This window comes from Oceanimonas marisflavi (genome assembly GCF_003049725.1).
In the GTDB taxonomy this organism is placed as follows: Bacteria; Pseudomonadota; Gammaproteobacteria; order Enterobacterales; family Aeromonadaceae; genus Oceanimonas; species Oceanimonas marisflavi.
Genome location: NZ_QAGM01000015.1, coordinates 1 through 55,809, shown reverse-complemented (window position 1 = coordinate 55,809; position 55,809 = coordinate 1). Strand labels below are relative to the sequence as shown.

Annotated in this window: 59 protein-coding genes and 1 tRNA gene (1 of these 60 only partly in view); 31 read left to right on the top strand and 29 right to left on the bottom strand. The window is 61.1% G+C overall.

What is annotated here, in order from left to right; genetic code table 11:
• From DA373_RS10745 to DA373_RS10735, 3 genes are all read right to left on the bottom strand, one after another.
• A protein-coding gene (locus DA373_RS10745) for a BufA1 family periplasmic bufferin-type metallophore (RefSeq protein ID WP_107852312.1) crosses the window boundary here: on the bottom strand, positions 1–210 show its 5' portion. Its footprint begins 99 nt before the window's first position; the window shows 210 of its 309 coding nt (coding positions 1–210); its start codon is at positions 208–210; its stop codon lies off the left edge, out of view.
• A 102-nt stretch (positions 211–312) separates the two neighbouring features.
• The gene (locus DA373_RS10740) at positions 313–1,671 is read right to left on the bottom strand and encodes a hypothetical protein (RefSeq protein WP_107852311.1); all 1,359 of its coding nucleotides are present in this window, start codon (positions 1,669–1,671) and stop codon (positions 313–315) included.
• 72 nt (positions 1,672–1,743) lie between these two features.
• Entirely contained in the window at positions 1,744–2,304 is a 561-nt protein-coding gene (locus DA373_RS10735) for a TetR/AcrR family transcriptional regulator (protein ID WP_107852310.1), read from the bottom strand.
• Positions 2,305–2,522: 218 nt separating this feature from the next.
• Between DA373_RS10735 and DA373_RS10730 the strand changes: the two genes are divergently transcribed.
• From DA373_RS10730 to DA373_RS10710, 5 genes are all read left to right on the top strand, one after another.
• Positions 2,523–2,768, top strand: a complete 246-nt coding sequence (locus tag DA373_RS10730) for a DUF2960 domain-containing protein (protein ID WP_107852309.1) — start codon at positions 2,523–2,525, stop codon at positions 2,766–2,768.
• Positions 2,769–3,043: 275 nt separating this feature from the next.
• A complete protein-coding gene (locus DA373_RS10725; protein WP_107852308.1) occupies positions 3,044–4,726 on the top strand; it encodes a carbon starvation CstA family protein in 1,683 nt (560 codons plus the stop codon).
• Complete coding sequence (locus tag DA373_RS10720) at positions 4,723–4,995, top strand: cory-CC-star protein (protein ID WP_107852307.1); 273 nt, start codon at positions 4,723–4,725, stop codon at positions 4,993–4,995. The genes DA373_RS10725 and DA373_RS10720 overlap by 4 nt, the downstream gene beginning before the upstream one ends.
• 108 nt (positions 4,996–5,103) lie before the next feature.
• Positions 5,104–6,102 carry an ArsA family ATPase gene (locus DA373_RS10715; protein WP_107852340.1) on the top strand — a complete coding sequence of 333 codons (999 nt, stop codon included), beginning with the start codon at positions 5,104–5,106 and terminating at the stop codon, positions 6,100–6,102.
• Between the two features lie 82 nt (positions 6,103–6,184).
• Entirely contained in the window at positions 6,185–6,763 is a 579-nt protein-coding gene (locus DA373_RS10710; protein ID WP_107852306.1) for a cupin domain-containing protein, read from the top strand.
• Positions 6,764–6,992: 229 nt separating this feature from the next.
• Here DA373_RS10710 and DA373_RS10705 read toward each other — a convergent pair whose 3' ends face one another.
• From DA373_RS10705 to DA373_RS10695, 3 genes are all read right to left on the bottom strand, one after another.
• Positions 6,993–8,486, bottom strand: a complete 1,494-nt coding sequence (locus DA373_RS10705) for an aldehyde dehydrogenase (RefSeq protein WP_107852305.1) — start codon at positions 8,484–8,486, stop codon at positions 6,993–6,995.
• 10 nt (positions 8,487–8,496) lie between these two features.
• The gene (locus DA373_RS10700; RefSeq protein WP_232821253.1) at positions 8,497–9,858 is read right to left on the bottom strand and encodes an aspartate aminotransferase family protein; all 1,362 of its coding nucleotides are present in this window, start codon (positions 9,856–9,858) and stop codon (positions 8,497–8,499) included.
• A gap of 90 nt (positions 9,859–9,948) precedes the next feature.
• Positions 9,949–10,698, bottom strand: coding sequence for a gamma-glutamyl-gamma-aminobutyrate hydrolase family protein (locus DA373_RS10695; RefSeq protein ID WP_107852303.1), 750 nt, complete (start codon positions 10,696–10,698; stop codon positions 9,949–9,951).
• Positions 10,699–10,973: 275 nt separating this feature from the next.
• Here DA373_RS10695 and DA373_RS10690 point away from each other — a divergent pair, with 275 nt between their 5' ends.
• The 3 genes from DA373_RS10690 to DA373_RS10680 all read left to right on the top strand — a co-directional run bounded on the left by DA373_RS10690 (position 10,974) and on the right by DA373_RS10680 (position 14,940).
• Entirely contained in the window at positions 10,974–12,347 is a 1,374-nt protein-coding gene (locus DA373_RS10690) for a glutamine synthetase family protein (RefSeq protein WP_107852302.1), read from the top strand.
• Between the two features lie 14 nt (positions 12,348–12,361).
• Positions 12,362–14,302, top strand: coding sequence for a Na+/H+ antiporter NhaC family protein (locus DA373_RS10685; RefSeq protein ID WP_107852301.1), 1,941 nt, complete (start codon positions 12,362–12,364; stop codon positions 14,300–14,302).
• A 149-nt stretch (positions 14,303–14,451) separates the two neighbouring features.
• A complete protein-coding gene (locus tag DA373_RS10680) occupies positions 14,452–14,940 on the top strand; it encodes a copper chaperone PCu(A)C (protein ID WP_107852300.1) in 489 nt (162 codons plus the stop codon).
• Positions 14,941–14,985: 45 nt separating this feature from the next.
• Here DA373_RS10680 and phnY read toward each other — a convergent pair whose 3' ends face one another.
• The 4 genes from phnY to phnW form a co-directional block, all read right to left on the bottom strand.
• Positions 14,986–16,419: a phosphonoacetaldehyde dehydrogenase gene (phnY, locus tag DA373_RS10675; RefSeq protein ID WP_107852299.1), complete on the bottom strand. Its 1,434-nt coding sequence runs from the start codon at positions 16,417–16,419 to the stop codon at positions 14,986–14,988.
• Positions 16,420–16,505: 86 nt separating this feature from the next.
• Complete coding sequence (gene phnA / locus DA373_RS10670; protein ID WP_107852298.1) at positions 16,506–17,762, bottom strand: phosphonoacetate hydrolase; 1,257 nt, start codon at positions 17,760–17,762, stop codon at positions 16,506–16,508.
• 196 nt (positions 17,763–17,958) lie between these two features.
• On the bottom strand, positions 17,959–19,302 hold the full coding sequence (locus DA373_RS10665; protein WP_107852297.1) for an MFS transporter: 1,344 nt from the start codon (positions 19,300–19,302) through the stop codon (positions 17,959–17,961).
• A gap of 343 nt (positions 19,303–19,645) precedes the next feature.
• The gene (gene phnW / locus DA373_RS10660; protein WP_107852296.1) at positions 19,646–20,791 is read right to left on the bottom strand and encodes a 2-aminoethylphosphonate--pyruvate transaminase; all 1,146 of its coding nucleotides are present in this window, start codon (positions 20,789–20,791) and stop codon (positions 19,646–19,648) included.
• Between the two features lie 125 nt (positions 20,792–20,916).
• Here phnW and DA373_RS10655 point away from each other — a divergent pair, with 125 nt between their 5' ends.
• The gene (locus DA373_RS10655; protein ID WP_107852295.1) at positions 20,917–21,789 is read left to right on the top strand and encodes a LysR substrate-binding domain-containing protein; all 873 of its coding nucleotides are present in this window, start codon (positions 20,917–20,919) and stop codon (positions 21,787–21,789) included.
• 39 nt (positions 21,790–21,828) lie between these two features.
• On the opposite strand, the gene DA373_RS10650 is transcribed toward DA373_RS10655, so the two are convergent.
• The 11 genes from DA373_RS10650 to gcvPA form a co-directional block, all read right to left on the bottom strand.
• Positions 21,829–22,254, bottom strand: coding sequence for a CoA-binding protein (locus DA373_RS10650; protein ID WP_107852294.1), 426 nt, complete (start codon positions 22,252–22,254; stop codon positions 21,829–21,831).
• Positions 22,255–22,283: 29 nt separating this feature from the next.
• The gene (locus DA373_RS10645; RefSeq protein WP_107852293.1) at positions 22,284–23,129 is read right to left on the bottom strand and encodes a pirin family protein; all 846 of its coding nucleotides are present in this window, start codon (positions 23,127–23,129) and stop codon (positions 22,284–22,286) included.
• A gap of 11 nt (positions 23,130–23,140) precedes the next feature.
• On the bottom strand, positions 23,141–24,127 hold the full coding sequence (locus tag DA373_RS10640; RefSeq protein ID WP_107852292.1) for a glutathione S-transferase family protein: 987 nt from the start codon (positions 24,125–24,127) through the stop codon (positions 23,141–23,143).
• A 119-nt stretch (positions 24,128–24,246) separates the two neighbouring features.
• The gene (locus DA373_RS10635) at positions 24,247–24,933 is read right to left on the bottom strand and encodes an ABC transporter permease (RefSeq protein ID WP_107852291.1); all 687 of its coding nucleotides are present in this window, start codon (positions 24,931–24,933) and stop codon (positions 24,247–24,249) included.
• On the bottom strand, positions 24,933–25,628 hold the full coding sequence (locus DA373_RS10630; protein ID WP_107852290.1) for an ABC transporter permease: 696 nt from the start codon (positions 25,626–25,628) through the stop codon (positions 24,933–24,935). The genes DA373_RS10635 and DA373_RS10630 overlap by 1 nt, the downstream gene beginning before the upstream one ends.
• 39 nt (positions 25,629–25,667) lie before the next feature.
• Positions 25,668–26,411 (bottom strand): ABC transporter substrate-binding protein, encoded by a 744-nt coding sequence (locus tag DA373_RS10625; RefSeq protein ID WP_107852289.1) that lies wholly within the window; start codon positions 26,409–26,411, stop codon positions 25,668–25,670.
• 31 nt (positions 26,412–26,442) lie between these two features.
• Positions 26,443–27,210, bottom strand: a complete 768-nt coding sequence (locus DA373_RS10620; RefSeq protein WP_107852288.1) for an ATP-binding cassette domain-containing protein — start codon at positions 27,208–27,210, stop codon at positions 26,443–26,445.
• Between the two features lie 9 nt (positions 27,211–27,219).
• On the bottom strand, positions 27,220–27,990 hold the full coding sequence (locus DA373_RS10615) for an SDR family NAD(P)-dependent oxidoreductase (RefSeq protein ID WP_107852287.1): 771 nt from the start codon (positions 27,988–27,990) through the stop codon (positions 27,220–27,222).
• Between the two features lie 12 nt (positions 27,991–28,002).
• Positions 28,003–29,124 (bottom strand): ATP-NAD kinase family protein, encoded by a 1,122-nt coding sequence (locus tag DA373_RS10610; protein WP_107852286.1) that lies wholly within the window; start codon positions 29,122–29,124, stop codon positions 28,003–28,005.
• A complete protein-coding gene (gcvPB, locus tag DA373_RS10605; RefSeq protein ID WP_107852285.1) occupies positions 29,121–30,707 on the bottom strand; it encodes an aminomethyl-transferring glycine dehydrogenase subunit GcvPB in 1,587 nt (528 codons plus the stop codon). The genes DA373_RS10610 and gcvPB overlap by 4 nt, the downstream gene beginning before the upstream one ends.
• A complete protein-coding gene (gcvPA, locus tag DA373_RS10600; RefSeq protein ID WP_107852284.1) occupies positions 30,707–32,101 on the bottom strand; it encodes an aminomethyl-transferring glycine dehydrogenase subunit GcvPA in 1,395 nt (464 codons plus the stop codon). Before gcvPA ends, gcvPB begins: the two co-directional genes overlap by 1 nt.
• A 60-nt stretch (positions 32,102–32,161) precedes the next feature.
• Here gcvPA and gcvA point away from each other — a divergent pair, with 60 nt between their 5' ends.
• A complete protein-coding gene (gcvA, locus tag DA373_RS10595) occupies positions 32,162–33,115 on the top strand; it encodes a transcriptional regulator GcvA (RefSeq protein ID WP_107852283.1) in 954 nt (317 codons plus the stop codon).
• 15 nt (positions 33,116–33,130) lie between these two features.
• Here the strand turns inward: gcvA and trxC are convergent, their stop codons facing one another.
• From trxC to DA373_RS10580, 3 genes are read right to left on the bottom strand one after another with little or no spacing between them, the layout of a single operon-like run.
• On the bottom strand, positions 33,131–33,568 hold the full coding sequence (gene trxC, locus DA373_RS10590) for a thioredoxin TrxC (RefSeq protein WP_107852282.1): 438 nt from the start codon (positions 33,566–33,568) through the stop codon (positions 33,131–33,133).
• Entirely contained in the window at positions 33,568–33,978 is a 411-nt protein-coding gene (locus DA373_RS10585; protein WP_107852281.1) for an META domain-containing protein, read from the bottom strand. The genes trxC and DA373_RS10585 overlap by 1 nt, the downstream gene beginning before the upstream one ends.
• 10 nt (positions 33,979–33,988) lie before the next feature.
• A complete protein-coding gene (locus DA373_RS10580) occupies positions 33,989–34,978 on the bottom strand; it encodes a 2-hydroxyacid dehydrogenase (protein ID WP_107852280.1) in 990 nt (329 codons plus the stop codon).
• 170 nt (positions 34,979–35,148) lie between these two features.
• Between DA373_RS10580 and DA373_RS10575 the strand changes: the two genes are divergently transcribed.
• Together DA373_RS10575 and DA373_RS10570 are read left to right on the top strand one after the other, a co-directional pair.
• Positions 35,149–35,847, top strand: a complete 699-nt coding sequence (locus DA373_RS10575; RefSeq protein WP_107852339.1) for an MOSC domain-containing protein — start codon at positions 35,149–35,151, stop codon at positions 35,845–35,847.
• A gap of 53 nt (positions 35,848–35,900) precedes the next feature.
• Positions 35,901–35,977 (top strand) — tRNA-Pro (locus DA373_RS10570).
• 61 nt (positions 35,978–36,038) lie between these two features.
• Here the strand turns inward: DA373_RS10570 and DA373_RS10565 are convergent.
• Positions 36,039–36,956, bottom strand: coding sequence for a LysR substrate-binding domain-containing protein (locus DA373_RS10565; RefSeq protein WP_107852279.1), 918 nt, complete (start codon positions 36,954–36,956; stop codon positions 36,039–36,041).
• A 208-nt stretch (positions 36,957–37,164) separates the two neighbouring features.
• Here DA373_RS10565 and DA373_RS10560 point away from each other — a divergent pair, with 208 nt between their 5' ends.
• Both DA373_RS10560 and DA373_RS10555 read left to right on the top strand, forming a co-directional pair.
• Entirely contained in the window at positions 37,165–37,977 is an 813-nt protein-coding gene (locus tag DA373_RS10560) for a HalD/BesD family halogenase (RefSeq protein ID WP_107852278.1), read from the top strand.
• 68 nt (positions 37,978–38,045) lie between these two features.
• Positions 38,046–39,398, top strand: a complete 1,353-nt coding sequence (locus DA373_RS10555) for a Na+/H+ antiporter family protein (RefSeq protein WP_107852277.1) — start codon at positions 38,046–38,048, stop codon at positions 39,396–39,398.
• Positions 39,399–39,444: 46 nt separating this feature from the next.
• On the opposite strand, the gene ybcJ is transcribed toward DA373_RS10555, so the two are convergent.
• Complete coding sequence (ybcJ, locus tag DA373_RS10550) at positions 39,445–39,660, bottom strand: ribosome-associated protein YbcJ (RefSeq protein WP_107852276.1); 216 nt, start codon at positions 39,658–39,660, stop codon at positions 39,445–39,447.
• A gap of 273 nt (positions 39,661–39,933) precedes the next feature.
• On the opposite strand from ybcJ, the gene DA373_RS10545 reads away from it, so the two are divergent.
• The 17 genes from DA373_RS10545 (at position 39,934) to rmuC (ending at position 54,413) form a co-directional block, all read left to right on the top strand.
• Positions 39,934–41,067, top strand: coding sequence for an aminotransferase class V-fold PLP-dependent enzyme (locus tag DA373_RS10545; RefSeq protein WP_107852275.1), 1,134 nt, complete (start codon positions 39,934–39,936; stop codon positions 41,065–41,067).
• A 286-nt stretch (positions 41,068–41,353) separates the two neighbouring features.
• Positions 41,354–42,196, top strand: coding sequence for a phosphonate ABC transporter ATP-binding protein (phnC, locus tag DA373_RS10540; protein ID WP_107852338.1), 843 nt, complete (start codon positions 41,354–41,356; stop codon positions 42,194–42,196).
• Between the two features lie 5 nt (positions 42,197–42,201).
• The gene (phnD, locus tag DA373_RS10535) at positions 42,202–43,191 is read left to right on the top strand and encodes a phosphonate ABC transporter substrate-binding protein (protein ID WP_107852274.1); all 990 of its coding nucleotides are present in this window, start codon (positions 42,202–42,204) and stop codon (positions 43,189–43,191) included.
• A gap of 55 nt (positions 43,192–43,246) precedes the next feature.
• Positions 43,247–44,032 carry a phosphonate ABC transporter, permease protein PhnE gene (gene phnE / locus DA373_RS10530; protein ID WP_107852273.1) on the top strand — a complete coding sequence of 262 codons (786 nt, stop codon included), beginning with the start codon at positions 43,247–43,249 and terminating at the stop codon, positions 44,030–44,032.
• Positions 44,033–44,087: 55 nt separating this feature from the next.
• Positions 44,088–44,783 carry a phosphonate metabolism transcriptional regulator PhnF gene (gene phnF, locus DA373_RS10525; RefSeq protein WP_107852272.1) on the top strand — a complete coding sequence of 232 codons (696 nt, stop codon included), beginning with the start codon at positions 44,088–44,090 and terminating at the stop codon, positions 44,781–44,783.
• Positions 44,784–45,227, top strand: a complete 444-nt coding sequence (phnG, locus tag DA373_RS10520; protein WP_107852271.1) for a phosphonate C-P lyase system protein PhnG — start codon at positions 44,784–44,786, stop codon at positions 45,225–45,227.
• Positions 45,227–45,823, top strand: coding sequence for a phosphonate C-P lyase system protein PhnH (phnH, locus tag DA373_RS10515; RefSeq protein ID WP_107852270.1), 597 nt, complete (start codon positions 45,227–45,229; stop codon positions 45,821–45,823). Before phnG ends, phnH begins: the two co-directional genes overlap by 1 nt.
• A 3-nt stretch (positions 45,824–45,826) precedes the next feature.
• On the top strand, positions 45,827–46,915 hold the full coding sequence (locus tag DA373_RS10510; protein ID WP_107852269.1) for a carbon-phosphorus lyase complex subunit PhnI: 1,089 nt from the start codon (positions 45,827–45,829) through the stop codon (positions 46,913–46,915).
• Entirely contained in the window at positions 46,912–47,769 is an 858-nt protein-coding gene (locus DA373_RS10505; RefSeq protein WP_107852268.1) for an alpha-D-ribose 1-methylphosphonate 5-phosphate C-P-lyase PhnJ, read from the top strand. Before DA373_RS10510 ends, DA373_RS10505 begins: the two co-directional genes overlap by 4 nt.
• Before the next feature lie 35 nt (positions 47,770–47,804).
• A complete protein-coding gene (phnK, locus tag DA373_RS10500; RefSeq protein ID WP_107852267.1) occupies positions 47,805–48,623 on the top strand; it encodes a phosphonate C-P lyase system protein PhnK in 819 nt (272 codons plus the stop codon).
• Positions 48,624–48,631: 8 nt separating this feature from the next.
• Positions 48,632–49,342 carry a phosphonate C-P lyase system protein PhnL gene (phnL, locus tag DA373_RS10495; RefSeq protein WP_107852266.1) on the top strand — a complete coding sequence of 237 codons (711 nt, stop codon included), beginning with the start codon at positions 48,632–48,634 and terminating at the stop codon, positions 49,340–49,342.
• A gap of 12 nt (positions 49,343–49,354) precedes the next feature.
• Positions 49,355–50,491, top strand: coding sequence for an alpha-D-ribose 1-methylphosphonate 5-triphosphate diphosphatase (gene phnM, locus DA373_RS10490; protein WP_107852265.1), 1,137 nt, complete (start codon positions 49,355–49,357; stop codon positions 50,489–50,491).
• Between the two features lie 17 nt (positions 50,492–50,508).
• Positions 50,509–51,075, top strand: coding sequence for a ribose 1,5-bisphosphokinase (phnN, locus tag DA373_RS10485; RefSeq protein ID WP_107852264.1), 567 nt, complete (start codon positions 50,509–50,511; stop codon positions 51,073–51,075).
• Positions 51,066–51,830 carry a phosphonate metabolism protein PhnP gene (gene phnP, locus DA373_RS10480; RefSeq protein WP_107852263.1) on the top strand — a complete coding sequence of 255 codons (765 nt, stop codon included), beginning with the start codon at positions 51,066–51,068 and terminating at the stop codon, positions 51,828–51,830. Before phnN ends, phnP begins: the two co-directional genes overlap by 10 nt.
• Positions 51,831–51,912: 82 nt before the next feature.
• The gene (locus tag DA373_RS10475; protein ID WP_107852262.1) at positions 51,913–52,806 is read left to right on the top strand and encodes a PfkB family carbohydrate kinase; all 894 of its coding nucleotides are present in this window, start codon (positions 51,913–51,915) and stop codon (positions 52,804–52,806) included.
• Positions 52,803–53,036 (top strand): hypothetical protein, encoded by a 234-nt coding sequence (locus DA373_RS10470; RefSeq protein WP_107852261.1) that lies wholly within the window; start codon positions 52,803–52,805, stop codon positions 53,034–53,036. Before DA373_RS10475 ends, DA373_RS10470 begins: the two co-directional genes overlap by 4 nt.
• Positions 53,037–53,039: 3 nt before the next feature.
• Entirely contained in the window at positions 53,040–54,413 is a 1,374-nt protein-coding gene (gene rmuC, locus DA373_RS10465) for a DNA recombination protein RmuC (RefSeq protein WP_107852260.1), read from the top strand.
• Here the strand turns inward: rmuC and DA373_RS10460 are convergent.
• The 3 genes from DA373_RS10460 to DA373_RS10450 all read right to left on the bottom strand — a co-directional run.
• Entirely contained in the window at positions 54,370–54,954 is a 585-nt protein-coding gene (locus DA373_RS10460) for a potassium transporter TrkG (RefSeq protein WP_232821252.1), read from the bottom strand. The two genes, rmuC and DA373_RS10460, sit on opposite strands and share 44 nt — an antisense overlap.
• A gap of 30 nt (positions 54,955–54,984) precedes the next feature.
• Positions 54,985–55,503, bottom strand: a complete 519-nt coding sequence (locus DA373_RS10455) for an IS630 family transposase (RefSeq protein ID WP_107852258.1) — start codon at positions 55,501–55,503, stop codon at positions 54,985–54,987.
• Positions 55,504–55,507: 4 nt separating this feature from the next.
• Positions 55,508–55,809 (bottom strand): helix-turn-helix domain-containing protein (locus DA373_RS10450; RefSeq protein WP_198650294.1); only part of this gene is annotated, 302 nt, incomplete at its 5' end.

Below are 55,809 nucleotides of genomic sequence, written 5' to 3'. Positions count from 1 at the left end.
GGCGTTGCCCTGATAATCGGTTTTTGAGGTACCGGCGCAGGTGGTGCCGGGGCCGGCGGCGCAGTCATTTTTACCGGCCAGGGCCACGCCGTAGCATTTTTCCATGTCGTCCTTGGCGCCGGCATGGCTGTCGGCCAGGGCCGGGCCGGAAGCGGCCAGGGCGGTACCCAGGGCAAAGGCGAGGGCGGTGGCAGTGTTGGCTTTGTTCATGGTGGGTATCCTTTTGTTCAGTCCGTCGATTTAAGGAAAGCACGGCAGTGGCCGTCTTTCATTATCTTGGTCTGACAAAAGGGGAGAGTTATTACAGTTTTTTCAGACTTTTTTCTTCTGGGGGATTTCCTCCACCTCCACGATCTTGGAACGACTCACCACCACCTTCCAGCGTTGCAGCACCGGCGGCTTCTGGCCCTGTACTTCCCGGGTGACCAGATTGAACAGGTAACGTTTTTCTACCGGCTGGCGTGACACCTGGTTTTCCTTCAGCTGATACACATGATGGGAGCCCTTTTCCATCAGCCGGGCCAGCATGGTCAGATCCAGTTGCAGGCTTTCCCGGGTCTGTTCATACCCGGTGAGAAAGCGGGTGGGCAGCATGCGGGAGTGACTGCCGTAGTGCATCACCACCTCTTCCCGCTGACTGATGCTGGCCCGGCGGGCGGCGCGCACCTCGGCGGGCACCCGGGACGGACGCTGGTAGTCGAACCATTCCAGCTGGCGCCCCACCAGTTGGGTGCTGTGTACATCAAAATATTGCCGTCGCCACTTGGGCCGGCCCTTGCGCAGCCAGCGCCACAGGGTGTTGCGCAGATCGTCCTTGAACAGCTCGCGCAGGGCGTAGAGCACCGCCAGGGCGAGGATCACCATCAGGGAAATCCCCCCCAGGGTTTCACGCACCTCGTAGGCGGCCAGCGACACCGTGGTCATCACCACGGCGGTGACCACCGCCTTGAGCAGCTTCTGCTCGCCACCGCCCAGCTCCCGGGTGCGCTCCTTGAGGGTGACCGGATATTCGATCAGCCGGCGCAGCAGCCGCATCTTGTTGGAAATGCGCGACAGCGAATCGCTGGCGTGGGCGGTGTTGTATTCGTTGTCGATGCGGTGCTGGCGCTCAATGGCGCAGACCTCCAGCAACAGCGATTTGACCGTCTTGTAGTCACCGTTGCGGGGCAGGTGAGCCACCAGTGACAGCAGCCGCTGCTCGGTGAACCAGGACACGTAATTGTCGATATTGGTGTAGTACTTGCGCAGGGTGTCGTCGCTCGGCACCCGGCGGCGCAGCCGCCGCAGAATATCCTGGGCCAGGGCCACCACTTCTTCCACCTCGTCCTGGACGACCTCTTCCATGCGGTTGCGCAGATCGTGGCAGGACTGCTCCAGCCCCACCACATACTGGTAGCCGTAAAGGCTGAGGCTGACCCGGTATTGCTCGGGGGTGAGCTTGCCCCGCTCCGCCAGCCGGCTGTGCACCAGGGGCAGGTGAGGACGGTCGCTGAAGTAGGTGCGGGTGCTGTGTATGGCGTTGTGATAGAAGTTGTCTTCCGGCAGCACCTGACTGTTGAGGCCCAGCTCGCCGGGCACGAACAGGTAGAGATCGAGTCGGTGCTCGGTGGCCTCACGCAGAATGCGCGACAGTTTGAGCAGGTGGCCGTCCTTGCGTTCAGCGGCGATCACGGAATATGACTTTTCCAGTTAAAACAGGGTGTTGTAATTATGCTACCGCTGCTGCGATAACACTGAAAGGTTTTATTGCAGCAGCCGGCCGCTGCGGCTCAGCAGGCCGTGCACCAGGGTGCGGGTGGTGTTGAGGTGGGCGCTGGTGTCGACCACAAAGCTGGCCACGGCGGTCAGGTAGATGCCGGTCAGCGTGACTTCGGCGGCACTGCGGCGCCAGCCGGTGGCCTGCCAGTCGGCGCTTTCCAGCAGCCACTGCACGGTACGGCTGATGCGGGTAATGCCGTGAGCCTGCAGGTGAAGGTGGCCGGGCTCCAGCTTGTAGCCCAGCATCTCCTTCACCAGCGGACGGTAGGGCGCCAGATAATCGAGCCAGACCATGATGCCGGTGAGCAGGCGCTCGTGTGTGGGCTCCTCAGGATCCAGGGGCAGGCTCAGCAGGGCGTCGTCGGCCCGGTCGAACAGGGCCTCGGCCAGGTCATCCCTGGAACGAAAATGCCGGTTCAGCGCCGCCAGACTCAGCTCCCGGGACTCGGCCAGCTCGCGCAGGCTGAAGCCGTGCCAGCCCCGGTGCAGGGCCAGGTGCAGGGCGGTGTCGAGAATGGCATCCCGTTCGGTGCTGAGGTGGGTCATGGTGAGCTCCGGCTGACAGACTGTGTTCAGTATAGAAGGCACAATTACAGAGGCGGGAAACTCAATGCCCCACACAGTAGCAGGTCAGAGATGCTGGTGTTTAACGGACGTAGCCTGTATCAGGTTATCGTGTACCGGGCAGCGGGCGCAGACTGGCAGTGTTTACTTGAGCCTGAGCACGGTTTGCAGCGACAATGACGTCTTTTACGGAGCTTTCCATGGCCTTTCGCATTCGTTACCACTACCGCAAGCAGCAAAAAGAGATTGGTTACGCCAACGACAAGCACCACAGCATTTATGATGCCATTGCTACCGCCGAAGGCCTGGATCTGGCGGAGTTTCGCCGCATGGAAGATCAGCTGGCCAATATCAGCCGCAATGACCGCAAGACCATGAAGGAATTCCGGGAAGAATATTTCCGCAAGCTGGGCTTCAGCCAGATCACCATTTTCCGGGAAGAATAAATTATGGTCTGATCGAGGCCTGTTATTATTCTTTATCTAATTTTTCTGTTGGTGATATCAACTGCCATCCCGTAATGGTGTGGTGGTTTTTATTGTTGTTGTCCGGAAATTGGTGTTTTCATAATTTTATCTTTTTTCGGGTTTATTTGAATTTGTTGTTACCGTATTGATTATTCGTGGTTTTTCCTTTTTATTGGGGGCCTTTCGGAACCCGGTTTGACGATGCCGGGAAAGCTAACAATGATAAGAAAAACTCTTTACGGGAGTGCAAAGCAATGAATGCCATATTCCTGATGTTATGCGGGCTGGGCGCCATGGCGCTCGGCTATTTTGTGTATTCAAAATTCGTGGCCGAAAAAATATTTCGGCTGGACCCCGGCTTTCGCACGCCGGCTCATGAATTTGAAGACGGGGTGGATTATGTGCCCACCAACAAGTTTGTGCTTTGGGGCCACCACTTTACTTCGGTGGCCGGTGCTGCGCCCATTGTGGGGCCGGCCATCGCGGTGATCTGGGGCTGGGTGCCGGCCTTTTTGTGGGTGGTGTTCGGCACCATCTTCTTTGCCGGCGTGCACGATGCAGGGGCCATCTGGGCCAGTAACCGCAACAAGGCCAAATCGGTGGGCGCGCTCACCGGCGATGTGGTGGGCAAGCGCGCCCGCAGCATTTTCATGATCGTCATCTTCCTGGTGCTGCTGATGGTGAACGCCGTGTTCGCCGTGGTGATCGCCGGCCTGCTCACCAAGTTTCAGACCTCGGTGGTGCCGGTGTGGGGCGCCATTGTGGTGGCGCTGATCATCGGTCAGCTGATTTACCGCAAGATGATTGGCCTGCTTACCGTGTCGGTGGTGGGGGTGATCGCTCTCTATGCCCTGATCTGGGCCGGTCCTTCCATGCCCCTGGCGCTGCCGGAAATGTTTATGGGCATGACCGACAAGGCCCAGTGGATCATTCTGCTGTTCGTCTATGCCGCCATTGCCTCGCTGCTGCCGGTGTGGATGCTGCTGCAGCCCAGGGACTACATCAATGGCCTGCAGCTGTTTGTGGGTCTGGGTCTGCTCTACGGCGCCGTGCTGCTGTCGGCTCCGGATGTGGTGGCGCCGGCCTTTAACGACAATGTGCCGGAAGGCACGCCCTCACTGGTGCCGCTGCTGTTTGTCACCATTGCCTGTGGCGCCATCTCCGGCTTTCACGGCCTGGTGTCGTCCGGCACCACCTCCAAGCAGCTCGACAAGGAAACCGATCTGCGTTTTGTGGGCTATTTCGGCGCCATTGGTGAAGGCTGCCTGGCACTGGCCGCCATTATTGCCGCCACCGCCGGCTTTGCGACCCTGGCCGACTGGCAGGCCATTTACAGCGGCTTTGGTCAGGGCGGCGTAGCCGCCTTTGTGCAGGGGGGCGCCAACATCCTGAGCAACGGCCTGGGCTTTGATATTGAGTTGTCCCAGACCATTCTTACCGTGATGGCGGTGCTGTTTGCCGGCACCACCATGGACACCGGCCTGCGTCTGCAGCGCTACATCTTTCAGGAATGGGGCGTCATCTACAAAATCAACTGGATGCAGAAGGCGGCCCCGGCCACCCTGCTGGCGGTGGGCTCCTGCCTGTTGCTGGCCTTTGGCTCCGGTGGTGACGGCTCCGGCGGCCTGTTGATCTGGCCGCTGTTCGGCACCACCAACCAGCTGCTGGCGGGCCTGACCCTGCTGGTGATCACAGTGATGCTGGCGCGTATGGGCCGGCCCATGCTGGTGACCCTGATCCCCCTGCTGTTCCTGCTGGTGATGACGGTGCTGGCGCTGCTGATCCAGCTCAAGGGCTTTTATGATCAGGCCAACTGGTTCCTGTTTGCGCTGGATCTGGTGGTGCTGGGCGCGGCCATTCTGGTGGCGCTGGAATGCGGCGCCACCCTGACCAAACTGCGCAGCGGCAAGGCCGAGCAGGCCGGAGACCAGTCGTGAAAATCAAGCGGGTGCTGGCCTGGATAAACCGGGCCAGCCGCTATGCGGAAGAGGTGTATAACGCGCCCTACCGGGCGGCCATTGCCCGGGCCCGGCGCGAGGAAGACGATCTCTTTATGCTGCTGGTGTTCTCGGAAATGATGGGGGTGCCGAACCCGGCCTCCTATTACACCCTGGAGCTGCAGCCCCTGCTGCTGGAGCGGTTTCACGACTGGCACAAGCGCATGGGCATGGAGCACTCACCGCTGGATCACTTCCGCTGCTGCTGATTGAGTTGTCTTCTGGCTTGGCAAAGGTTGGTGATGAGCGAAGCGAATCCCAACATTTCGCACACCGGGGCCGGCTTCAATGCCGGCCTTACTATTTGGAGATATTACATGTTACTGACCGACAAGCGCGTATTGCTGGTGGGGGGCAAGGGCGGCGTGGGCAAGACGACTGTGTCGTCGTCGCTGGCGCTGCTGGCGGCCCGCCGGGGCAAGCGCTGCCTGCTGGTATCCACCGACCCCGCTCACAGCCTGGCCGACGCCTTTGGCCGGGAAATCGGCGACACCATTACCCGGCTGGCCCCCAACCTCGACGGCCTCGAGCTGGACCCGGATCACGAGGTGGAGCAGCACCTGGCCCGGGTGCTGGCCCAGCTCAAGCGCTTTACCCGGCCCGAGATGTACGGCGAGGTGGAGCGGCAGATGCGCCTTACCCGCCAGTCGCCGGGCGCGCAGGAAGCGGCGCTGCTGGAGCGCATGGCCCGAGTGATGGAAGAAGGGATGCAAACCCATGATCTGGTGATTTTCGACACCGCACCCACCGGTCACACCCTGCGTCTGCTCAGCCTGCCCGAGGCCATGGCCGCCTGGACGCAAGGGATGCTGACAAGCAACCAGCGTTCGGAAAAACTGGGGCAAGTGCTGGATCACTTGACTCCGGGCAAGGACGTGGACAGCCCCTTTGGCGATCCGCGGGCCCACGAAACCGCCGGCATGGACGAACGCACCAAATCCATTACCGACACCCTGCTGGCGCGCCAGCGGCTGTTTCAGCGCACTCGCCGGCTGCTGACCGACAGCGACCAGACCGCGCTGTTGTTCGTGCTGACCCCCGAAAAGCTGCCGATACTGGAAACCGAACGGGCGGTTACAGCACTGCAGGAAGAAAAACTGCCCCTGGCCGGTCTGGTGGTGAACCGGATTCTGCCCGATGAAGCCGACGGCACCTTTCTGGCGCAGCGGCGGGAACAGGAAAAAACGCATCTGGCCGAGATTGCACGGCTGTTTGCCGATTTGTCCCGTTATCCGCTGTATCTGCAGCCCACGGATATTCAGGGCCTCGATGGACTGAGCGACATGGCCACCCGGCTGGAGCGAGCCGGACTCTGAGCGGTACGGAATTGAATTTACAGCCTGTTTTGCCATTGGGTAGAATTTGCCCGAGGGTTTTCTTTTTGATTAACGGAGCAACATGACAACGGCGAAGCAGGGCGGCGACGACGCCAACGATGTGGGCACCCGCCTCAAGGCGGTGCGCCTGATGCGCAATATTTCCCAGCGGGAGCTGGCCAAACGCACCGGCGTGACCCACTCCAGCCTGTCGCTGATTGAGCAGGGCAAGGTCAGTCCGTCGGTGAGCTCTCTGAAGAAGATCCTGGATGGCATTCCCATGACGGTGGGGGAGTTCTTTACCCTGGATCTGGAAAACACCGATCAGATCTTTTTCAGCCCCGACGAGCTGCAGGACGTGGGCAGCGGCAACCTGTCCCTGAAACTGGTGGGCTATAACCGAAAAAACCGGGCCATGTCCTTTATTGTGGAAACCTACCCTCCCGGCGTGGACACCGGCCACGACATGATGGCCTATCACGGCGAGGAAGCCGGCGTGGTGATCGAAGGGGAAATTGAAATCACCATAGGTGCCCAGCACCGGCTGCTGAAGGAAGGCGACAGCTACTACTTCTCCACCACCCAGCCCCACCGCTTTCGCAATAACAGCGATAAGCCCTGCCGCATCGTCAGCTGCTCGACGCCGGCCAAGCATTTTTGAGCCATATCAAACGACGCTGAACCTTCCTGAAGCAACAGCAGGGATTGCCGGAGCCGACCGTCAAATGCCATGGAAGGCATTTTCCGAGCGTACATGGGGCGAGCTTGCTCGCCGTGACGAAGTAAAAAGCCTGAACGAACATTAAGTATGTTCGCAGCAGGCTTTTTAATGAGTGGCATTCAATGAAGCGTGTCGAAGAAGGCAACCCTGCTGGTGCTTCACATGACGATCAGCCCGCCCCGAACTCTATCCAGGTGGTTTTCAGCTGGCTGTATTCGGCCAGGGAGTGCAGTGACTTGTCGCGGCCGTTGCCGGACTGCTTGTAACCGCCAAAAGGCACCGTCATGTCGCCGCCGGCGTAGTTATTGACGAACACCTGACCCGACTCCAGCCGCCGGGCCGTGGTTAGCGCCTTGTCGAGATTTTGGGTCCATACCGCCGCCGCCAGGCCATAGGGGGAGTCGTTGGCAATGGCCACCGCTTCGTCGGCGCTGTCAAAGCCGATCACCGCCAGCACCGGGCCAAAAACTTCTTCCCGCGCCAGGGCCATGCTGTTATCCACGTCATCGAACACGGTGGGGGCAAAATACAGGCCACCGTTGATGCTTACCGGCTCGCCGCCGGTGCGCAGACGCGCGCCCTGTTTCAGCGCCGCCGCCACATGGCCGGCAATGCCGTCGAGCTGGGTGGCATCCACAATGGCGCCCATGGGGCTGGCCGGATCCAATGGGTTGCCGGGTTGCCAGGCGGCCGCATGATGCACAAGGCGCTCCACCAGTTCATCTTTAATACTGTTTTCCACCAGCAGCCGGGAGCCGGCGATGCACACCTCGCCCTGGTTGTAGAAAATGGCCTGGGCCGCCTGCTGCGCCACATGCTCCAGGTTGCCGGCGTCGGCAAACACGATATTGGCGCTCTTGCCGCCGCACTCCATAAAGGTGCGCTTCATATTGGACTCGCCCGCGTATTGGGTTAGCAACTTGCCCACGCCGGTAGAGCCGGTAAAGGCCAGGGCGTTAACGTCCATATGCAGCGCCAGGGCCTTGCCCACGGTATGGCCGTAGCCGGGCAGCACCTGCAGCACGCCGGCGGGCAGTCCGGCTTCAAACGCCAGGGCCGCCAGCCGCAGCGCGCTGAGCGGGGATTTCTCCGACGGCTTTAAAATCACGGTATTGCCCGCGGCCAGGGCCGGGGCGATTTTCCAGCAGGCCATCATCAGCGGAAAGTTCCAGGGCACGATGGCGGCCACTACCCCCAGGGGTTCCCGGGTCACCAGTCCCAGGCTGCTGGACGTGGTGGGGGCGATCTCGCCATACACCTTGTCGATGGCCTCGGCATTCCAGCGCAGGCAGCGCACCGCCGCGGGCAGATCCACATTCAGGCTGTTGGCGATGGGTTTGCCCATGTCCAGGGTTTCCAGCAGCGCCAGCTCCTCGGCGTGGCTTTCCACCCGTTCGGCAAAGCGCAGCAATACCTGTTTGCGCTCCGCCGGGGCCAGTCCGGCCCAGTGGGTCAGGGCGGTGCGCGCATGGGTTACTGCCAGGCTGGCGTCCTGCTCGTCGCAACTGGCCACCTCGGCCAGTTGGGCGCCGGTGGCCGGGTTAAAGCTGGCAAAGCGTTTGCCGGAAATGGCCTCGCAGTAGCGGCCGTTGATAAAGGCGCGGCCCTCGGGCCGCAGTCCTTCACTCAGGGCTTGCCAGTGGGCAAGAGTGTGTTGGCTCATGATTGCCTCCTCAGTCCATGATGCCCAGCTGGCGGGCGGTGGCGTCCAGGCTTTCCCGGGCCAGACGCACCAGCTCGTCAATTTCAGCTTTGGTGATCACCAGGGGCGGCGACACCACCATGGTTTCGCCCACGGAGCGCATCACTATGCCGGTATTAAAGCAGTTGTCCCGGCAGCGGCCGCCGATGCCCGGCTCAAAGCGGGCCATGGTGGTCTTGTCGGCCACCAGCTCCAGGGCACCCAGCAGCCCCAGGCTGCGGGCCTCGCCCACCAGAGGGTGATCGGCCAGGCTGGCCCAGCGCTCGGCAAAGTAGGGCGCGGTTACCTCGCGTACCTGCTCGAGCACGCCGTCTTGTTCCATCAGCTCCAGATTGCGCAGGGCCACGGCGGCGCAGGCCGGGTGACCGGAATAGGTAAAGCCGTGGTAGAACTCGCCGCCCTGCTCGATCAGGGTGTCGGCCACCCGGTCGCCCACCAGCACGCCGCCGATGGGCAGATAGCCGGAAGACAGGCCCTTGGCGACGGGCATGAGATCGGGCTTGATGTTGAAGTGCTGGCTGCCGAACCACTGTCCCAGCCGGCCAAAGCCGCAGATCACCTCGTCGGCAATAAGCAGAATGCCGTAGTGATCGCAGATGCGCTGAATTTCGGGCCAGTAGCTCTCGGGCGGAATGATCACGCCGCCGGCGCCCTGCACCGGTTCGGCGATAAAGGCCGCCACCCGGTTCACGCCCAGCTCCTTGATTTTTTGCTCCAGGGAGCGGGCCGCCAGCAGGCCGAATGCTTCCGGGCTCATTTCCCGGCCTTCGCCAAACCAGTAGGGCTGAGCAATGTGCTCTACGTCCGCCAGCATGGGACCGCCCTGCTCGTGCATGGGTGCCATGCCACCCAAGCTGGCGCCGGCCACGGTGGATCCGTGGTAGCCGTTGCGCCGGCCGATGATCACGGTTTTCTCCGGCTGGCCCTTGAGCTGCCAGTAGCGGCGCACCATGCGCACGACCGTGTCGTTGGACTCGGAGCCGGAGCCGGTAAAGAACACATGATTGATGTGCTCGGGGGCCAGCTCGGTGAGCTTTTGGGCCAGTTTGATCGCCGGCGGATGGGCGGTCTTGAAGAAGTTGTTGTAGTAGGGCAGCTCGGTCATCTGGGCGGTGGCGGCCTCCACCAGCTCCCGGCGGCCATAGCCCAGGTTGACGCACCACAGGCCGGCCATGGCGTCGAGAATGCGGTTGCCTTCCGAATCAATAATATAGATGCCTTCTGCGCCGGTGATGATGCGGCTGTTGCTGCCCAGATCCTTGGTGTCGGTAAAGGGGTGCAGGTGGTGCTGGCCGTCCTGCTGGCGCAGTTCTTGAGTGTTGTACTGATGCATGATGGTGTCCTTTTCGTTCATGTGACTATCTCGGATACAGGCCATGGCTTCGGCAACGGCCTGTCCCCTCTTGTTCGAATGAGCCTGCTGTCAGGTCTTGATGGTGTCCCGGTAGTGGGCGCAGGCGGTGCCAAAGGCGGTAAAGATGGCGGCGTAGAGCGGGTGCTCGTCGGTGCGCCATTCCGGGTGCCACTGCACGCCCAGGGCAAAGGGCAGGGTGGGATCACTGATGGCTTCCACCAGGCCGTCCGGCGCCAGCGCCTCGGCCATCAGGCCTTGCCCCAGGCGGTCGATGCCCTGCTGATGCAGCGAATTCACCTCGAAGTTCAGCTCACCGGTCAGCCGGTGCAGCATGCCGTCCGGGTTCAGGCTGAGGGCGTGGGCCGGTTCGTAATGAGAGTTCACCCCGTCGGTGTCCGGCTCGCGGTGATCCATCAGGCCGGGCAGCGCCTGCAGTGGCTGGCGCAGGCTGCCGCCCCAGGCCACGTTCATTTCCTGCAGGCCGCGGCAGATCCCCAGCAGCGGCAGTTGCAGCTTGCGGGCGGTGCGGATCAGTGACAGCGCGGATCCGTCCCGATCCGGATCCAGCCGGCAGTCAGCACGATCCTGATCCGTGGCGTAATAACGCGGATCCACATTGCTGTAACTGCCGGTCAGGCAGAGGCCGTCGAGCCGCTCGAGGATCCCTTCGTTCAGGCCTTCGGCCAGGGCCGGTAGCAGCACCACCTCCACGTTCGCCGAGTGGCGCAGGGCGTCCACGTACTTGTTCACCACCATATGGCAATGGTGCCCTTCAATCTGTCGCTGACAGGCGGTCACGCCGATCAGGGGCTTGTGCATTATTCTTTCCATAGTGTCACCTGCTCAAACCGTATGGTTTATATATTCAACGGCTCCGTGTGCCGAATCCATAACGGCATGGAAGCACGGCAATCGCACAAAATCCAGTAAATAACGGCTTTAAAAGCGAGTAATGGTTTAAATAATGTGACGAGGTTAACTCTTTTTCACAATGTGTTAACCTTTGGGGTGCTTGAGTGATTGTCTTGATTTGTTCATTATCCTATAACAAATGACATTCTGGATGGTTACTAAAACACAACATGGAGGTCACCATGAGTGACAGGGGCATGCAAGAGGCCCGGGAGTTTCTGGAACGAAACCCGGATATCAATTCCATCGATCTGATGATCGGTGACATCAACGGGGTGATCCGCGGTAAGCGTATTCCCAGAGACAGTCTGCTCAAGGCCTATGAAGAAGGGGTCTGCCTGCCGGCCTCGCTGTTTGCCCTCGACATTAACGGCAACACCATTGAGGAAACCGGCCTGGGGCTGGATCAGGGCGAGGGCGATCGGCTGTGCTTTCCGGTGCCCGGCACCCTGAGCCGGGTGCCCTGGCAGGACAGGCCCTGTGCCCAGCTGTTAATGAGCATGTTTGAGAACGATCACAGCCCCTTTGTGTACGATCCCCGCCATGTGCTGCAGCGGGTGCTGGATCGTTTTTCTGATCTCGGGCTGACCCCGGTGGTGGCGGTGGAAACCGAGTTTTATGTGATCGACCGGGATCGGGACGACGAGCATCAGTTGCAGCCGCCGGTGTCGCCGGTGAGCGGCAAACGGGATCGTCAGTGTCAGGTGTATTCGCTGTCGGATCTCGATGACTACTGCGACTTTATCGAGAGCATTCAGCAGGCGGCCATGATCCAGAAGCTGCCGGTGGACACCGCCATTGCCGAGTGCGCCCCGGGCCAGTTCGAGATCAACCTCAAGCACAGACCCGATGCCATGCAGGCCTGCGACGAAGCGGTGTTGCTCAAGCGACTGATCAAGGGAGTGGCGGCCCGCCACAGCATGGAAGCCACCTTTATGGCCAAGCCCTACAACCAGGAGGCGGGCAGCGGCACTCATATTCATGTGAGCCTTATCGACAACGAGGGCAATAACCGTTTCTGCAGCCGGGACGACAGCCCGCTGGGCAACGAGCTGCTGCAACAGGCGGTGGCCGGGGTGCTGGCGCTGATGCCCGAGTCCATGGTGGTGTTTGCCCCCAACGCCAACAGCTACCGCCGTTTTCAGCCCGGCTATTACGTGCCCATGAGCCAGACCTGGGGTGCCGACAACCGCACTGTGGCGGTGCGCGTGCCTGGTGGCAACCCCGCGGCCCGCCGGCTGGAACACCGCGTGGCCGGTGCCGACGCCAACCCCTACCTGCTGGTGGCCAGCATACTGGCCGGCATTCATTATGGCCTGACCCAACAGCTGACCGCATCCGAGCCGGTGAGCGGCAACGCCTACGCCAGCCACCCGCCCAGCCTGCCCAACAGCTGGATCCAGGCGCTGGATCAGTGGCAGCAAAACGAGATCCTGCCGGAATATCTGGGCCAGGAGTTTTGCCGGGTGTACCACGCCAACCGCTACGGTGAGCGGCAATTGTTTATGCGCCACGTCAGCTCTCAGGAGTATGACTGGTATCTGCGTTCGGTCTGACAGGAGAAAGTCCCATGGAAGGATGTAACATGCGCCGCTGGCTGATGCCGCTGCTTGCCCTTGTTTTACTGCTGCCCGGGCTGGCCCGGGCCGATGGCCCCACCCTTGAAGCCCCGGCCCTGGTGCTGAAGGGCATTCCCTTTGAAGTGACGGTGACCGGCACCGGGCCGCTTTGGCTGGTGCAGGAAGAAAACCGCCAGCCGGTGACCCTTGAAGATGGCGAGGCGACCATAGAGCTGCTGACCCAGGCCGACAGCCTGGCGCTCAGCCTGCAGAGCGAGGCAGGTGCTGTGCTTGCCGAAGCGGCCAGCCCGGCCATTGCCGCCTGGCTGTCGGTGGTGCCGGCGCTGCTGGCCATTGTGCTGGCGCTGGCGTTCCGGCAGGTGATACTGGCGCTGTTTGTGGCCATCTGTTGTGGCGGCTGGCTGGGCTATGGCCTGGCCGGCGACAAGCTGCTCAGCAGCGTGCTCGACTCGGTGAACGTGCACGTGCTGGCCGCCGCCAGCGACGCCGAGCATATGTCGGTGGTGCTGTTCTGCCTGCTGATCGGCGGCATGGTGGGCATCATCTCCCGCAACGGCGGTACCGTCGGCATTGCTCATCACATTACCCGCTTCGTACGCGGCCGGCGCAGCGCCCAGACCACCACGGGGCTGCTGGGCACCGCCATTTTCTTTGACGACTACGCCAATGCGCTGATCGTCGGCAATACCATGCGCAACATCACCGACCGGCTGCGTATCTCCCGGGAAAAGCTGGCCTACCTGGTGGACTCCACCGCTGCTCCGGTGTCGGCCATTTTGCTGGTGACCACCTGGATCGGTTTTCAGGTGGGGCTGATTGATGAGGCCCTCGGCCTGGTGGACGGTTTTGACGGCTCCGCTTACGGCGTGTTTATGGCTTCCATCAGCTACAGCTTCTATCCCATTCTGGCGCTGTTGTTCGTGTTTATGATCAGCCTCAGTGGCCGGGATTTTGGTCCCATGCTCAGGGCCGAGCAGCGGGCGGTACGCCGGCAGGCGGAAGCGGACGATGCCCTCACCGACCGGGAAGCCATCGCCGAGGAAGCCAGCATAGATGCCAAGCCGGGCATTCCCCACCGCGCGCTGAACGCCATTATTCCCATGACGGTGCTGGTGCTCACCACCCTTGGCGGTATCTGGTATACCGGCATGAGTGAGCTGGGCTTTCCCGCCGAGGCCGGCCTGCGTGACGTGTTTGGCAACAGCGATTCCTTTACCGCCATGATGTGGGGCTCTCTGCTCAGCACCCTGGTGGCGCTGGTGATGACCCGGCTGCAGGGCCTGCTGAGCATGGACGAGGCCGCCCATTACTGGTTTGAAGGGGTGAAGTCGATGCTGCTGCCCATCACCATTCTGATGATGGCCTGGGCGCTGTCGTCGGTGAACGAGACCCTGAACACCAGCGATTACCTGGTGAGCGTGCTCAGCGACAGCCTGCAGCCGGAGCTGATCCCGGTGAGCGTGTTTGTGTTGTCGGCCTTTACCGCCTTTGCCACCGGCTCGTCCTGGGGCGTGATGGGCATCATGATGCCCCTGGTGGTGCCGCTGGCCTGGGCGGTGCTGCAGCACCATGGCCTGGCCGGCGACCCGGACGCCATGCACCTGTTCTACGCCTCGGTGGCGGCGGTGCTGGCCGGCGCGGTATGGGGGGATCATTGTTCGCCCCTGGCCGAAACCACCCTTCTGGCCGCCATGGCCTCGGGCTGTGGTCTGGTGGAGCATGTGCGCACCCAGCTGCCCTATGCGCTGTTTGTGGGGGTGATCGCTACCCTGTTTGGCGTGGTGCCCGTGGCCTATGGCATGCCCTGGTGGCTGGGCATTATCATCTGCTCCCTGGCCATGGCCGCCGGCCTGCGCCTGCTGGGCCGGCGCGCCGATGAGGGGGATGCTGAGCCGGAGACCACGGTGAGCGCCGAAACCGCAGCATCATAATCAGCGCCCTGTCATCACGCGCCATAAGCCGGAAGTGCGTTATTTCGCTGCACTTCCGGCGTTTTTATTCGTGTTAACATGGCGCTTTGTAATGACGTTCCCGGCTGCCCGGACCCGGGCACTGTCTTTTTATTTTCAGGAGTAAGCCCATGAAGATGCTGCGTAGTGCCGTTGCTTCACTGTTGTTGCTGAGCGCCAGCGGCGCCCTGGCCCATGAGTATGAGCAGGGCGGGCTGCATATCGATCACCCCTGGAGCCGTCCGGTTCCGCCCATGGTGACCAACGGCAGCGCCTATCTGGTGATCAGCAACCAGGGTCAGACCGGTGATGTGCTGCTGGGCGCCAGCACCCCCCTGGCCGAGCGGGTGGAAATTCATACCCACCTGATGGACGGTGACATGATGAAAATGCGCCAGCTTGAGAACCTGCCGGTGCCGGCAGGCGAAGCGGTAATCCTGGCGCCGGGTGGCCATCACCTGATGCTGATGGGGCTGAAGCGGGCGCCCCAGCTGGGAGACCGTTTTCCCCTGACCCTGCAGTTTAAGCAGGTGGGCGAGGTAGACGTGGAGATCTCGGTGGATGCGGATGCCCCCAAACCGGTAAAACAGGCTCACGACGACGGCCATCATCATCACTGAACCCGGGTAACACCAGGCCCGATACGGGCCTGATGTTATGGGGCATTACCAGGGCAGGGAGTAGGTCTTCAGGTTGGTGTAGTGCTTCATGGCTTCCAGCACCCCCTCCTTGTAACCCAGGCCGGAGTCCTTGATGCCGCCGAAGGGAGACATTTCAATACGGTAGCCCGGTACTTCCCACACATTGACGGTGCCTACCTGCAGCCCTTCAATAAAGCGGGTGATGTACTTCAGGTTGTCGGTACAGATCCCGGATGACAGGCCGTAGGCGGTGGAGTTGGAGATTTGAATCACCTGCTCAATATCGTCCGGGCAGCGAATGATCGGAATCACGGGGCCAAAGGTCTCCTGCAGCACCACTTCCGCCTCGGGAGGCACCCGGTCGATCACGGTGGGGCCGTACAGGGCGCCGTTGCGCTGATGGCCGTATTTCAGCTCGGCACCGGCTTCCAGCGCCAGATTGACCCGCCGTTCAAACAGCATGGCGGCTTCTTCGTCGATAACGGTGCCCATGTCACTGTCCGGCGACATGGGATCGCCGCAGCGAATGGCTTTCGCCTTTTCGGTCACCAGCTCGACAAAACGATCGGCCACCGACTCCACCACCAGGATCCGCTTGACGGCGGTGCAGCGCTGGCCCGAGTTCTTGGTGGCGCCGTTTACCGCCAGGGTGGCGGCGCGATCCAGATCCGCGTCTTCCATTACGATCAGCGGATCATTGCCGCCCAGCTCCAGCAACTGGCGCTTGTACACGGCCTTGCCGGCAATGTATTTGCCGATCTCCACGCCGCCGGTGAAGGTGATCATGTCGGAGTGCTCACTGGTCAGCATTTCATCGCAGATCTCCGCCGGATCCCCGGTGATCACCGAGAACATCGCCGGCGGCAGCCCGGCCTCGTAGAGCAGATCCGCCAGCAGCAGGGCGGTCAGCGGGGTTTTCTCCGACGGCTTGAGCACCATGCAGTTGTTGGTGGCGATCGAGGGCGCGATCTTGTGGGCCACCTGGTTCAGCGGATGGTTGAAAGGGGTAATGGCGGCGATGGCCCGCAGCGGCGAGCGCATGGTGTAGATCTTGCGCTTCTGGCCATTGGGGGTAATGTCGCAGGAAAACACCTCGGCATCATCCTGCAGGCACAGCAGCCCGGACAGCATGAACACATCGTAGGCGCGGGTGACTTCGTACAGGGAGTCTTTTTTGCTGATGCCGGCCTCCAGGGTGATCAGATCGGACAGCTCCTCCTTGTGCGCCATCAGCAGCTCGGCGGTGCGCTGCAGAATGCGGTGACGATCGTAGCGGCTCAGCGCCGGCTGGTAGTCGGCTGCGGTGCGAAAGGCATGCCTGACGTCTTCGACGGTGGCGCAGGGCACACTGCCGATCACCTCGTTGGTATAGGGGTAGCGCACCTCGATGCGGCGATCGTTATCGACCCGCTGACCGGCAATACGCATGGCTTCGTGGCGAATATGAAAGTTGCTCATTGGCTTTTCCTCGTTTCCCTAGCCCTGCCGGGCCTGTCTGAGAGATGGCCGCGCCATGACAGGGCGCGGCGGAATGCTGTTGTGGGTCAGCCGTTCAGGGCGGCGTAATAGATATCGAAATTGCGCAGCTGGTCGTTGTTCCATTCAATCCGGCGGTTGAGCAGAAAGGGCACACGCTGCTCCGACAGGCCGCCGTGAGAACGCAGCGGCTCGTTAAGGCCGGACAGATCATGCTGATCCGGGCTGCTGCCCAGCGCCCAGCCGGCGCGGGAGACGATCACCAGATCGCCGATACGGTCTGCCGGCAGCTCGAATTGTTCGGCGGCCTGATCGCGGTGGTAGACCGCCTCGATGCCGGCGTATTCCTCCAGGGCCGGAAGCACCCGGGCGGCATTCTCCGGATCGGTCAGGTAAACGGTGGCAAAGCCGCCCAGGGCGCCGTGGTGCACCACATAGGGATCGGTGATCGGCAGGATTACCCGGCTTTGGCCGGCGCCCAGCAACTGATCCAGCTCGCTCTGCAGATAGAGCACCTCGGGCCGGCCCTCGGCATTGTGCTTGGCCTTCATGCCATGGTCGGCGGTGACGCCAATCACGGCGCCCAGCTCGTGCAGCTGCCCCAGGTAGCGATCCATCATGGCATAGAAGGCGTTGGCTTCGGGAGTGCCCGGCGCATGCTTGTGCTGAATGTAATCGGTGGTGGAGAGATACATGATATCGGGGCGTTCATGTTTCATCAGCTCGACCCCGGCGGCAAACACGAACTCCGACAGATCGGCGGAGTAGACGGCCGGCAGCGGCAGGCCGACCCGAGTGAGAATGTTGTCGATGCCATTTTCCGCCAGGCTGACCTCATCGGCTTTTTCGGCAGAAAAGGCGATGGCGCTGCCCTGAGCGAAGTCCAGACCATGGCCCAGCAGCTTGCGCAGCTTGTCCTTGGCGGTGAGCACCGCCACTTTGGCGCCTTCCCGCTGCATGGCCGCAAACAGGGTCGGAGCACGCAGATAGCGGGGGTCGTTCATCATCACTTCCTGATCCTGCTCGGTGTCCAGAAAGAAGTTGCCGCAGATGCCGTGTATCCGGGGCGGCACACCGGTGACAATGGAAATGTTGTTGGGGTTGGTAAAACTGGGCACTACCGAATTGGCGGTGCGGTAGGTGCCGGTCTTCATCATGGATTCAAAGAACGGAGCGCATCCGGCCTCGACGGCCCGCTCGATATAGCCGCCGTTATCGCAGCCATCATAGGCCGGTTCGGAGCCATCAATACAGACCACCACCACGGGGGCCTGAGTGGGAAGACGGTAGCGGCGTTGGTTGACCTCTATCATGGTGTCCTTCATGGTGTTTTCTCCGTAGCAGTTGCAGTAACAGCGGGTTAACAAATCATGAGTTCAATCTACCGGCCGGCCAGATATAGCACTAATCGTTAGTTTTTATTTTTGATATAGGATTAACCGATATCAAGGTCTGCGTGGCGCGCCAAACGCAACAGGGGCGTCCGTGGACGCCCCTGAAGGTTATTGTCATTGAAATGTATTACTGGCTGGTGACCGCCTTGAGATCGTCGGTCTGGGCGTCGTCGCCGGCCGGCTCGTCATGGCTTTTTGGCAGCAGGTTCCACAGCGGCAACAGCAGCAGGCCGCCAACAAAGGTACAGATGGCAAAGCCGATAAAGATGCTTTCGTTGCTGAAATAGCCCGGCAACAGGCCGCCCAGCACCGCCCCGATGGAGCCACAGCCGTTAACAAAACCGGTGGCGGTACCGGCGCCCTTGCGGGTACCAAAGTCCACCGCCGCCGAGCCGCTGACCATGGAGTCGGGCCCGTAAAGGGTAATGCCGATTAAAAACAGCATGCCAACCACCATGGCGATGCTGCCGCTGTGAACCACCGGCATAAAGGCAGCCAGGGCCGCCGTCAGCAGCAGCAGGCTGATGGCGCACACCGGCATGCGGCGAGAGCGGAACAGCTTGTCGGACATAAAGCCGAGGATCACGGGACCAAACAGGCCGGCGAACTCAAAGGCGGCCGGAATGGCGGCAGCTTCGGCCTTGGAGACATCGGACAGTTCCTGATAGACGATATAGGGGCCCCACAGCAGAATGGCGTAGCGGGCCGGTTTGAGCAGGAAATAAATCAGGCCCAGCAGCAACACCACCTTGTTGGACAACACCGCCTTGACCTCGGCCCAGCCATGGGCCTTGTCTGCGTTGTCGATATCCAGTTCGTCCACCGGCTCCTGATGGTATTCCTCTATGGTGGGCAGACCAATGTCTTCGGGCTTGTTGCGCTGGAACAGCATCACCAGTACCACGACCACACCGACCACCACGGCACTGGCTGCAAAGGCCATTCGCCAGTCGTCGAACAGGTCATAGGCCACCCAGCCGGCGAAGGGAGAAGCCACCAGGCCGCCAAAGGCGTAATTCGTGCACCACAGCCCCATAACGCGGCCACGCTCGCGGCGGGAGAAAAAGTTACCTACGTTCTTGCACAGTGAGGACCAGCCGGTGGACTGGGCCAGACCCTGCACAAACATAAAGATCAGGAAGATCATGGCGCCATGGAACAGTCCCATCATCAGTGCCGCTACGATGGAAGCGAGCAGGCCGCCAATCAGTACCCTGCGGGTGCCAAAGCGGTCGGCAAACATGCCCCACATAAATTGCCCGATGGCATAGGCAATCAGGTAGGAGGCATCGATATTGGCCATCATTTCCTTGGTGAGCTCAAAGGCGCCGTCTTCTTCAATGCCCATCTTGGCGACCGAGAACGCCTTGCGGGTAAAGTAGAAAGACGCATAGGCCAGCCAGGTCACCGCAAAGATTTGCCAGCGCCAGCGTTCGAACCGTGCATTGCGTACTGAGAACAGATTTTTCATGGGTACACCTCACATCGTTACTTCCTTGTTAACTGGAGGTAACAGAATCGAGCGTCTGGCCCTTGACAACAAATCGTTTGTCAGTATGAAACCTATTGCCGCAGGCTATATTTCCGATTAAAGCTATTGGGCGTTTGGATGATGAGACAAGCATTGCCAACAAAAATACGGCGGCAGAAGCTTGCCGGAAGCAGAAGAATAGCGGGGGGAGACAGCGTCAGCGGGCAAGAGTTGCCCGTTGGTAATCAAAAGAGATATGAACAGCACCGGACACAAGGGGGCCGGGGTGACAAGGGAGGCTGCCGCTTGAGAGGCAGGCTCCCTTGAATGTCTGGTTCCGGTTTCAGGTGCCGGTGGCGGCAACGGTGGATGCTTTGTGCTCCCAGTAGCAGCTCTGGCCGATGGCGGCCAGCAGCCGCTCTATGTCGGCGGGGTGAATATTGCCGATATTGCCGATACGGAAGCAGTCGGCGTTGGACACCTTGCCCGGGTAAATCACAAAGCCCCGTTGTTTCAGCAGGCTGTAAAAGCGCTGAAAACGGTAGTCCGGGTGCGCCGGGCTGTAAAAGGAAGTAATGATGGGTGACATCTGACTGCCCCGCAGCAGGGTCTGAAAGCCAAGCCGGCGCATGCCGTTGACCAGCACCCTGTGGTTGTTGCGGTAGCGCCCGGCCCGCGCCGCAATACCGCCTTCGGCGTCCAGCTCGTTCAGTGCCTGGGCAAAGGCCCGCACCACATGGGTCGGAGAGGTGAAACGCCATTTGCCGTTGTGCTCCTCCATGCACTTCCATTGATCGTAAAGATCCAGACTCAGGGAGCGGGCGCGTCCCTTGATCTCTTCCATGCGGCTGCGTTTGGCGATGATAAAGCCAAAGCCGGGCACCCCCTGAATGCATTTGTTGGCGCTGCTGATCAGAAAATCGATCTGCAGTTGATCCATATCCATCTCAATGCCGCCGAAGCTGCTCATGGCATCGACAATAAAGATCTTGCCGGCATCCTTGACTATTTTTCCCACCGCTTCAATCGGGTTGAGCATGCCGGTGGTGGTTTCACAGTGCACCACGGCTACATGAGTGATCGCCGGATCCGAGGCCAGCAACTGCTCCAGGGCAGCCAGATCCGGGCCTGCGGTTTCGCCGGCGTCCAGCAGGTGATGGGGGATGCGCAGATAACTGGCGATCTGGGCGATGCGCTGGCCGTAGACGCCGTTGGCGACCACCACCAGTTTGCCCTGCCCGGGAATGACCGAGCCGATAACCGATTCGACGCTGGCGGTGCCGCTGCCCTGCATCAGTACCGAGGTATAGCCGGATTGTGGAGTGGCCAGCCGTACCAGGCGGGCACGTATTTGCTGCACCACATTGTTGTAATCGTCATCCCAGGTACAGGCATCGGCCATCATCTTGTGCTTGATGCTGGCGGTGGTGGTCAGCGGACCCGGGGTCAGCAAAAGGTAGGGGCTGTCGGGAAGTGCGATTGGTTTCATGATGTCACCCTCTGGTTTTAGGCGGTAAGACTGAACACGGTTTTTTTGCTTTGCACTGCTATTTGTAATAGCTTTAAAAATATCCAACAAATCGATAATTTGTATTCATGATATAGGTGTAATCAATGAATTATGCACAGCTCCGGGCCTTTCATGCGGTCGCCAGCCAGGGCAGTTACACCAAGGCGGCAGAATCCCTGCATGTGACCCAGCCGACCCTGTCGGATCACGTTAAATCCCTGGAAGCGCGTTATGGCGTCAAGCTGTTCAAGCGTCACGGGCGGGGAGTGGTATTGACCGGACTGGGCCGGGCATTGCTGGAGATTACCCGTCGCCAGTCCTATCTCGAGGCGGAGGCGGAACAGTTGCTGTCCCGGGCGCAGGGGCTGATCAGCGGCAGGATCAGCGTGGTGGCCGACAGCCCTTATCTGGTGGTGCCGCTGCTGGGAGAGTTTTACCGGCGCTATCCCGATATTTCACTGTCGGTGCAGTTTGGCAACAGCGAGCGGGTGCTGAACGATTTGTACGATATGCGCGCCGACATTGGCGTTATGCCCGAATACATCGAGGACAACCGTCTGCATGCGCTGCCCTATCGCAAGGACCAGATTGTGGTACTGGTGCCAAAAGGGCATGAATGGGGCCGACGCAGCAGCATTCATTTCAGCGAACTGGACGGCCAGCAGCTGATCCAGCGGGAGCGGGGATCCAATACCTGGGCCATTTTTGAGCAGGCCATGCGCCGGCACGATATCAGGCCGGGCAAGCTGCTTGAGATTGGCAGCCGTGAAGGCATGCGGGAAGCGGTGGCCGCCGGACTCGGTATCGGCGTGATCGGCGCCAGTGAGGTGGGCAACGACAACCGGCTGCATGCGCTGTCGATTCGGGATGCGGTGCTCAATGTGACCGAGTATTTTGTCTGTCTGAAGGAGGCATACCCAATGCCGGCGGTTCGGGCCTTTTTTGAGCTGCTGGAACAGAAGCCGGCGCTGGGGTGACACTCGGCCGGCACTTTCTGGCTGGCAGGCACCGGCCCGTTACATTGGGCCGCCCAACAGTTCCCGGTGGGCCACCTTGATGCAGTAATCCTCCACATATTCCAGCTCGGCCTCGGCGGCGGCTTCCGCGGCGGCGGTGCTGGTCACGCCCTGCTGCAGCCACAGGCACAGGGCTTCGTGCTCGATGGCGTCCAGCGCGATGTCGGCGGCGAACTCACCCCGGCGGAACACGTTCACCAGCTGCACCGGCTGATCCAGATCTTCCAGGCCCGAGACACAGGTCTCTCCCAGTATCACGGCGCCGGCCAGTTGCGGATTGACCGGAAACACCCGGTAGCCTTGCTGTTGCAGGTAGTCCATCACCTGATAGCTGACCCGCTCCGGGCGGTTTGACGCACCCACCATGGCGATGGTGCGGGTGTCGGAAAGAATACGTTTCAGGCGTTGTTGCTCGAGCGCATCCATGATGATTTCCCGTTGGCTGAAAATGCCTGTTATACCAGTTTGCCGGTCCGGTAATCCATGATCGCCTGCTCGATTTCGGCCTGGGTATTCATCACGAAGGGGCCGTATTGCACCACCGGCTCGTTGAGCGGGTGTCCGGCCAGCAACAGCAGCCGGCCGCCTTCCGGCCCGGCGGTGAGCGCCAGGGTGTCACCGGCGCCCAGCAGGGCGCTTTGCTTTTGCGGCAGTAACTGCTCACCGACACGGATCTCGCCCTCAAACGAATACAGCAGGGCGCTGAGCTCCTTCGCCAGCGGCAGGGTCAGCCGTTCGCCGGCGGCGAGGCGAATATCGGCAATCAGCGGCCGAGTGTGTGGGCTTTGAATGGGGCCTTGCCAGCGCTGATCCGCCAGGGTCAGGTTGCCCGCCAGCAGCACCAGCTCGCCGCCGCCCGGCAGGACAATGCGGGGCAGCTCGGCCGCGGCAATGTCCTGATAGCGGGCCGGCTGCATCTTGAGTGCCGCAGGCAGATTCAGCCAGATCTGAAAGCCCTGCATGCGCCCGGCTTCCTGCTGGGGCATTTCCGAGTGGATCACGCCCCGGCCGGCGGTCATCCACTGCAGATCACCGGGGCGCAGGTGGCCCTCGTTGCCCATGTGATCCCGGTGCAGCATATGACCGTCGAGCATGTAGGTGATGGTTTCAAATCCCCGGTGCGGATGATCGGGAAAGCCGGCAAGGTAGTCGGCGGCTTCATCCGAGGCGAAGTGATCCATCATCAGAAAGGGATCCAGGCGTTGATCCGGACGCTGGCCAAGCACTCGGCGTAGTCGCACGCCGGCGCCGTCCTGCGTGTCCAGGGCCGCATAACTGGTGGTGATGGTACGTGATGTCATGGTGTGGTCCCTCACTGAAACCGGGTGCTGCGGTCGTGGGTCTGCCACCAGTCCTGAACCGGGCCGATGGAGATGATGCCGTGGGGGTTGATGATGGTGTGGCTGCAAAAATAATGATGGCGAATGTGCGCCATGTTGACGGTGCCGGCCACGCCAGGCTGCTGGTAGAGGTCCCGAAGAAAACCGTAAAGGTTGTGATAATCACTGATACGGCGGCGATCACACTTGAAATGGGTATGATAGACCGCATCAAAGCGCACCAGCGTGGTCCACAGCCTAATGTCCGCTTCGGTCAGCCGGCTGCCGAGCAGCCAGCGCTGCCGGCCCAGCCGTTGCTCCAGCTCGTCCAGGGTGGCAAACAGTGGCCGAATGGCCTCGTCGTAGGCGGCCTGGGAGGTGGCAAAGCCGGCCTTGTATACGCCGTTATTGACCTTGTCATAAATGATCTGGTTCAGGGCGTCGATATCTTCCCTGAGCTCGGCGGGATAATAGTCCCCTTCGGCGGCGCCCACGGCATCAAAGGCGTTGTTCAGCATGCGAATAATATCGGCCGACTCGTTGCTGACAATGGTATGGCGCTGCTTGTCCCACAGCAGGGGAACCGTGACCCGGCCCGAATAGTGCTTGTCGGCCATGGTGTAGAGCTGGTGCAGATACTGGTGGCCGTAGAGCAGATCGCCGGTGGCCCCCTCATCATCGCTGGCAAAGGTCCAGCCGTGCTCCTTCATTAACGGGTGCACCACAGACACCGTGATGGCCTCTTCCAGCCCCTTCAGCCGGCGCAGGATCAGGGTGCGGTGGGCCCAGGGGCAGGCCAGGGACACATAAAGATGATAACGGCCCGGCTCGGCGGCAAAGCTACCCTGGCCGGTGGGGCCGGGGCTGCCGTCGGCGGTGATCCAGTTTCTGAACTGGCTCTCGCTGCGCTCAAAGCGGCCCTTGTTCTTGTCGGTGTTGTACCAGACGTCGTGCCAGACGCCCTCGATCAGCTTGCCCATAAGCAGCCCTCCTGTGTGTTTCGGATATATCAATCATTATGGGCAAACCGAGCGGTGGGACACAGCGGAGAAATTCGTCCGACTGTTTCAAATATTATGATGTCTTCCAGCCTCCGGTCCTATCCCGCTTGGCGGTAGCGGTTGAAATGGCATTCCAGCACCCGGAAGCCGGTCAACACCAGCAGGGTCAGCACCAGATAGATGGCGCCGGCAGCCATAAACAGCTCAATGGGGGTATAGGTTCGAGCGATCACCGTGCGTGTGACACCGGTCAGATCCATCAGGGTAATGGTGCTGGCCAGCGCACTGCCTTTGAGCATCAGAATGATTTCATTGCCATAGGCGGGCAGCATGGTGCCGAAAGCCCGAGGCAGCAGGACGCGCCTGAGCATGAGTGACGGTGGCATGCCCAGTACTTTGCATGCTTCTATTTCACCGGCCGGAATGGATTGCAGGGCGCCTCTCAGAATTTCTCCAGTATAGGCGGCGGTATTGAGGCTGAAGGCCAGCACGGCACAAAAATAGGGCTGGGCAAACAGAGGCCATAGCGGGCTGTTGCGCAAGGGTTCAAACTGGGAAGCACCGTAGTAAATGAGGAAAATCTGCACCAGCAGTGGCGTGCCTCGAAAGAAAAAGATATAGGCTCTGGCCGGACGCTGCAGCCAGCTGCGTGCAGACAGGCGACACAGTGCCAGCGGCAGCGCCAGCAGAGCACCGATGAGACAGGACAGTGCGACCAGCTCGAGGGTGACCCAAACGCCTTTCAGCAGCCGGGGCCAGTATTCCAGAATGACACTCCAGTCCATTACAGACCTCCGTTAAATCCTTTGCGGCTGCGTTGTTCCAGCCTGGCCAGCAACTGCATGGTTATCCAGGTCAGCAGCAGATACATCAGGGTGGCGGTGAAATAGAAGGTGAAAGGCTCCCGGGTATAGGTGACGGCAAGAGAAGCCTTGCGCATCAGCTCCTCCAGGCCAATGACCGAAACCAGGGCGGTATCCTTGAGCAGTACCAGAAAGAGGTTGCCCAGGCCGGGCAGGGCGGTACGCCAGAGCTGGGGCAGGGTGATACGCCAGAAGCAGCGCAGCCGGCCCATGCCCAGAACCCTGGCGGCCTCATACTGACCGGGGGGAATGGCGAGAAACGCCCCCCGGAACACTTCTGCGGCATAGCCGCCAAAGGCCAGTGCCAGTGCCAGGACGCCGGCAATGAAGGGGCCCACTTCAATGTATTGCCGGTAGCCGAACCAGTTGCCGGCCAGCTGAACCAGCTGGGAGGCGCCGAAGTAGATCAGCAGAACCCCCAGCAGCTCGGGAACGCCACGGATGACGTTGGTATACAGCCTGGCCAGTCCGGCCAGCAGGCGGCTGGATGACAGACGTGCACAGGCCATGGCCAGGCCGATGCCCAGCCCCAGTACCAGCGCACAGAGTGCCAGTTTTATGGTCATGAGAGTCCCCAGCAGCAGCTGGGGCCAGAAACCGTGGAGTTCCCACCACATGACTTTCTCCTTACTCGATGGCTTGAGACGATGCGAGAATCAGTAGATGGAAAAGGGAAAGTATTTGTCGTTGATGCTCTGGTAGGTGCCATCCTGCAGAATGGCCGACAGCGCCTGGTTTAACCGGTTCCTGAGCGGATCTCCCTTGCGGATTGCGATGCCGATGATATCTTCCCTGGCAAAGGACTCGCCCTTGAACTCGAACTGCTGGCCGTTGCCGGTTTGCAGCCATTGATGGGTAGGCAGCTCGTCGGAAAGGAACAACTCCAGCCGTCCCGACTGCATGTCCAGGTACACGTTTTCCTGGTTGTCATAGAGCTTGATCTGCACCACGTCGGCGAGGTGATCTTCCAGATACTGGCTGGCGATGGTGGCACGCTGGGCGCCAACGACCTTGCCTTTCAGCGCCTCGGGAGAGACATCGACCTCGGCACCGCGCGGGCCCACAAAGCGCAATCCGCCGGAATAATACTTGTCGGTAAAATCCACCTGGCGTTGGCGCTCTTCGGTAATGGACATGCTGGAGACGATGGCATCAAACTTGCGGGTACGCAGTCCGGGGATCATGCCATCCCAGTCATTGACCACAATCTCGCATTCCGTCTGCATTCGCGCACAAAGCGCGCGGGCGATATCGACATCAAAGCCGCTTACCGCGCCCTGTTCGTCAACATAGTTGAAGGGAGGCCAGGCGCCTTCGGTGGCGATGCGGATCTGTTCGCCGGCCCAGGCCGGAGCATGGCACAGGGTGCCGAGCAGCAGTATCAGTGATGTTTTCTTCATGTTGTAAATCCTCCTTGATTGACCTCAACGGTCAGTAACAACTCTGCAGAAATTCCCGGCAGCGTTGTGAACGGGGTTGTTCAAACAGCTGCCGTGGCGGTCCCTTTTCCTCCACCCGGCCCTGGTGCAAAAACATCACCTGGCTGGATACATCACGGGCGAACCGCATTTCGTGAGTGACAATGAGCATGGTTCTGCCTTCCTCGGCCAGATCGCGGATCACGTTGAGCACTTCCGATACCAGCTCCGGATCCAGGGCCGAGGTCGGCTCGTCAAACAACAGAATATCGGGTGACATGGCCAGAGCGCGGGCGATGGCCACCCGCTGCTGCTGACCACCGGACAAGTGGGCCGGATAGTGATGTTCGCGGTTTTCCAGGCCAACCCGCCTGAGCAGCGCCATGGCCTGCTCCTCGGCTTCTTCCCTGGGCTGACCACGCACATGTACCGGCGCTTCCATAATGTTTTCGAGCACGGTCATGTGAGGCCAGAGGTTGAAGCTTTGAAACACGAACCCCAGCCGCAGACGCAGCCGGCGCAGCTGGGTGTGATCCGCAGCATTCAGTTGCCCGTCCGACTCCGGTTGCAGTTGCAGGTGCTCACCGAACAAACGGATTTCGCCCCCGGAAGGGCGTTCCAGCAGGTTGGCGCAGCGCAGCAGCGTACTTTTTCCCGATCCGGAAGAGCCGATGATGGAGATCACTTCTCCCTCATGAGCCTGCAAATCCACTCCCTTGAGAATATCGCTGTCACCGAAGCTCTTGCGTATCTGAAGCAGTTCCAGAGCCAGTGGTTTCATAATGACTCCTTACGCCGAACCGGCGAGGCCGCCGCCATCCACGATCAGGGCGCTGCCGGTCACAAAGGAGGCCTGATCGCTGGCCAGGAACAGTACCGCCCTGGCGATGTCTTCCGGTGTGCCAACCCGCTTCAGCGGGCGATCAATGCCGGCTTCCACCAGGGCCATTTCGGCCTGTCCCAGTTGCAGGGCCTCATCGCGCAGCATGTTGGTATCGGTATCACCGGGGCAGACACAATTGACCCTAATTTTCTGAGGGCCGTGATCTATGGCCATGGCCTTGGTCAGCAAGACCACGGCTCCCTTGGACGCGCAGTAAGAGACGGCATCCTTGCCGGCCAGAATGCCCCATCCGGAAGCGGTATTGACAATGGCGCCACCGCCCTGGGCCCGCATGATGGGAACGGCATACTTGCACATCAGGAAGATGGACTTCACATTGGTGTTCATCACCGCATCCCATTCCTGTTCGGTCGTATTCACCACATCGGCACGGCGGGTGATGCCGGCATTGTTGAACAGCACGTCCAGCCGGCCGAAGGTTTCCAGCGTTCGCTGCATGACGTTCTGGCATTCGATGGCCTTGGATACATTGGCCTCAATAAAGACGGCTTCGCTGCCTTGATGCCTGATTTGGGCGGCAGTTTCTTCTCCCAGCTCCCGGTTCATGTCCACCACCACCACCCTGGCGCCTTCGGCGGCGAAGGCCAGGGCGCTGGCCCTGCCTATGCCACTGGCGCCGCCGGTGACCAGTACAACCTGTGAGTCAAATCTGTTCATGTCATTACTCCTTTAATAATGTGCCGCACACACGGGGTAACAGGTTTCTTCCCCGGGGCCGGTCACGATGCGGTGATATCCATTGAAATGTTGATCCAGCTCGGCCGAACCACTGTCGCTGAGCAGAGGCCGGCCGGCCAGCTCTGCCAGCTTGGCGGGCGTGGCAAGCAATCGCAGCCGGGCATGGCGGGGAGCGGCAAACAGTTCGGGAGCGATTTGCTGATTACCGCGTCCCAGAATGAAGCCTTGTCCGCCGATGCAGGTCACCATGACTTCCCAGGGGTGCCGGGATTCCAGTGCCAGCAACTGGCGACGATTGACGTCCAGCGCCAGTGGCTGCCGGTTCCGGTATACATCAACGCCCAGCAAGGTACCGCCACCCAGGCGCTGTTTCAGGGCATAGGTGGTCGATCCCGGGCCGAGCACATACAGGGTGTCGGGTTGCATCTGCCGCTGCAGATAATGGGCAATGGCAGCGGCGGCGGCCTCATCACGACCGGGATGACGGGCCTTGGCTCCCTGCAGGCGATGCCCGCAGTCCGGCACCGGCAGGTAGCCATAGAGCCGGGGCGACACCTTGCCCTGCCGGAACAAGGATTCGTCGAGATCCATGACTTCGCGTTGCTGGCAGCCTTGCTGCCAGCGGGGACGCCCAGTCAGTTCCTGAATGACGCGCGCCGCAGAAGACGGGCTGACGGCATAGACTGCAGACTGGATCTTGACCCCGGCCGGAATGCCGAGCACCGGGCATTGCCCCTGAGTGCCGTCCAGCAGGTCGCGGGCGGTGCCGTCGCCACCCACAAACAGCAGCAGGTCGGCACCGGCGGCGAGCATGGCGGCTGCCGCATCCCGAGTATCCCGGGCCTGGCTGGGCCGGGCGTGTTGATAACAGCGTTCGGGGCTGAACCCCAGCTCGGTCAGCAGCTCATGACCCATATCCGGGCCGGCACTCAGCCAGCGAATAGCGGTTTCGGCACGGGCCAGTGCTGACAGCGTCTGCCTTGCTCGGTGCAGGGAGCCCGGCTCCGAGCCCAGGGCCATGGCCCTGGACTGGATCTCGGCCCCATCGCTGCCTTTGAGCCCGGCCGGGCCGCCAATGCCGGCAATTGGGTTCAATATGAAGCCGATTTTCATGCCTGAAACCCGGCCAGCTTGCGCTGGTAGCCTCGCCAGGTAACGGCCCAGCGTTCAGGGTCGTCAAGGCATTCATCATTGATCTGGTGAATGGGGCAGTTATGGGGAGCCGAAGCGACCAGCTCCGGCTGCCGGTAGGCCTCATCCACCACATGCGCCAGGGTATCGACATATTCGTCGATGTCTTTCATGGAGTAGGCTTCAGTAGGCTCCAGTGTGGCCGGTTGCGGGACAACATAGGGATGATGGCTGGTCCAGTAGTGCTGACCAAAGTCGGCCAGGCGCAGGCCCAGTTGCTCGGTGGTGATCCCGGTTTCCTCATACAGTTTTTGCCAGCTGTAACGCACTTGCTCAATGCGCGGACCATTGCCGGTATAGGGCACTTCTATACCCGGCAGCTCGAGCAGCCGCTTCATCAGATAGTTGTTATTGAGTACGGCCATCTCGGAGACGGTCTTCAGGCCGTCTGCCCCCAGGTTCATCACCCAGGCATAGGCGCGCATGACAATGGAGGCACAACCCGCCCAGGCTCCCACCTTGCCGATGCTGAGCGGCCCGGCCTCGGCCAGCCGGGGGCCGTCAACGGAGGCTTCCACCACAGGGTAAGGCAGGAAGGGGGCCAGCGCCTCGGTCACGCCCATGGCGCCTACCGCCGGACCACCACAGGCATGAGGGGTGGCAAAGGTTTTGTGCAGATTGAAATGGCACAGGTCAAAGCCGGCATCCCGGGCCCGGGTAATGCCGAGCAGGCCATTGGCATTGGCCTGGTCGTAGGCACACAGCCCGCCGACCTGATGCACCATGTCGACCATCCTGGCGATATCGGGATTGAAAATGCCGGTGTCTTCCGGATTGGTGATCATCATTCCGGCGGTGCGTTCCGACAGCACGGCTGCCAGCGCATCCATACTGGGATAGCCTTGTTCTCCCGGGTACAGGGTGATCACCTTGAAGCCACAGAGCTTGGCGCAGGCCGCGTCGGAGGGATGGCTGAACATGGTGGTGATGATTTCATCACGTTGTGCGGCTTCTCCCCGGGACTCATGGTAGGCCCTGATGATGGCCGCATTGGCGTAGATGGCAGAAGAGCCGCCTCGGGGCTGGAACGACACCCTGTCCATGCCCGACACATCCTTCAGAATGGCTTCCATACGGGTCATGATGTCAAGAATGCCGGTGACGGTGCTTTCGTGCTGCCGCGGGTGAAGTTCGGTCATTTTGGGTTGCCGACCCAGCTGCTCGTTGACCTTGGGGTTGTACTTCATGGTGCAGGTGCCCTGGCCGATATCGACATTCAGATCGGCGCCCAGGTTTTGCTGGGACAGTCGCAGGTAATGACGCAAAACCCGGTTCTGGGACAGTTCAGGCAGTGCCGGTGCCTGACGCCGGCGCATGCCGGCCGGCAGCCGGGCGAGCACGTCGCCTGCTGCGCCTTTGATGTCTTCTTCGGCGGGAGGGACCAGTATGCCCCGCTCCCCCGGCGTGCTCAGTTCAAAAATAATGGGCTCGTCCCACCGGGCCTGATGATAACGACGAGGGCGCGGGCGTCCGTTTTCGTATCGGTGCTGGGTGATGTTTTCCATTACTCAATGATCTCCTTCAGAGCATGACAGAGGGTGTCGATATCGTGCTGGGTGTGTACTTCGGTGATGCAGAACAGGGCGCTTTGCCCCAGTGCCGGAAAGTCGCAGGACAGATCATGGCCGGCAAAAATACCGCGCTCTCTCAGGGCATGGCTGATGTCGGCCACTGACTTGCCGGTGGCATCAAAATTGACCACGCATTCCTTAAAGTGCGCCTGGCCAGAGAAGGGCAGGGTGACGCCGGGCAACTCACTCAGACGGGCCATGGCATAGGCAAGCCGCTCCATAATGCCCTGGCCGAGCTCACTCATGCCGTTGGGACCCATGGTGGCGAGGTAGACACCGGCGGTAATGCCCCAGAGGGCGGAAGCGGTACCGACAAACTCGTTACCGTTTTCCCGCTTGCTGAATGAAGTGCGGTCGAACGCGACATCGCCAAAGCCATATTCGCCGGGCTCTTTGGTGGGGGCGATGCCAAACAGCCGGGAAGGGTACTGCATGACCAGCTCCGGGATATCGTGGCTGGCAATGAATCCACCGTGGCCGCCGCCATACTGCATGTGAATGCCGAGGGGCTGAATATCACCACATACCAGATCGGCACCGTAATCCGCCGGTGGTGCCACCACCCCGAGCGAGGACGGATCCACTGCAACCACGGCCAGAGCGCCGGCATCATGGGCCATACGGGTAAGCCGCTGACCGTCCTCTACCTGGCCCAGAAAGGCGGGGACCTCGAAATAGAGCGCGGCGCAGTCATCATCCAGCTGACGGTTAAGCTGTTCCATATCGAACAGGCCGGTGTGCCTGTCCATGGGCACCATGACCAGCTCGAGGCTGGACCGGCAATAGGTGCGAATCATGGCCAGTTTGTCCGGGTTGATATTGGCGGGGAGCAGCACCTTGCGCCGACCGGTATGCCGGCTGGCCATGCTCAGGGCGGAGGCGCTGGCCTGAAAGCCGTCGTAGCAGGGAACGCTGACGACGTCCATATTGAGCAGTTCGCCCATCATGGAGCAGTACTCGAACATGGCCTGAAAGCGACCATGGTCATCATAGGGCTCACCGGCATAGGCGGTCAGGAATTCCGAACGGCCATTAATTTCGTCGCACACCGCCGGCACATGATGCTGATAACAGCCGCCACCGAGGAAACTGATCACCTCATGGCAACCGGTGTTGGTGCCGAGCAGCCGGTCAACATGACGTTTCAGGGCATATTCGGACGTAAAGGGTTCAGGGAAATTTAACGGTCTGTTCAACCTCAGCTCGGCGGGTATACCGGCCAACAGATCTTCTATCGACTCAACCCCGATGGCGGCGAGCATCTGTTCGCGTATGCCGGGTGCGGTATTGGGAATGTAGGGATATATCTGCCCTGTGTTGCTGGTCATCACACTCTCTCCTTGGCCACTTTGTTGATGAATTGTTAACTTGTGGTTAAGCCTAGAGTGATGTCAGACTGGCCTCAATTGACTAATGTTGAGCCATTGATTAAACAGGATTTAACCATACCCATGAAATACCGCTTACCTCCCATGGCATGTTTGCAGGCCTTTGAGGCGTGTGCCCGGCATGGCAGTTTTCGCAAAGCGGCCGATGAGCTGTGTATTACGCCGCCAGCCGTGACGCATCAAATCAAGCAACTGGAGACCTGGCTCGATGCGACCCTTTTTCGGCGGCTGAAAAGGGGGATTTGCCTGACCGAGCAGGGAAAGCGCCTGTTTCGGGAGTTGGAGCCACAATTGACGGCCCTTGCCCGTACTCTGAATGACCACAGAGCGGCGCAACCGCGTCAGTTGACTCTGTCGTTGACCCCGGCATTGTCAACCAAGTGGCTGGTCACCCGGCTGGGGCGTTTCTGGCATAAACATGCCGATATCGAGCTGAAACTGCATCATTCACTGGCGGTGGTGGATCTGTTGGGCGGTGAGGCGGACATGGCTATTCGCTGGGGAGAGGGCGAATGGCCGGGCCTGACTGCGGAGCCGTTATTGTCGGGTGATCTTAAGCCGGTCTGCGCCCCGGCCCTGCTGGCCGGCCGGCGGCTGACCGATCCGGCCGAGCTGGAAGAATTCGTGCTGCTGCATGAGGACAGCCGGGATGACTGGCAACGCTGGCTGGCCCTGCACGGACTGAACCTGACCAATGCGGAAAAGGGCCCTATCATCGACGATGCCGGTAGTTTGCTGCTGGCTACGGCGGCAGGGCAGGGAGTGGCTCTGGGAAGGGTGGCGGTACTGGCAGACGAGCTGGCTGCCGGGCGGCTGGTGTGTCCATTTGATACGGCTCTGCCTTCCAGAAAGGGATACTGGCTGGTGTACCCTCATGCCCTGAAAGAAGGGGAGGCGGCGATGCGATTGCGTGAATTTTTGCTCGAGGAGGCGGCGGGACGAGCCAATGGCTGACACCGCCGCCGGCTTTCAGTGAGTGAGCTGCCGCTGCAGCCACTGCGCCAGCTGGCCGGCGGACAGGGCGCCGGACTGGCGGGCCACTTCCCGGCCGTTTTTAAATACGATCAGGGTGGGAATGGAGCGAATGCCAAAGCGGGCCGCCGCCTGCTGATGCGCCTCGGTATTGAGCTTGGCCAGGCGCAGCCGGCCGGCGTGCTCGCCGGCGGCGGCCTCAAATACCGGCGCCATCATCTTGCAGGGGCCACACCAGGGCGCCCAGAAGTCGATGACGAGCGGCAGGCTTTCGTTGGCAATCAACCGGTCAAGCCTGGGGCCATCCAGCTCAAGTACGCTGGCCGGGGTCAGCGCCGCCTTGCACTTGCCGCATTTTGGACCCTGTTGCAGGCGTTCGGCCGGCACCCGGTTGCGGGCCTGGCAGGCCGGGCAGACAAGAAACTGTTCGCTCATTACTTCATCCAGTCGGCCAGTTCATAGGTCAGGGTATGCTGCTTGCCCTTGAGCTCCAGCTGCTTGCCGTCGTGGCTGACGGCCGCGCCCTTGGTCAGGGTGTTGAGCACGGCGGTTTCCACCTTCTGCTCTGCGGGGGCGCAGGCCATCTGGGTCACACCCAGAGGCTCGGCCCTGAGCATGCCCTGCTCCAGGGTGGCGCTGCCAAAAAAGCGGTTGCAGCCGGCCTGACCGTTAATGGAGAAGTGCTCGCCAATTTCCAGATCCGACTGAATATCGGCGCCCACGGCCACGCCGTCGATGGCGGCTAGGTTCCAGTGGTGATGCTGAAGATCCGATTCGGTGACCTTGAGGCCGCTGCTGCAGGCGGTCAGCAGCAGGGCGGTGGTGGCAGCAAGGGCGAGTTTCATAAAAGGCTCCTTAGTTGATCTTGTTATCGCAGGGCTGGCCATCGGCCAGGCATTGCAGGTTGTCGAGGGTGACCCGTGCTATTTCGCTTAGTGCTTCCTTTGTCAAGAATGCCTGATGGCCAGTGATAATGACGTTGGGGTAGGTGGAGAGCAAGTGGAAAGTGTCGTCCTGAATGATTTCACAGGATTTGTCTTCAAAGAAAAGATGCTCTTCCTCTTCGTACACATCCAGCCCCAGATGACCTATTTTGCCACTGTTGATGGCCTCAATAGCATCCCTGGTGTTGAGCAGGCCGCCCCGGCTGGTGTTGATTATCATCACGCCGTCCTTCATTCGGGCGAAGCTGGCGCGGTTGAGCAGATGATGGTTATCGGGGGTGAGCGGACAGTGCAGGCTGATCACGTCCGACTCGGCAAACAGGCGATCCAGTGACACATATTGTGCATCCAGCTCCAGTACCTCATCGTCCTGACAAGGGTCATGTACCAGCAGGGTCATGCCCAGCCCTCGAAGAATGCGCAGGGTAGCCAGGCCGATTTTTCCGGCGCCGATAATGCCGGCGGTTTTACCGTGCATGTTAAAGCCCACCAGGCCGTTGAGAGAGAAGTTGGCGTCCCGGGTGCGCTGGTAGGCCTTGTGAATATGGCGGTTGAGGGTGAGCATCAGCCCCACGGTATGCTCGGCCACCGCCTCGGGAGAGTAGGCGGGCACCCGCACCACAGCCATGCCGGCCTCGGCCGCGGCCTGCAAATCGACATTGTTATAGCCTGCGCAGCGCAGGGCGATATATTTAACACCACCCTCGGCCAGGGTATGGATCACCTGCGCATCCAGATGATCGTTGACGAACACACAAACGGCGTCAAAGCCCCGGCCCAGCACTGCGGTGTCGGCGTTCAGGCCGGCATCAAACCAGGTAATATCAAAGCCGTGCCGGCGGTTTTGCTCGCTAAAGGGCGTTTGCATATAGGGACGGTTGCTGAAAAAGGCAATTTTCAAGGATGGGCTCCGCTGGAATGGCATGTTAAGGATTATTGGGTGCAACCGGCGTCATTATCAAGGCCGTGGCCGTGGTGAGGTTGCTGTTTGAGGCCACTTTTGTCGCAGATCCGGCTTTCCGGGAACGGCAAATAGTGTTTTTATATGGAAGTATTTTTAGAGGGAGCGGCATGCAGGTTCTTGTGTTGGCCGGAAAGGCACGGCCGCTGGCGCCGGGCATCGACAGCGGCATCGATAAAAAGCCGGTGGGTAACAGTCTGTTTTGCCGCCGTACCGGGTTGGAAGGGGACGTGCAGGTTTCCACCCGCTTTCACGGCGGGCCGGAGCGGGCGTTGCATTACTATCCGGCAGAGCATTACCCGGTATGGTGCCAGTGGTTTGAGGGCATGGGGCTGGCTGGCAGCAGTGAGAGGCTGATACCCGGCGCCTTTGGCGAGAACCTTTCCGGCAGTGGCCTCACCGAGCGTGAGGCTTGCATCGGCGATGTGTTCCGGCTGGGTGAAGCCCTGGTGCAGATCAGCCAACCCCGCTCGCCCTGTTACAAGCTCAATGCCCGCTTTGGCCATGACTTTTTCTCGGTGCTGATGCAGGCCAACGGCCGCACCGGCTGGTTGCTGCGGGTGCTGGAAGAAGGCCGGGTCACGCCCACCGCGTCCCTTGAGCTGGTGGAGCGGCCCTGCCCGAATATGCCGGTAGCACGCGCCGGCGATATTGTGTTTAACCGCGGCTTTGATGCCGACGGCTTGCGTGAGCTGGCCGCCACCGAACAATTATCCGCCAGCTGGCGCAAAAAAGCGGCGGATTATTTGGCCGCCGGCCGGGTGGATGACTGGACCACGCGATTATTGGGCCCAAAAACGAATAATTGATGAAAAAGGGCTTGCAAGGGGGCCGGCGTTTCTGTAAATTCTCGCCCCGTTAACGGCATGTAGCGCAGCCTGGTAGCGCACTTCGTTCGGGACGAAGGGGTCGGAGGTTCGAATCCTCTCATGCCGACCAGACTCTTAAAAAAAGCCTCGCAGCAATGCGAGGCTTTTTTGCTTGCATGTCTTTTTTGGCCTCAGCACTCCTGCGCGGCCTGCTCACACAGCCATTCCATCAGCTCGCGCGCGCCGGGCTTTTTCAGCACCCGCTCCGGGTACACCAGATAGTAGGCCTTGTTCAGGGGCAGGGTCAGCGTCGACAGCGCCACCAGACGCCCCTGCCTGAGGTCGTCGTGCACAAAGGCGCGCTGACCCAACAGCAGGCCCTGTCCGGCGAGGGCGGCATCAATGGCCATGGACGACAGATTAAAAGAAGGTCCGGAACGGGCCGGGCTGGCGGTGTGGCCGGCGGCCAGCAGCCATTCGCTCCAGTCCGGCAGAAAACGGCCGTCCCGGCCCCAGTCAATGTGGATCATGGGGCGGTCGGCGACCTGTTCAAACGCAACCGGTCCCCGGCCGCCGGGCAACAGCGCCGGGCTGCACACCGCCATCACCCGATCCCGAAACAGTTCCACACAGTGCTGGGCGGCATAATGCTCGTCGCCAAAGGACAGGTAAAAGTCGGTGGGATCGGTGCCGAAATCGATCTGGCTGTGGGTGGCCTGCACCCGCAACTGAATGTGCGGGTGCGCCGCCATCCATTGGTACAGGCGCGGCATCAGCCAGCGGCTGGCCAGGGTGGGCAGGGCGGTAATGGTCAGTGCCTGCTCCCCCTGATAGCGGGCCAGGCTTTGCTGGCCGGTGCGCAGGGTTTCAAAGGCTTCCTGAGTAAAGGCCAGGTAACTGGTGCCGGCTTCGGTCAGCTCCACCCCGTGCTTGGAGCGCAGGAACAGCTTGACCCCAAGGTGATCCTCCAGCTGACGGATCTGCTGGCTGACGGCGGCCGGGGTCAGGCACAGAATGTCGGCGGCGCCGGCCAGGCTGCCGGTTTTGGCCGCGGTTTCAAAGGCCATGATATTGCTGAGCTTGGGCAGGCGATAAGTGCTGGGTTCCATTGTGTTCCTTCCATGTCATGCCGCGCCTAGCGTACAAGGCAAGGCCGATCATGCGAGCCAGCGGCCGGCGAATCAAGCCGGAAGCGGTAATCGGAAAGTTAAAAGATGTTAATGCTGAGTTAAGTTTTTATCGTTATTGGGTATTGGCCGGGTTTTGTATGGTGAGTGGGCAGTAATCCCAAGACCCAATCCGACCGGAGCAATAACAATGAATAACCTGAGTGAGTTGTGCCCTGCCCATGATCTGGGCCCATTGCGTGACATTATTGATCTGCAGGCCTGCCCCATTGACGACCCCGGCTTTCGCAACCGTTGCCGCCAGACCCTGGAGCAGACCGGCGCTCTGGTGCTGACCGGCTTCATGAAGCCGGCCGCGGTAGAGCTGGTCAGGCAGGAGGGCCTGGCCAAGCAGCACCTGGCCTACTACACCGCCAAGCAGCATAACGTCTATCTTTCCGAGTCCGATCCGGCCTTTGCCGGGGATCACCCGCGCAACGCCAGCGTCACTTCGTCCAAGGGCTGCATTACCGATGACATAGTGGCGCAGGACTCGCCCCTGCGCACGCTCTACAACGCCGGAGTGTTTCGTGACTTTCTCGGCGAGGTGCTGGAAGAGACCCTGTATGAATACGCCGATCCGCTGTCGTCCATTAACCTGCATTACGCCAGCGAAGGCCAGGAGCTGGGCTGGCACTTCGACAACTCGTCCTTTGCCACCACCCTGCTGATCCAGAAGCCTGCCGGCGGTGGCGTGTTTGAGTATGTGGAGAACCTGCGCGATGCCGACAACGGCGACATGAACTACGACGGTGTTGGCCGGGTGCTGGCGGGGAAGGTGACGCCCAAACAGCTGAGCATGGAGCCCGGTGCCCTGGTGCTGTTTCGCGGCCGCAATGCCCTGCACCGGGTCACTCCCACCGAGGGCGATATTACCCGCATGCTGGTGGTGCTGGCCTACAACAACCAGCCCGGCGTGGCGCTGTCGGAAAACGCCCGCATGACCTTTTACGGCCGGCTGTAACCGGGCTCGGCCCGGCCCGCCAGCCGGGTGCCGGGCTGTGTTGCAAGCATGACGACATGGAGGTGTCGATGAATACCATTGTATTGGCAGTACTGATTATGACCGCCCTGAGCCTGTTGCGGGTGCCGGTGGTGATTGCCCTGGTGATTTCCGCCCTGGTGGGCGGCCTGCATGCGGGCATGCCGGTGAATGACATTATTGCCGCCTTTAACGGCGGTCTGGGCAGCGGCGCCGTGGTGGCCCTGGCCTCGGCTACCCTGGGGGCCTTTGCGGTGGCGCTGTCGCGCACCGGCATTGCCGACCTGGTGGCGGCGCGTACCCTGCGGCTGATTGGCGCCGGCGAAGACGCCACCCGCATGAAATACGTCAAATGGGGCATTTACGGCGCCCTGGTGGTGATCGGCTTTTCCGCCGACACCATAGTGCCCATTCATATTGCCTTTATTCCCATGCTGATCCCGCCTATGCTGGGTCTGATGAACATGATGAAGCTGGACCGGCGCATTATTGCCTGTGTGCTCACCTTCAGCATTGTCATTCCCTACATGATCACCCCGGTGGGCTTTGGCGCCATCTTTCTGAACGACATTCTCACTCAAAACGTCAACGAGGCGGGCGCCGGGCTCGGGCTCGAGGTGAGCTATGCCATGGCGCCCAAAGCCATGCTGATCCCGGCGCTGGGCATGGTGGCAGGGCTGTTGGTGGCGGTGTTTTTCAGCTACCGCAAGCCCCGGGATTACCGTCAGGTGGAATATCATCAGCCGGTTATGGGCGGTGCCGATCAGGACAAGGCCACGTCACTTTCTCACTTGCAGCTGGCCGTGCTGGCGGCGGCCGTGGTGGGGGCGCTCACGGTGCAGGTGCTGACCGGCTCCATGGTATTGGGCGGCCTGCTGGGGTTCAGCCTGTTGTCGATTAACGGCCTGTTCAAGTGGAAGGAGCAGGATGATGTGTTTACCCAGGGCATGCGGCTGATGGCCTTTATCGGCTTTGTGATGATTGCCGCCTCGGGCTTTGCTGGCGTGATGAAGGCCACCGGCGCCATTCCCGAACTGGTGGCGGGCACCAGCACCCTGATTGGCGACAGTCCGGCCATGGCCGCGCTGATGATGCTGCTGGTGGGACTGTTTATCACCATGGGCATTGGCTCGTCCTTTTCCACTGTGCCGATTATCGCCGCCATTTTTGTGCCCATGGCGCTGAGCTTTGGCTTTTCGCCTATGGCCACCATTGCCTTGGTGGGCACCGCCGGCGCCCTGGGGGATGCCGGCTCACCGGCATCGGACTCCACCCTGGGACCCACAGCCGGGCTGAATGTGGACGGCCAGCACGATCATATTCGCGATTCTGTGATCCCCACCTTTGTGCACTACAACATTCCGCTGATCCTGTTTGGCTGGATTGCGGCCCAGGTGCTGTAGGGCCCGGGCCATTAACGAAAAAGGGGCCGGCGGCCCCTTTTGTCGGTTATTCGCCGACGGTGACTGTATGACCGTTAAAGCACACTTCCTGCCCCGCCACTATCTTGCAGCGCTTGCGTACTTCCACCTGACCGTTGACGGTGACGGCACCCTCGTCGATCACCGCCTTGGCCATGGCGCCGGAGTCGCACCAGCCCAGTACTTTCAGCAGGTTGCACAGGGGAATGTAGTCATTGCCCTCAAGGCTGAATGTTTCGTTCATGAATTCTCTCTGTTGTGGGTTATTGGTTTGCCTTTAACATTAAAGTTAGTTTTAAATTTTACTAAATTGGTTTAAAGGCAGTTTTGTTGGTTGTTTCTTTGCTGTTTTGCAAAAGATTGGGCATTATTGACCGTTCAGACCACGCCGTCCGCCGTTCCCTGGCTCCAAATGAGCAGTAGCCCTCACCGGCAAGACTGTGCCATCCTTGAGGGTATTCGGCGGCGCGTTCGCGCTCCTGCTTTCAGTATCAGTTACGTTTTTCAAGAGGTGATTATGTCCGGATTGCTGCCCAATATCGACCCCGATGGTCTGCTGGAATATTCGGTGGTGTACACCGACCGCGCCCTTAACCACATGTCGGCGCGTTTTCAGCAAGTGATGAGGGACATCTCCGCCAGCCTGAAGGAGCTCTATCACGCCCATTCGGCGGTGATCGTGCCCGGCAGCGGCACCTTTGGCATGGAAGCCGTGGCCCGCCAGTTCGCCACCGACAAGCGCTGTCTGGTGGTGCGTAACGGCTGGTTCAGCTACCGCTGGAGCCAGATTTTTGAGGCCGGCAATATTCCCGCGTCCGAGACCGTGCTCAAGGCCCGCACCATTGAAGCCGGCCCCCAGGCCGCCATGGCGCCGGCCCCCATCGAGGAAGTGGTGGCCACCATTCGTGAGCAGAAGCCCGATCTGGTGTTTGCCGCCCACGTGGAAACCGCCGCCGGCATGATGCTGCCCGATGACTACATTCGCGCCATGGCCGACGCCGTGCACGAGGTGGGTGGCCTGCTGGTGATCGACTGTATCGCTTCAGGCACCATCTGGGTGGACATGGACGCCTGCGGTGTCGACATTCTGCTGAGCGCTCCGCAAAAGGGCTGGAGCAGCTCACCCTGCTGCGGTCTGGTGATGCTGAGTGAACTGGCCCGGGAGCGAATTGAAGGCACCCAGAGCAGCAGCTTTGCCATGGATCTGAAAAAGTGGCTGCAGATAATGGAAACCTACGAGCAGGGTGGTCATGCCTACCACGCCACCATGCCCACCGACGCCCTTACCGCCTTCCGCGACACCATAGTGGAAAGCCGGGAGCTGGGCTTTGAGGTGATGAAACAGCGTCAGCAGGAGCTGGGCGACAAGGTGCGCGCCGTGCTGGCTGCCCGGGGCATCAAGAGCGTGGCCGCCGACGGCTTTGCCGCGCCGGGCGTGGTGGTGTGCTACACCGACGACGCCGGCATCAAGAGCGGCAGCAAGTTTGCCGCCGAGGGCCTGCAAATTGCCGCCGGCGTGCCCCTGGCCTGCGACGAGCCTGCCGACTTTCAGACCTTCCGCCTGGGCCTGTTTGGTCTCGACAAGCTGAAGGACGTGGATGGCACAGTGGCCACCTTTGAAGCCGCTTTGGATCGGGTACTGCAGGGCTGATCTCCCTCGTTTCTCTTTGAAGCGTGAAGCCGCCTCTTGAGGCGGCTTCGTCGTTTTTGGCGTGTGCCGATGGCGCAGATCGAATGAAGTTTTTCTGACACTCATGTCTATACAAGTTGACCGCCAAATTGGAGCTTAATTTTTAACTCATTATAAAACATATGGTTACGTAGCTCTCTTGATGCTCAACAGCTTTTCTCCAGCCTTTTTCTGACGCAATTCCTCCATAAAACTGTCATCTGCCGACAGCACCATGGCCCACGAAACCAACGTGAGGCTGCTGACAATGAGCAACAAGATCATTGAGGTCAGGCGTCTGAGCAAGACCTTTGACAACAAGAAAGCGCTGAAAGAAATCAGTCTGGATATCTCTCATTCGGGCATCACTGCCCTGCTGGGACCGTCCGGCTCGGGAAAGTCCACCCTGCTGCGTCATCTGAGTGGCCTGGTGTATTCCGACAGGCAGAGCGAATCCGAGATTCGTGTGCTGGGGCAGCTGGTGCAGTCCGGTGGCCGGGCCGCCAGCCAGGTGCGTGATTGCCGGGCCCGGGCCGGCTATATCTTTCAGCAGTTCAACCTGGTCAACCGCCTGAGTGTGCTGACCAATGTGCTGATTGGCGCCCTGGGCAGCACCGCCCGCTGGCGCACCCTGACCGGCCGGTTTACCACCGAGCAGCGCCGGCAGGCCATGCAGGCACTGGAGCGGGTTGGCATGGCGGCCTTTGCCGGCCAGCGGGTGTCCACCCTGTCCGGTGGTCAGCAGCAGCGGGTGGCCATCGCCCGCTCCCTGATGCAGCGGGCCCGCATCATCTTTGCCGACGAGCCCATCGCATCCCTCGATCCCGAGTCGGCCCGCACCGTGATGGAACTGCTCAAGGACATCAATGAGCGTGAAGGCATTCCGGTGGTGGTGACCCTGCATCAGGTGGACTACGCGCTGAAATACTGTCAGTACCTGGTGGCCCTGCGGGAAGGGGAAATTTTCTACCAGGGCGCCTCCGGCACCATCACCGAGCGTGAACTGGCTGCCCTTTATACCAAATCCCGGCCGGATGCCCGGACGCCGGCCATGGCGTCCGGCCTGCGTCCGCTGTCTGCTCCCTTTATAACCAGCCCCATTCAAGGATAACCGTCATGAAGCATGCACTGAAAAAACTCGTGGGTGGCGTGAGCCTGTTGAGCGCCCTGATGGCGGCGCCGGCACTGGCCGGCGAGGCGCCGCTGTCGACCATTCATTTTGGCATTATTTCTACCGAGTCCCAGCAGAACCTCAAGCAAAGCTGGGAGCCCTTTCTGGATGACATGGAAAAACGGCTGGGCGTTGAGGTGGAGGCATTCTTTGCCCCCGATTACGCCGGCATTATTCAGGGTATGCGCTTTGACAAGGTCGACATCGCCTGGCTGGGCAACAAGTCGGCCATGGAAGCGGTGGACCGCGCCGGCGGCGAAATCTTTGCCCAGACGGTGAGTGCCGATGGTCAGCCCGGTTACTGGAGCCTGCTGATCGCCCACCAGGACAGTCCGCTGGCCTCGGTCAGTGATGTGCTGGCCCAGCGCAAGGAGCTGGTGTTTGGTAACGGGGATCCCAACTCCACCTCCGGCTTTCTGGTGCCTTCCTATTACGTGTTTGCCCAGAACGACGCGTCTCCTCAGGAATTCAGGCGCACCCTGAATTCCAGCCATGAGGTCAACCTGTTTGCCGTGCTCAACAAGCAGGTGGACGTGGCCACCAACAACACCGAAAGCCTGGCGCGATTCACCGAACGCGAGCCGGAAAAAGCCAAAAACATCAAGGTGCTGTGGAAGTCGCCGCTGATCCCCGCCGATCCCATCGTCTGGCGCAAGAACCTGCCGGAAGCCACCAAGCAGGTCGTCTACGACTTCTTCATGAACTACGGCAAATCCGGGGATCAACAGCAGAAGGAGATTCTGGCGGCGCTGGACTGGGATTCCTTCAAGCCCTCCAGCAACCTGCAACTGCTGCCCATTCGCCAGCTGCAGCTGTTCAAGGAGCTGACGGTGCTGGAAAACAACCAGGCCGATGCGGCGGATATCGAACAGGTCAAGATGCAGCTGGCGGCGATGAACCGCCAGATGTCCGCCCTGGAAGCCATAACCAACTAAATGCCGGTGAAAGGCCGGTGTTCCCGGCCTTTCACGGTTACCGGAGACCGTAACAATGAATACCGACGTTGTGAGCCAGCCGGGCCCGACCCTGCGCCTGTGGCAATGGGTTAAATGGAGTCTGCTGGCGCTGGTGCTGGCCTGGGCCTGGCAGGGGGCGGAAATGAATCCCTCCGTGCTGGTACGTGATGCCGGCAACATGGCCGAGCTGGCGACGGGTTTTTTCCCGCCGGACTTCACCCACTGGCAGCTTTACCTGAAAGAGACTCTGGTCACTCTGCAGGTGGCGCTCTGGGGCACTCTGCTGGCCATCGTGCTGTCGATTCCCTTTGGCCTGCTGTGTGCCGAAAACCTGTTTCCCCAGTGGGTATGCCAGCCGATGCGCCGGCTGATGGACGCGGCCCGGGCCATCAATGAAATGGTGTTCGCCATGCTGTTTGTGGTGGCCGTCGGCCTGGGTCCCTTTGCCGGTGTGCTGGCGCTGTTTGTGCACACCACAGGGGTACTGTCCAAGCTGTTTTCCGAGGCGGTGGAGGCAATTGAACCGGGCCCCATCGAGGGAGTAAGGGCCACCGGTGCCGGCAAGCTGGAGGAAATTCTCTATGGCGTGCTGCCCCAGGTGCTGCCGCTGTGGATCTCCTATTCGCTCTATCGGTTTGAGTCCAATGTGCGCTCGGCCACCGTCGTGGGCATGGTGGGGGCCGGTGGCGTTGGCGTGCTGCTGTGGGAAGCGATACGCAGTTTTCAGTTTGAGCAGACCGCCGCCATCATGCTGGTGGTGATTGTCACGGTCAGCCTGCTCGACGTGGCCTCCCAATATATTCGCAAAAAGTACATCTGATTTATTTAACCGATGTTGTCTAGACAAAGGGAATTTATAACCGGAGCGACAGCAAATGCGGATATACATGAAAATCAGCCGGCAGCTGGAATCGGATATCAGACAACATTATCAGCCGGGAGATTATTTACCGCCGGAAATGCAGCTGGCCACGCGCTTTCAGGTTAACCGTCACACCGTGCGCCGGGCCATTGACGAGCTGGTGGCCAATGGCCTGATCCAGCGACATCAGGGCAAGGGCAATATGGTGGTGCGGCAGCCACACCAGTACCTGCTGCACGACGGCGCCCATTATACCGGCAACCTGCTGGAGCAGGGCTCTCTGCCCAGCTGCCGGGTCATCAGGTCACGGATGATGGTGGCCAACGGCAAGCTGGCCAGGGAGCTGGAAGTGGAGCCGGAGCAAAAAATTATTCACATACAAACACTGAGAAAAACGGAAGGCATTCCCCGCTGTGTGATTAACCATTATTTGCCTGACCCGGACTGGTGGCCGGTATTAAAGCACTTCAGGCAAGGTTCATTGCATGAGTTTTTAAGAAAAACACTGAATATGGAACTCAAGCGGCAATCAACCCGCTTAAGTGCCCGCACGCCGCTGAGTGAAGAGTGCCGCTTGTTGCAAATAAACAAACTGGTGCCGGTGATGCGCATCAAAACCAGAAACCAGATCAAGGGAACGAATCGAATTGCGGAATTCTCCGTCAGTTCGTCCCGTTCCGACCTGATTGAATATGTCGTGGAGCACTAAATGAATACACCACAACGAAAGCAATGGATGTCGGTACTGGCCCGGGCCTCCTGGGGCGAGCTGGACGGCCGCTGGCAGGCACTGGCGCTGACCCCCGACTATGAACTGATACGGGCGCCGGAAGTGGGCCTGGCTCAGGTGCGGGCGCGCATGGGCGCCACTGGCAGCCAGTTCAATCTGGGCGATATCACCATTACCCGGTCGGTGATCCGGCTGGCCGGCGGCGAGCTTGGCTACAGCTATGTATGCGGCCGCAACAAGGCCCATGCCGAGCTGGCCGCGGTGATCGACGGCCTGATGCAGACCGGTGAAATGAGCGAACGGCTTAACCGGGAGCTGATCGCGCCGCTGGCAGCGCACAAGGCCGAGCAGGAGGAGCTGCGTCGCCGGCAGGTGGCGGCCAGCAAGGTGGACTTTTTTACCATGGTGCGGGGAGAAGACTGATGACCACCATTACCACGGCCTTTGCCGATGCCGTACACGACAGCCAGACCTGTTTCCGTCGCCTGCTGACCGCCATGGCGGAGCCGGGCACGCACGTCGAGCTGGACCGGGCTGGCGCCTTTGGTGCCCTCAACGCTGGTTCCGTGCAGGTGCTGCTGACCCTGGCCGACCATCATACCCGGTTGTGGTTGTCACCCAGCCTGAGTGCCGATCAGGTCGTTCTCGACAATCTGCGTTTTCACGTCGGCGCACCGTTGATGGAGGAGCCGGGGAAGGCCGATTTTGCGGTGCTGGCGCAGCAGGATTCGGACGCCTGTGAGGCGGTGCTGACGTCGCTGCCGGCGGGCACCGAGGAATACCCGGATCAGGGTGCGACCCTGGTGGTGGAAACCGACTCACTGGACGGTGGTGTGGAGGCGGTGCTGTCTGGCCCCGGCATTGCGGATAAACGCTCCGTGTTTCTGGGCAGTCTGCCGCCGGCCCTGGTGCGCTGGCTCGGTGAGCGGGAGCTGCGTTCGCCCCTGGGGGTTGACCTGATATTCGTTTGTGAGCGCGAGCTGATCGCGATTCCCCGTTCTACCCGAGTGGAGGTGTAACCCATGTATGTAGCAGTCAAGGGAGGCGAGAAGGCCATTGCCGCCGCCCATCAGTTGCAGGCGCAGAAGCGCCGCGGCGATACCGAACAGCCCGAACTCAGCGTGACTCAGGTGGAGCAGCAGCTGGCCGGCGCCGTGGATCGGGTGATGACCGAAGGCGGCATTTACGACAAGGAACTGGCGGCGCTGGCGGTAAAGCAGGCCGGCGGCGATCTGGTGGAAGCCATTTTCCTGCTGCGGGCCTACCGTACCACCCTGCCCCGGCTGGCGGTCACCGAGCCGGTGGACACCGCCCGCATGCGCATCGAGCGCCGCATCTCGGCCACCTACAAGGACTTGCCCGGCGGCCAGGTGCTGGGCCCCACCTACGACTATACCCACCGCCTGCTGGACTTTGCCCTGCTGGCCGAGGGCGAGCATCCCGGCCCGGCGCCGGTGGTGACCGAGGCCGAGCCCTGCCCCCAGGTGTCGGCCATGCTCGAGCGGCAGCAGTTGCTGGTGGTGGAAAGCGACCATGGCGCTGAGCCCGCCGATGTCACCATGACCCCGGTGACCTTTCCCTGTGACCGCTCGGCCCGGCTGCAGCAGCTGGTGCGCGGCGACGAGGGTTTTCTGCTGGCGCTGGGCTATTCCACCCAACGCGGCTATGGCCGCAACCATCCCTTTGCCGGCGAGATCCGCTCCGGTGAGGTGACCCTGGAGCTGGTGCCCGAGGAACTGGGCTTTGCCATCGAGATCGGCGACATCGAGCTGACCGAGTGCCAGATGATCAACGGTTTTACCGGCGATAAGCAGCAAAAGCCGGCCTTTACCCGCGGTTATGGCCTGACCTTTGGTTTTGGCGAGCGCAAGGCCATGTCGATGGCGCTGGTGGACCGGGCGCTGCAGGCCCCGGAGTACGACGAGCAGGTGGCCGGCCCGGCCCAGGACGAGGAATTTGTGCTGGCCCATGCCGACAACGTGGAAGCGGCAGGTTTTGTGTCGCATCTCAAGCTGCCCCATTACGTCGATTTTCAGGCTGAGCTGGAGCTGCTGCGCCGCATGCGCAGGGAGCACGAACAGGCGCAGGACGAGCAGGAGAAGCAAGCATGAACACCCAGCACGACACACAGCATCAGGGCTACAACTACGCCTATCTGGACGAGCAGACCAAGCGCATGATTCGGCGGGCGTTGCTCAAGGCGGTGGCCATTCCCGGTTACCAGGTGCCCTTTGGCGGCCGGGAAATGCCCATGCCCTATGGCTGGGGCACCGGCGGCGTGCAGCTGACCGCGGCGCTGATCGGCCGGGAAGACACCCTCAAGGTGATCGATCAGGGCGCCGACGACACCACCAATGCAGTGTCCATCCGCGCCTTCTTTGAGAAGGTGGCCGACGTGGCCACCACCGAGGTGACCACCGAAGCGAGCCTGATCCAGACCCGGCACCGCATTCCCGAAACGGCACTGCAGCCGGGCCAGATCCTGGTGTATCAGGTGCCCATTCCGGAGCCGCTGCGCTTTATCGAGCCGCGGGAAACCGAGACCCGTAAAATGCACGCCCTGGAGGAGTACGGCATCATGCACGTCAAGCTGTACGAGGACATCGCCCGTTACGGCCAGATTGCCACTTCCTACGCCTATCCGGTGCGGGTCAATGAGCGTTACATCATGGATCCCTCGCCGATCCCCAAGTTCGACAACCCCAAGATGGACATGATGCCGGCGCTGCAGCTGTTTGGCGCCGGCCGGGAAAAGCGCATCTACGCCATTCCGCCCTACACCCGGGTCACCAGCCTGGACTTTGACGACCATCCTTTTGAAGTGCAGCAGTGGGATGAGCCCTGCGATATCTGTGGCGCCACCGACAGCTTCCTCGACGAGGTGGTGACCGACGATCAGGGCAGTCGGGTCTTTATCTGCTCTGATACCGACTACTGCCGTCAGCAGCTGGAGCAACAGGCATGAATCAACACACCCTATCCATGGCGGGAGACACTGACATGACACCGCAACAGGCCACCGTTCAGCTGCCGGAGCAGGCGCTGCTGTCGGTCCGCAACCTGACCAAACTGTACGCCCCGGGCAAGGGCTTTGCCGAGGTCTCCTTTGATCTGTACCCCGGTGAAGTACTGGGCATCGTCGGCGAGTCCGGCTCCGGCAAGAGCACCCTGCTGCGGGCCATCTCCGGCCGGCTGGCGCCGGACGAGGGCGAAGTGCTGTATCTGCGCGGCAGCGCCGCCAGCCAGCTGGAGCAGGTGGTGAGCCTGTATGAGATGGCCGAAAGCCAGCGTCGCCAGCTGCTGCGCACCGACTGGGGCGTGGTGCACCAGCATCCCCTCGACGGCCTGCGCCCGCGGGTATCGGCCGGCGGCAACATCGGCGAGCGGCTGATGGCGGTGGGCCAGCGTCATTACGGCAACATTCGCGAACAGGCGCTGCAATGGCTTGAGGATGTGGAAATTCCCGCCGATCGCATCGATGACATGCCGGTGACCTTTTCCGGCGGCATGCAGCAGCGGCTGCAGATCGCCCGCAACCTGGTGACTCACCCCAAATTGATCTTCATGGACGAGCCCACCGGCGGCCTGGATGTGTCGGTGCAGGCCCGCTTGCTGGATCTGCTGCGCCGGCTGGTGTCCGAGCTGGGGCTGGCGGTGATTATCGTCACTCACGATCTGGCGGTGGCGCGGCTGTTGTCGCACCGGCTGATGGTGATGAAACAGAGCCGGGTGGTGGAAACCGGGCTGACCGATCAGGTGCTGGATGACCCGCAGCACCCTTATACCCAGTTACTCGTGTCTTCCGTACTGCAAAGCTAGGAGCCGTCATGACCCTTGCACTGAAAGTTTCCGACGTTCACAAGACCTTTGTGCTGCACAACCAGAACGGCATTCGCCTGCCGGTGCTGGCCGGCGCGTCCCTGAGTGTGGCGGCGGGAGAATGCGTGGTATTGCACGGCCGCTCCGGCAGTGGCAAGTCCACCCTGCTGCGCACCCTGTACGGCAACTACCTCACCGACACCGGCCGTATCGAGGTGATGCATCAGGGCCAGTGGCTGGACATGACCCAGGCCAGCCCGCGCGCCCTGGTGAACGTGCGCCGCCAGACCATTGGCTGGGTCAGCCAGTTTCTGCGGGTGATCCCCCGCATCAGCGCTTTGGAAGTGGTGATGCAGCCGATGATCGAGCAGGGCGGCGACCGGGCCGAGGCCAGGCAACGGGCCGAGCATCTGCTGGCCCGGCTCAATGTGCCCGAGCACCTGTGGCAGCTGGCGCCGGCCACCTTTTCCGGCGGCGAGCAGCAGCGGGTGAACATCGCCCGGGGCTTTATCGCCGACTATCCGGTATTGCTGCTGGATGAGCCGACCGCTTCCCTCGATGCCGCCAACCGGGCGGTGGTGGTGGAGCTTATTCACGAGGCCAAGGCCCGGGGCGCCGCCATTGTCGGCATTTTTCACGACGAGGACGTACGCGAGCAGGTTGCCGATCGTCTTTATGATATTCAGTCCCGCGCCGACAGCCGGCCGGTGATGCAGTAAGGGAGCCTGAGCATGATTATTACCAATGTGAATCTGGTGCTGGAAAACGAGGTGGTCAAGGGCTCGCTGGAAGTTCGGGACGGCGTGATCCGTGCCATGGCCGACAGCCAGAGCCACCAGCCCGGCGCCATGGACGGTGAGGGCGGCTGGCTGCTGCCCGGCCTGGTGGAGCTGCATACCGATAACCTGGACAAGCATTTTACCCCGCGACCGGGCGTAAACTGGCCACCCCTGGCGGCCATGCGTGCCCACGACGCCCAGGTGGTGTCGGCCGGCATCACTACCGTGCTGGACGCGGTGGCCATCGGCGACGAGCGTGACGACGGTACCCGCCGGGACAACCTGGACCGCATGATCCATACCGTGGTGGACAGCGAGCGTCGCGGCCTGAACCGGGCCCAGCATCTGCTGCACCTGCGTTGCGAGTTGCCCCACGATACTACTGTGCCGCTGTTTGAGCACTATATCGGGCTGCCGGAGGTGCGGCTGGTGTCGCTGATGGATCACTCCCCGGGCCAGCGCCAGTTTGTCAATCCGGTAAAATACCGGGAGTACTATCAGGGAAAATATCGTCTTAACGACCGGCAGATGGACGAATTTGAGCAGCATCAGCTGGCGCTGTCGGCGCGCTGGTCCACCCCCAACCGCAACGAGATCGCCCGTCAGTGCCGGGAGCGCGGTATCTCCCTGGCCAGCCATGATGATGCCACCCTGGCTCATGTGCAGGAATCCCACCGGCTGGGCATGGTACTGGCCGAGTTTCCTACCACGGTGGAGGCGGCAAGGGCCTCTCACCGGCATGGCCTGATGGTGATGATGGGCGCCCCCAATGTGGTGCGTGGCGGCTCTCATTCCGGCAATGTGGCCGCCCATGAACTGGCCACCCTGGGCGTGCTGGATGTGCTGTCGTCCGATTATTATCCGGGCAGCCTGCTGGATGCGGTGTTCCGCCTGGCCGCCGATGATCGCAACGCCCTGCAACTGGCCGATGCGGTGCGGCTGGCTACACGCAACCCGGCCCACAGCCTGGGGCTGACCGACAGGGGCGTGCTGGCGGAAGGCAAGCGCGCCGATCTGGTGCTGGCACGGCAGCAGGACGAACAGGAGTACCCGGCCCGGGTCTGGTGCCGGGGTGAGCTGGCTTACTGATGGAAAAGGGGAGCACCATGAATCGCCAGCCCGGCAGACTGTTTTATGTGATGGGCCCTTCCGGCGCCGGCAAGGACAGCTTTATGCAGCTGGTGCGCCGGCGGCTCGAAAGTGAGCTGCTGGTGGCGCACCGCTATATCACCCGGTCCGCCTGTGCCGGCGGTGAAAATCATGTGGAGCTGTCCGAGGTCGAGTTTCAGTTGCGTTGTGAGCTGGGTCTGTTTGCTCTCGACTGGCAGGCCAATGGCCACCGCTATGCCCTGGGTTGCGAGATCGACTGCTGGCTGAGCTCGGGGCGGGATGTGATGGTGAATGGCTCCCGGGCCAGCCTGCCTCTGGCCGAGGCCCGCTTTGGCGAACGCCTGGTGCCGGTGCTGGTGACCGTGGACAGCGAGACCCTGGGCCGGCGGTTGCGGGCCCGGGGTCGGGAAAGCGAAGGTGAAATTCGGCAGCGGCTGCGGCGGGCCGAGGTTCACAATCAGGAGCTGCCGGCGTCGGCATGGCGGCTGGATAACTCAGGCCCGTTGCAGCAGACCCTGCAGCAGTTTGAGCGTTATCGCAAAGGAGAGCAGGTATGCGTCTGACCCTGCTGGGCACGGGGGCGGCCGGCGGCATGCCCCTTTATGGCTGTGACTGTGTGGACTGCCGTCGGGCAGAGACCGATCCCCGGCTGGGCCGGATGCCCTGTTCGGCGCTGTTGGAATGGGGTGAGCACCGGCTGTTGCTGGACGCCGGCCTGCCGGATCTGCACCGGCGTTTTGCGCCCGGCAGTCTCGATGGCATGCTGCTGACCCATTTTCATGTGGATCATGTGCAAGGGCTGTTTCATCTGCGCTGGGGGCCGGCGGCCCCCATACCGGTGTGGTGCCCGTCCGATCCCGACGGCTGTGCCGATTTGCTGAAGTACCCGGGTTGCCTGGATTTTAGGCCGGAAATGGCCCATGACAAAACCTGGCAACTGCATGATCTGCACATCACCCCGCTGGACATGGTGCATTCCCGCCCGACCCTGGGTTACCTGTTTGAGTATCATGGCCGGCGACTGGCCTACCTTACCGACACCAAGGGGCTGCCGGCCCACAGCCTGGTGCTGTTGCAGGCACTGCCGCCGCTGGATGTGCTGGTACTCGACTGCAGCTTTCCGCCGGGCAGCGCCGGGCGCAATCACAACAGCCTGAATGAGGTGCTGGAGCTTCACGCCGCGCTGCGGCCCTGCAGCACGGTGCTGACCCACATTGGTCATGATTTTCACCGCTGGCTGCAGCGGCATGCGCTGCCGTCCGGGATCCGCGCGGGATGGGACGGCCTGAGTCTGGAGCTGTTCGAAGCACCGGCCTGACCGGCGCTAAATGGACCTGCGGGGTGGTGCCCGCCTGCGGCCTTGGCTAAGATGCGCTTTCTCAGGGCTCAGGAGGTGGTTCATGCCGGGAGCAAACAACATCAACAAGCGTATCGTGCTGCTGGCCAACCTCAACTGTGACCATGTGTTGCAGCTGGAAGCGCCGCTGACCGGCGGCGGCCGCCTGCATTACCGGGATGGTGGGCGACGCCTGGGCGGCGGGGGGGCCAATACCGGCACCGGCCTGTGCTGGGCCGGGCATCGGGTGATGCTGGCGTCTCGCCTGGGGCGGGACGACACCGGTGACTGGCTGCTGCAGCAGGCGGCGGCCTTGGGGCTTGACCTGGAGTATGTGGAGCGGACAGACGCTCCTGCCGGCGAGTTGCTGGTGCTGGTGGACAGCCGGGGCGAGCGCACCATACTGCGCCAGCCCCGCGACACGGCGTTGCCGGCCCGGCTGCCTCAAGGGCCGTTTGACTGCCTTTATGTCAATACCGACGGCGCCGAAGTGGCGACCTACATGGAGGCCATGAACGGCCACAGCCTGGTGATCAGCCAGTATCCCCGTGGCGGTCGCTGGACGCGGCCCTGCCGGGTGATGATCGCCTCTGCCGCCGACATGGGCGAGGTGGCCGATCCCTGGCGGCATGCTCAGCGTCTGGCCGGTGAGCGGCTGGAATGGTTGGTGCTCACTCACGGCGAGCGCGGTGCCGAGGCCATCTCTGCCGATGAGCGCATTTGCGTGCCGGCACCGGCGGTTGAGGTGGTGGACGCCACCGGCGCCGGGGATGCCTTTGCCGGCGGTCTGATCCACGCGCTGGTGTCCGGGCGGTCCATGGCCGATGCCCTGGACGAGGCCGGGCGCTGGGCCGCCTGTACCCTGTCGTCTTCCTCTTCCGTTCCTTCGGGGCGGCTGCGGGAGCACCTGGCTGGTAAACTGGTATCAGATGATGTGAAGGGGGACGGTGTTGCGTGAATGACAGTCTGCTGGTTTCCGTCCTGGTGCTGTGCTGGCGCTGGTCGGTGTTTCTGATGTTTCCTCTGCTGGTATTCGGCTATGTGGAAGTGCTGGGAGTGCCCCTGAGCGACTTTGACAATGGCGTGAATCATCACAAGTGGATACTGGTGTCCCTGTATCTGCTCTATGTGCTTTTGTGGTGGCGGCTCAACCGCCGGGTACTGGCCTTGATCACGCGGCGGAGGTAAGGCATGACGGAATGGTTGCCGCAATACTGGCCCCTGGGGCTGGCGGCGCTGTCGGGGTTGGCCGGCTGGGGGCTGACCCGGTTGGCCATGGGCGGCCGGCTGCAATTGCTGGCCCAGCAGAGCCACCACTGGCAACAGGCGCTGGAAGCGCGCCAGGCCGAGCTGCAGGACACGCGCCAGCGGCTGGAGCAGCAGCAGCAGCTGGTACTGAAAATGAACGGCCGGCTCAAGGAATACGAGACACTGCTGCGTCAGGAGCGGCAGTGGGCGGCGGAAAAGCAGGCCCAGTTTGAAGCCAGTGAAACCCGGCTGCAGCAGCAGTTCGAAAACCTGGCCCAGCGCATTTTTGAGCAGAAAACCCATAACCTGCGTGAGTTGAATCAGACCAGTCTGGACGCCTTGCTGGGGCCGCTACGGGAGCAGCTGGAAGGCTTTCGCCGCAATATGCAGGAAACCTACGCCGACGAGAGCCGCCAGCGCCACAGCCTGAAGTTCGAGATCGAACGGCTGGCGGAGCTGCACAAACAGATGAGCGCCGACACCAATGCCCTGACCCGGGCCCTGAAGGGCGACAGCAAACAGCAGGGCAACTGGGGCGAGGTGGTGCTGTCCCGGGTGCTGTCCGAGTCGGGCCTGCGCGAAGGCCACGAATACAGCACCCAGCAAAGCCTGAGCAACGCCGACGGCAAGCGCTATCAGCCCGATGTGATCGTGCACCTGCCCCAGGACAAGGACATCATCATCGATGCCAAGGTCTCCCTCACCGCCTATGAGCGCTATTTCAACGGCGAAACCCAGGGCGAACGCGAGCAGGCGCTGCGGGAGCACGTGGCCTCGGTGCGGGGCCATATTCGTGAGCTGGGGCGCAAGGATTATCACCAGCTGCAGGGGGTGCGCACCCTGGACTATGTGCTGATGTTCGTGGCGGTGGAGCCGGCCTTTCTGGTGGCGGTCGAGCATGAGCCCGGGCTGGTGAAATACGCCCTCGACCACAATATTTTGCTGGTGAGTCCCACCAACCTGCTGGTGGCCCTGCGCACCATAGAGAACCTGTGGCGGGTGGAGCGGCAGAACCAGAACGCCCGGCGCATTGCCGAGTCGGCCGGCAAAATCTACGAAAAGCTGCGGCTGTTTACCGAAGACATGGAGGCGGTGGGCGGCTCGCTGCGTCGCGCTGACGACAGCTATCAGCGCGCCATGAAACGGCTCAGCCAGGGCCGGGGCAACCTGGTGCGCCAGGCCGAGGCCTTTCGCGAGCTGGGCGTGGAGGTAACCAAGCCGCTGCCCGAGCACCTGCGGGAGCGGGCCCGGGAAGACGCCGAGCCGGCGTGGCTCAATGACGCCAGAACCCCGGCACAAACAACACCGCCACGGTAAGTATCTCCAGCCGTCCCATCAGCATGCCCAGCGCCAGCAGCCATTTGGCGGCATCGGGCAGGCTGGCGAAGTTGCCGGTGGGGCCGATCAGTTCACCGATACCCGGCCCCACATTGGCCACGGCGGTGACTGCGGCGGTGATCGCCACCTGGGGCGACAGCGACATCAGGCTGAGCGCCAGAGCCAGCACCAGCATGGTGGCGAAATAGCCAAAGATAAAGGTGATCAGCGAGCGTACGATATCGTCGTTGACGCGGCGGCCATTGTACTTTTGTGGCAGTACCGCCTGCGGGTGCATCAGCTGGTGCAGCTGGCGGCGGAACAGCGCCATGCCCACCTGCAGCCGGAAAATCTTGAACCCGCCCGAGGTGGAGCCGGAGCAGGCCCCGCACAGCATCAGCAGGGCAAACAACACCAGCGGAAAGGGACCCCAGGCACCAAAGTCTTCCAGCCCGAAGCCGGTGGTGGTGATCACCGACACCAGGTTGAACAGGCTGATGCGAATGGCATCCACCAAGGGGTATTGGCCCGTGGCCCACAAATACAGGCTTACTGACCTAATTATTACTGATTAATATATTGGCGAAGCCTTCATCAATTTCGTTACAAAACTGCGCTGCCGTTTTAGCCACTTCGTTTTCTGCTCCAACCATTGCCGTAAGGCCAAGCCGTCTTTGAAGGCCAGGTTCGCACGTTGCCGTTTGAGCCAACTCCATAGCGCTTCTGCCGGGTTCAGCTCCGGAGCGTACGGTGGCAACGCTTCCAGCGACAAACGCTGCTGAACCTCAGGCATCGACAACCAGGATTTAACGGCCTTGCTTCTATGCACGGGAGCGTTATCCCAGATGACCCGCAGCTTACCGGGCCAGTAACGAAGCAGTTTCTTCAAAAACTCGACCACGGTCTCACCGGTAACATGCTCGGTCGTCCAGCTAAAATACGTTCGTCCTTCGGGAGAAACGGCGCCCGTGACCATAAAGCGAGGTGTTTGCCCTCGTTTGCCTTTTACAACCGGCGTCTGTCCTATCGGCGCGAAGGTCTTGGCATGATGCGAACACAGGTGAAAGCTGGACTCATCAATGAATACCAAGGTTTCATTCTGTTCCTTCGCCTGTTTTTTTTAACGCCGGCCAGATCTGCTGCTGCCAATGGGTAATGGCGGTCTCATCACGCCGAATGTCACGGCGTTTGGGTTTCTGCCAGGACCATCCCCAGCGTCGCAGCAACTTGCTCATGTGTGACTGGCTGTACTGGATCTTGGTCAGAGTGGCAATGGCATCGGCGATCCGCTGTGTCGTCCAGCGCTGATCTTCATAGCCAAAGCCTTCTGGGCCCAACTCTTCCAATGCTTTCAGGATCAGCGGGACAGCGGCGTCTGGCAGTTTGGGTGGATGGC

Coding starts and splice junctions, on each gene's coding strand:
- DA373_RS10735 (WP_107852310.1), bottom strand. CDS start 2,304: ATGACCCACCTCAGCACCGAACGGGATGCCATTCTCGACACCGCCCTG.
- DA373_RS10730 (WP_107852309.1), top strand. CDS start 2,523: ATGGCCTTTCGCATTCGTTACCACTACCGCAAGCAGCAAAAAGAGATT.
- DA373_RS10725 (WP_107852308.1), top strand. CDS start 3,044: ATGAATGCCATATTCCTGATGTTATGCGGGCTGGGCGCCATGGCGCTC.
- DA373_RS10715 (WP_107852340.1), top strand. CDS start 5,104: ATGTTACTGACCGACAAGCGCGTATTGCTGGTGGGGGGCAAGGGCGGC.
- DA373_RS10710 (WP_107852306.1), top strand. CDS start 6,185: ATGACAACGGCGAAGCAGGGCGGCGACGACGCCAACGATGTGGGCACC.
- DA373_RS10705 (WP_107852305.1), bottom strand. CDS start 8,486: ATGAGCCAACACACTCTTGCCCACTGGCAAGCCCTGAGTGAAGGACTG.
- DA373_RS10700 (WP_232821253.1), bottom strand. CDS start 9,858: ATGCATCAGTACAACACTCAAGAACTGCGCCAGCAGGACGGCCAGCAC.
- DA373_RS10695 (WP_107852303.1), bottom strand. CDS start 10,698: ATGCACAAGCCCCTGATCGGCGTGACCGCCTGTCAGCGACAGATTGAA.
- DA373_RS10690 (WP_107852302.1), top strand. CDS start 10,974: ATGAGTGACAGGGGCATGCAAGAGGCCCGGGAGTTTCTGGAACGAAAC.
- DA373_RS10685 (WP_107852301.1), top strand. CDS start 12,362: ATGGAAGGATGTAACATGCGCCGCTGGCTGATGCCGCTGCTTGCCCTT.
- DA373_RS10680 (WP_107852300.1), top strand. CDS start 14,452: ATGAAGATGCTGCGTAGTGCCGTTGCTTCACTGTTGTTGCTGAGCGCC.
- phnY (WP_107852299.1), bottom strand. CDS start 16,419: ATGAGCAACTTTCATATTCGCCACGAAGCCATGCGTATTGCCGGTCAG.
- phnA (WP_107852298.1), bottom strand. CDS start 17,762: ATGAAGGACACCATGATAGAGGTCAACCAACGCCGCTACCGTCTTCCC.
- DA373_RS10665 (WP_107852297.1), bottom strand. CDS start 19,302: ATGAAAAATCTGTTCTCAGTACGCAATGCACGGTTCGAACGCTGGCGC.
- phnW (WP_107852296.1), bottom strand. CDS start 20,791: ATGAAACCAATCGCACTTCCCGACAGCCCCTACCTTTTGCTGACCCCG.
- DA373_RS10655 (WP_107852295.1), top strand. CDS start 20,917: ATGAATTATGCACAGCTCCGGGCCTTTCATGCGGTCGCCAGCCAGGGC.
- DA373_RS10650 (WP_107852294.1), bottom strand. CDS start 22,254: ATGGATGCGCTCGAGCAACAACGCCTGAAACGTATTCTTTCCGACACC.
- DA373_RS10645 (WP_107852293.1), bottom strand. CDS start 23,129: ATGACATCACGTACCATCACCACCAGTTATGCGGCCCTGGACACGCAG.
- DA373_RS10640 (WP_107852292.1), bottom strand. CDS start 24,127: ATGGGCAAGCTGATCGAGGGCGTCTGGCACGACGTCTGGTACAACACC.
- DA373_RS10635 (WP_107852291.1), bottom strand. CDS start 24,933: ATGGACTGGAGTGTCATTCTGGAATACTGGCCCCGGCTGCTGAAAGGC.
- DA373_RS10630 (WP_107852290.1), bottom strand. CDS start 25,628: ATGTGGTGGGAACTCCACGGTTTCTGGCCCCAGCTGCTGCTGGGGACT.
- DA373_RS10625 (WP_107852289.1), bottom strand. CDS start 26,411: ATGAAGAAAACATCACTGATACTGCTGCTCGGCACCCTGTGCCATGCT.
- DA373_RS10620 (WP_107852288.1), bottom strand. CDS start 27,210: ATGAAACCACTGGCTCTGGAACTGCTTCAGATACGCAAGAGCTTCGGT.
- DA373_RS10615 (WP_107852287.1), bottom strand. CDS start 27,990: ATGAACAGATTTGACTCACAGGTTGTACTGGTCACCGGCGGCGCCAGT.
- DA373_RS10610 (WP_107852286.1), bottom strand. CDS start 29,124: ATGAAAATCGGCTTCATATTGAACCCAATTGCCGGCATTGGCGGCCCG.
- gcvPB (WP_107852285.1), bottom strand. CDS start 30,707: ATGGAAAACATCACCCAGCACCGATACGAAAACGGACGCCCGCGCCCT.
- gcvPA (WP_107852284.1), bottom strand. CDS start 32,101: ATGACCAGCAACACAGGGCAGATATATCCCTACATTCCCAATACCGCA.
- gcvA (WP_107852283.1), top strand. CDS start 32,162: ATGTCAGACTGGCCTCAATTGACTAATGTTGAGCCATTGATTAAACAG.
- trxC (WP_107852282.1), bottom strand. CDS start 33,568: ATGAGCGAACAGTTTCTTGTCTGCCCGGCCTGCCAGGCCCGCAACCGG.
- DA373_RS10585 (WP_107852281.1), bottom strand. CDS start 33,978: ATGAAACTCGCCCTTGCTGCCACCACCGCCCTGCTGCTGACCGCCTGC.
- DA373_RS10575 (WP_107852339.1), top strand. CDS start 35,149: ATGCAGGTTCTTGTGTTGGCCGGAAAGGCACGGCCGCTGGCGCCGGGC.
- DA373_RS10565 (WP_107852279.1), bottom strand. CDS start 36,956: ATGGAACCCAGCACTTATCGCCTGCCCAAGCTCAGCAATATCATGGCC.
- DA373_RS10560 (WP_107852278.1), top strand. CDS start 37,165: ATGAATAACCTGAGTGAGTTGTGCCCTGCCCATGATCTGGGCCCATTG.
- DA373_RS10555 (WP_107852277.1), top strand. CDS start 38,046: ATGAATACCATTGTATTGGCAGTACTGATTATGACCGCCCTGAGCCTG.
- ybcJ (WP_107852276.1), bottom strand. CDS start 39,660: ATGAACGAAACATTCAGCCTTGAGGGCAATGACTACATTCCCCTGTGC.
- DA373_RS10545 (WP_107852275.1), top strand. CDS start 39,934: ATGTCCGGATTGCTGCCCAATATCGACCCCGATGGTCTGCTGGAATAT.
- phnC (WP_107852338.1), top strand. CDS start 41,354: ATGAGCAACAAGATCATTGAGGTCAGGCGTCTGAGCAAGACCTTTGAC.
- phnD (WP_107852274.1), top strand. CDS start 42,202: ATGAAGCATGCACTGAAAAAACTCGTGGGTGGCGTGAGCCTGTTGAGC.
- phnE (WP_107852273.1), top strand. CDS start 43,247: ATGAATACCGACGTTGTGAGCCAGCCGGGCCCGACCCTGCGCCTGTGG.
- phnF (WP_107852272.1), top strand. CDS start 44,088: ATGCGGATATACATGAAAATCAGCCGGCAGCTGGAATCGGATATCAGA.
- phnG (WP_107852271.1), top strand. CDS start 44,784: ATGAATACACCACAACGAAAGCAATGGATGTCGGTACTGGCCCGGGCC.
- phnH (WP_107852270.1), top strand. CDS start 45,227: ATGACCACCATTACCACGGCCTTTGCCGATGCCGTACACGACAGCCAG.
- DA373_RS10510 (WP_107852269.1), top strand. CDS start 45,827: ATGTATGTAGCAGTCAAGGGAGGCGAGAAGGCCATTGCCGCCGCCCAT.
- DA373_RS10505 (WP_107852268.1), top strand. CDS start 46,912: ATGAACACCCAGCACGACACACAGCATCAGGGCTACAACTACGCCTAT.
- phnK (WP_107852267.1), top strand. CDS start 47,805: ATGACACCGCAACAGGCCACCGTTCAGCTGCCGGAGCAGGCGCTGCTG.
- phnL (WP_107852266.1), top strand. CDS start 48,632: ATGACCCTTGCACTGAAAGTTTCCGACGTTCACAAGACCTTTGTGCTG.
- phnM (WP_107852265.1), top strand. CDS start 49,355: ATGATTATTACCAATGTGAATCTGGTGCTGGAAAACGAGGTGGTCAAG.
- phnN (WP_107852264.1), top strand. CDS start 50,509: ATGAATCGCCAGCCCGGCAGACTGTTTTATGTGATGGGCCCTTCCGGC.
- phnP (WP_107852263.1), top strand. CDS start 51,066: ATGCGTCTGACCCTGCTGGGCACGGGGGCGGCCGGCGGCATGCCCCTT.
- DA373_RS10475 (WP_107852262.1), top strand. CDS start 51,913: ATGCCGGGAGCAAACAACATCAACAAGCGTATCGTGCTGCTGGCCAAC.
- rmuC (WP_107852260.1), top strand. CDS start 53,040: ATGACGGAATGGTTGCCGCAATACTGGCCCCTGGGGCTGGCGGCGCTG.